Origin of the sequence: Elioraea sp. Yellowstone (assembly GCF_006704265.1) — a bacterium.
In the GTDB taxonomy this organism is placed as follows: Bacteria; Pseudomonadota; Alphaproteobacteria; order Acetobacterales; family Acetobacteraceae; genus Elioraea.
In genome coordinates, this window is the sequence record NZ_VIKA01000003.1 from 1 (window position 1) to 56239 (window position 56239).

Below are 56239 nucleotides of genomic sequence, written 5' to 3' on the forward strand. Positions count from 1 at the left end.
CTGCGGCAACCGGCCATGCCGCGCTCTCCGGGGCGCGCGCCTGGGCGGTGCGGCTCGGCCGCTTCCGCGATCGCGGCGGCGCCCTCGCCGCAGCCCGTATCGCCGCGCACAAGGTCGCCGCCGGCTCGCTGCAGGTCGAGCAGATGCATGTGCGTGGCCGCACCGTCTGGGCCGCCCGACTCGCCCAGCTCACCGAGGCCGAGGCGCGCCGGGTCTGCGCCAGCCGCCCCTACTGTGCACCGATCGCGCCCGGCGGCGGCGCCGTCCGGAGCGCCAAGGCGGCCGCGCGCGACTGGGCCGTGCGGCTCGGCGTCTATCGCGATCGTGCCGGTGCGGTCGCGGCGGTGAAGCGGGCCCATGCGGCGCTCGCCTCGTCGCAGCCGGAGCCGAAGCTGACGCGCGTACGCTTCGCCGGTCGGCCGGCTTGGCGTGCCGAACTCGTCAACCTCACCCGCGGCGAGGCGCACCGGACCTGCGCCCGCTGGCCCAGCCGTGCTCCCGACTGCGTCGCCGTCGCGCCGACCGCTCTCGCCTCGGCAGGGAACGGCCAGGGCTAGCGCGGTTTCCGGTCAGTCCAGGTCATATCCCGCGGCGGTGAAGTGGTGGGCGCATTCCTCCGGCGTGAAGGCGCCGATGATGTGGCGGGTGGCATTCGAAAGGCCATCGACGGTGTGCCGGGCTGCCGCGCGGAGCATGGTCGTGAGCTTTGCGAAGGCGTACTCGATCGGGTTCGTGTCCGGGCACAGGACGGCAGGTAGAACAGGCCCGTACCGGGCGGGGGCCATGGCGGCGCCATCTGCGCAGGATCGGCCGCGAGATGCCGAAGCGCCGGCAAACGACGCCGCCATCGCGGACGTGCTGATGGAGCCGGATCCAGTCGAGCCGCGTTCTTGGGTCCATCGAACCGCCCGCGTGAGGCCCGGAGCCTGGTGGACAACGACGATCTCCGCCGCATCGCCCCGGACCGCCACACCGGCTTGCCGGAGAGCCAGGGCACAGTGAAACGATGCCTACGGCCCCCGCAGGTTAACGACCAGCGCCATCGTTCCGCCCACGTCTTCAGCGCGGCCTGCCCCAGCGTGACACCGGCACCGCCCTGGCGTTGTCCCGCGTCTCCGTCGCGGTGATCAAGCTGCTGCCCAAGAAGGGCGCAGGTGGGATCTGCCGCCGGCTCGCGTGCTTCAGCCCGATCGCCGCGCAGGCGGTGAGGGCCGCCCCGCGCCAAGCGCTGGAAGCACCACTCTCCGCCTGACTCGCCTACGAGAACGAGATGAACGTGCTGCGCCTCGCGACCGGCGACCGCCTGGAGGGCATCGGCGCCTTCGCGGAGAGGTACGCGGCCGATCTCACGCGCTGACCTTGCGGCGGACCATCATGTCGTTCTCGCCCTGCTGGACCACGTCGCCGCGCTGGTTGGTCAGAGTCACCGCGATCGTCACGATGCCGCGATCGGGTTTCTTCGTTTCGCGCTTGGCGATGACACGAATGCGCGCGGCGATGCGGTCGCCGATCAGGATCGGCGCGGTGAATTTCCAGCGCCAGCCGAGCGAGACGATCGCGGCGAGCCGCACGGCGGCGCGGTTCTTCAGCCCATCGGCCAGCGCAAGACCAAGAAGGCCGTGTGCAACCCGCCCGGGATAGCCGATCGCTCGGGCGTAGTCGTCATCGACGTGCAGGTCGTAGAAGTCGCCCGTGAGCCCGGCGAAGCCGAGCACGTGGTGCTCGGAGACCGTGATGCCGGGCGTTTCGTAGTCCAGCCCGACCTCGATGTCCTCGTAGACAAGCGCCTCGCTCATAGCCGGTGCAGGTGCAGTCCGCCGTCGATGTGGAACGCATCGCCGGTGGTGAAGGGAATGTCGCCGGCGGCAAGCGCGGCGATCGCGCGGCCGACCTCCTCGGCCTCGCCCCAGCGGCGGATCGGCGAGAGCCCGGCCTCGATGCGGGCGGTGTAGCGGTCCGCGACCGCGGCGGTCATGTCGGTGCGGATCACGCCCGGCCGGATCTCGTGCACGGCGATTCCGGCATCGGCGAGCCGTATCGCGAACAGCTTGGCGGCCATCGAGGCGGCAGCCTTGGAGACGCAATACTCGCCGCGCTCGACCGCCGGCATGAAGGCGTTGGCCGAGGAGACGAACAGCAGCGACCGCTTCCCGCGCGCGGGCGCATCCGCGCTGAGCATGCGGCGGGCGACCGCCTGGGCCAGGAAGAAGGCCCCGCGCGCGTTGACGCCGAGGCAGCGGTCGAACGAGGCCTCGGAGACGTCGAGCAGGTCGCCGCGCGCGAGCGCGCCGACGCCGGCGTTGTTCACCAGGCATTCCAGCCCGCCGAAGGCGGCCCACGCCGCATCGACGAGCGCGCCATGCGCCGCGGTCGCCGCCACATCGGCAGCGAGGAAGCGGAACGCCCCGCCTGCCGCGGCCACCGCCGCCTCGGTCTCCGCTGCACCTTCCGCCTCGAGATCGGCGCCGACCACGTCGAAGCCGCGTGCGGCGAGGGCGGCGCAGGTGGCGCGGCCGATCCCCCGCCGCGCGCCGGTGACAAGCGCGGCGGGTCTCATGCGAGCAGCTCACGCGCCATGATCATGCGCTGGATCTGGTTCGTCCCCTCGTAGATCTGCGTGATCTTGGCGTCGCGGTAGAGCCGTTCCACCGCGACACCGCGGATGTAGCCCGAGCCGCCGTGGATCTGGACCGCATCCGCCGTGCGCGCCACCGCCGCGTCCGAGGCGAAACACTTGGCGAAGGAGGCCTCCAGGGTCGCGCGACGGCCGGCGTCGAGCAGTCGCGCGGCGTGGCGTACCATCAGCCGCGCGGCATGCGTATCCTTCGCCATGTCGGCGATCATCCACTGTACGGCCTGGAACTCCGCGATCGGCCTGCCGAACTGCACCCGCGCCTTCGCATGGGCGATGCTCTCCTCGAGTGCGCGCTGGAGAATCCCGACCGCGAGCGCGCCGATGCCGACACGGCCCTTGTCCAGTACGCTCATCATCAGGTGGAAGCCGCGCCCGTCCGGGCCGAGCAGCGCATCCGCCGGGAGGCGAACGTCTTCGAATCGAAGACCGCCGACGGGCGAGGCGCGCTGACCCATCTTGTGCTCGGCGCGCAGCCGGGTGACGCCGGGTGCATCGAGATCGACCAGGAACGCCGCCATGCCGCGATGCCCCGCCTCGGGGTTCGTGCGCGCGAGCACCACGGCAAAATCGGCGAGCGGGCCCATGTGGATCCAGAGCTTGGTGCCGTTCAGCACCCAGCCCGCGCCGTCGCGCCGCGCGGTCGTCTTCAGCGCCGCGAGGTCCGAGCCCGCGCCCTCTTCGGTCAGCGCATAGGCGCAGCGCCGTTCGCGCGCGAGCAGCGGTCGGAGGTAGCGTGCCTGCTGTGCCGCCGTGCCGTGCTCGGCGAGCAGGGTCGCGACCAGCTCGACGAGGCCCACCTGGTCAGCCACCGAGGCATAGCCGCGCGCGAGTTCCTCCATCACCACCGCGTAGGCAAGCGCGCCCGCCCCCGTGCCACCCAGCGCCTCCGGCACCGTGATGCCGAACATCCCGAGCTCCGCAAGCGCGCGGTAGAGGTCCTCGGGGTACGCTTCGGTTTCGTCGAGTTCGGCAGCACGCGGGAAGATGCGCTCGTCGGCGAAGCGGCGCACGCTGGCGCGCAGCTGCGCGAGCGAGGCGTCGAGATCGGGATCGTCGGGCGCCCGGCCCGCAGCGTCCGGCATGCCGTTTCCTCCGCGCTGGCCATCGTGGCCGAGGTGAACCGCCCCGTCCAGCTGGGCGTCTGGCGGTGGCACGCGCTGTGGTGCAGGCTTGCCGCACCGGAGGATGAAACGGATGCAGGACAGCGTTGCGCTCGACGGCAAGGTCGCGATCGTCACCGGTGCGGGCTCGCGCGGCGAGGGGGTGGGCAACGGCCGCGCGACCGCGATCGTGCTCGCCCGGCGCGGCGCGCGCGTGCTGCTGGTGGACATCGAGCCCGGCTGGATGGAGGCGACGGCGAGGGCGATCGCAGCCGAGGGCGGCCAGCACGCGGCGATCGTGGCGGATGTCTCGGACGGCGTGCAGTGCCGTACGGTGGTCGGGGCGGCAGTGGCGCGCTGGGGGCGGCTCGACATCCTGGTGAACAATGTCGGCATCTCCGGCCCCCCGGGCAACGCGGTGGAGGTCGATCCCGAGGCGTGGGACCGGGCCATGCGGATCAATGTCGGCTCGGTCATGCTGATGTCGAAATACGCGATCCCGGAGATGCGCAAGACCGGCGGCGGGGCGATCGTCAACCTCTCCTCGGTCGCCGGGCTGCTCGCGGGGCATCCCGGCCTGCTCTACGCCACCACCAAGGGCGCGATCGTGCAGATGACGCGCGCGATGGCCGCACACCACGGGCCGGAGGGAATCCGCGTCAACTGCGTCGCCCCGGGCTATGTCTACACGCCGATGGTGGCGGTGCGCGGGCTCGACGAGGCGGGCCGCGAGGCGCGCCGCCAGGCGACGCTGCTCAAGACCGAGGGCACCGCCTGGGACGTCGCCGAGGCGATCGCCTGGCTGGTCTCGCCGGCGGCACGCTGGGTCACCGGCATCACCCTGCCGGTCGATGCGGGCACGTCGGCAGGCAGCACGACGCTCGCCTCGCCGAAGCCGATCTGAGCCGCCATCGCCGCTCGCGGCGACCGCGCCGGTCTGGCCCTGCCACCTCCTGCCGCTCGGCGCGCCGGCCGAGACTACGCCGCGGCTTCCGCGCCCGCGTACACGCGCGCGAGGATTTCATAGGAGCGCTTGCGCGCCTCGTGGTCGAAGATCTGCGCGGTGACGATCAGCTCGTCCGCCCCCGTGCGGGCGACGAACTCGGCGAGCCCGACGCGCACCGTCTCCGGCCCGCCGACCACGGCGATGCCGAGCGAGGCCTCGATCACCGCACGCGCCTGCGGATCGAGCCGCACGGCGAAGTCCTCCACCGGCGGCGGCAGTCTCCCGGGCCGGCCCAGGCGACGGTTCAGCAGCGCCTGGAGATGCGAGGAGAACAGGTATCGCGCCTCGGCATCGGTCTCGGCCGCGACCACGTGCAGGCCGAGCATGGCGTGGGGCTTCGCGAGGTACTCCGACGGCCGGAACCGCTCGCGGTAGAGTGCCAGCGCCTGCATCATCTGCGCCGGCGCGAAATGCGAGGCGAAGGCGTAGGGCAGCCCCAGCGCGGCGGCGAGTTCGGCGCCGAAGGTGCTCGAGCCGAGGATCCACACCTCGACCTGTTCGCCCGCGCCGGGGGTCGCGACCACCGCCTGGCCGGGCTCGGGCGGCCGGAACCAGCCGAGCAGCTCGACCACGTCCTGCGGGAAGTTGTCGGCGTCGGAGGCGAGCGTGCGGCGCAGCGCCCAGGCCGTGCGCGGATCGGTGCCTGGCGCGCGACCGAGGCCGAGATCGATCCGACCTGGATGCAGCGCGGCGAGCGTGCCGAACTGCTCGGCGATCACCAGCGGCGCATGGTTCGGCAGCATCACCCCGCCGGCGCCGATGCGGATCATGCGCGTTCCAGCCGCGACATGGGCGAGTGCCACGGCGGTGGCGGCGCTCGCGATACCCGGCATGTTGTGGTGCTCGGCCATCCAGAAGCGCCGGTAGCCCAGCGCCTCGACATGGCGGGCGAGGTCGGCGGCATTGCGCAGCGCGTCGCCGGGCGTGCTGCCGTCGGCGACGGGGGCGAGATCGAGCACGGAGAGCGGGACCATGCGACCGATATGGGGCCGCCCCGCCCGCGGCCGCAAGACGCTACAGGATCTGGCTCAGGAAGAGCCGGGTGCGGTCGTAGCGCGGCCGGGCGAAGAACGTTCCGGGCGGCGCCTCCTCGACGATCTCGCCCTGGTCCATGAACACGATCCGGTCGGCGACCTTGCGCGCGAAGCCCATCTCGTGCGTCACCACCACCATGGTCATGCCCGACTCGGCGAGCTCGACCATCACCTCCAGAACCTCGTTGATCATCTCGGGGTCGAGCGCGGAGGTCGGCTCGTCGAACAGCATGATGCGCGGGCGCATGCAGAGCGCGCGCGCGATCGCCACGCGCTGCTGCTGGCCGCCCGAGAGCTGGAGCGGATACTTGCGCGCCTGCTCGGGGATGCGCACGCGCTCCAGATGACTCATCGCGATCGCCTCGGCCTCCGCCTTCGGCAGGTGCTTCACCCAGGTGAGCGCGAAGGTGCAGTTCTCCAAGACCGTCATGTGCGGGAAGAGATTGAACTGCTGGAACACCATGCCGATGTCGCGCCGAATCGCCTCGTCCTGCGCGGCACTCTCGCCGAAGCGGCGGCCGTGGATGACGACCTCGCCCTCCTGATGCCGCTCGAGCTGGTTGACGCAGCGGATCATGGTGGACTTGCCCGAGCCCGAGGGACCGCAGACGACGATCTTCTCGCCTTCGGCGACGCTGAGCTCGATGTCCTTCAGCACGTGGAACGTGCCGAACCACTTGTTGAGCCCGACGAGCCGGATCGCGGGCGGCGCGCTCATCGCCGCTGCCCGGCGCCGAGCCTGCGCTCGAGGTTCAGGCTGTACTGCGACATCAGGAAGCAGAACACGAAGTAGATCAGCGTGATGAAGAAGAACGGCTCTAGGAACAGGCCGAGCCAGGTGGTGTCCTCGCCGACCGCACGCGCCATGCTGAGGAGGTCGAAGAGGCCGATGATCGAGACGAGGGTGGTGTCCTTGAACAGGCCGATGAAGTTGCCGACGATGGTCGGGATCATGATCCTCAAGGCCTGCGGCATGATCACCAGCGCGGTCGATTGCCAGAAGCCCAGGCCTACCGCGGCGGCCGCCTCGTACTGGCCGCGCAGGATCGCCTGCAGCCCGCCGCGCACGATCTCGGCCATGTAGGCGGCGGCGAACAGGCAGACCGCGACGATCGCGCGCACCAGCCGGTTCACCTCCACGCCCACCGGCAGGAAGAGCGGCAGCATCGTGTTGAACATGAACAGGATGGTGATCAGCGGCACCGAGCGGAACAGCTCGATGAAGGCAGTCGAGCAGAGGCTGATGAACGGCATGTGCGACCGCCGGCCGAGTGCCAGCATCACGCCCGCGGGCAGCGAGAAGGTGATGCCGATGCCCGAGATCACCAGCGTCAGGAACAGCCCGCCCCAGTAGCGCGTCGGCACCTCGCTGAGCGACCACTGCGCGGCGAGCGCGAGCGCGGCGAGATAGAGAACGGCGTAGCCGATGCGCGCGCGCAGCCGCGCGCTCTCCTCCGGCTGCTCCGCGTCGCCGGTCACGCGCGCGACGAAGGCGCCGAAGCTCAGGCCGGTGAAGCGCTCGCTGAACGTCGTCAGCCACACCCAGGCGAAGGCGGCGAGGCCGAGCGCGATCAGCGCGGTCCAGAGCAGGTCCTGCTCGCCGCCGTGGAAGAAGTAGGAGGCGGGGAAGGGATAGAGCAGCACCGCCGAGAGCCCGATCGCGAGCTTCGAGCGCACGCCCGGCAGCCAGAGCGGCAGGGCCCAGACCACCAGCATCAGGAAGGCGGCGTTGATGCGCCACACCTGGTCCTTCGGATAGAGGCCGTAGAGCAGGTTCGGGATCCAGGCGATCACGCCCGGCCAGCACGCGCCGGCACGGCCGACCTTGTCGAGGCACTCGCGGCGGTTCGACGCCTCCCACACCGCATCGACCAGCGCCCAGTTGATGATGGCGGCGAAGACGACGATCACGATATAGGCGCCGAGCAGGGTCAGGAGCGCATTCGACACCGAGGAGAACAGGTTCGCGCGCATCCATGCGATCGGCCCGATCGCGGAAGAGGGCGGCGCGCGTGAAGGCTTCGGCGCGAAGACCAGCGGACGGTCTGCGGTCGCGAGGCGGGACTCGTCCGGCATGCCTCAGCGCTCCGTGATCTGGACACGACGGTTGTAGAGGTTCATCAGCAGCGACACGGTGAGGCTGACCGCGCAGTAGAACCCCATGGTCATCGCCACGATCGGGATCGCCCGGCCGGACTGGTTGAGCGAGGTGTTCATCCAGACGCTGACGAGATCGGGGAAGCCGATCGCGATCGCGAGCGAGGAGTTCTTCGTCAGGTTCAGGTACTGGCTGATCAGCGGTGGGACGATCACGCGCAGCGCCTGCGGCAGGATCACGAAGCGCATGATGCGCGCGGGCTTCACGCCGAGCGCGCGCGCCGCCTCGGTCTGGCCGTGACTGACCGACTGGATGCCAGCGCGCACGATCTCGGCGATGAAGCAGGAGGTGTAGATCGAAAGCGCCACGATCAGCGCGCAGAAGGTCGGCGGCACGGAAAGCCCGCCGCGGAAGTTGAAGCCCCTGAGCGCAGGAATGTCCCAGGCGAGCGGCGAGCCGGTGAGCAGGAAGGTCGCGGTCGGCAGCAGCACGACCAGCCCCGTGCCGACCAGCACCGAGGGGAAGGACCGCCCGGTCGCCTCGAGACGCCGGCGCGCCCAGCGATGGATCGCGACCGCGGCGACGATGCCGAGACCCAGCGCCACGCCGGTCCAGCCGAACCCGTCCTGCGGCACCGGCGCTGGGAAGTAGAAGCCGCGATTGTTGAGGAAGAAGGTGCCGCCCCACTCGATGCTCTGGCGCGGCACCGGCAGGAGATTGAAGAAGCCGAAATACCACGCGATGATCTGCAGAAGCAGCGGCGTGTTGCGCAGCACCTCGACGTACCAGCGCGCGAGGTTGCGGATCAGCCAGTTCGTCGAGAGCCGCGCGAGCCCCATCACCAGACCGATCGCGGTCGCGAGCACGATGCCGATCGCCGCGACCAGGAGCGTGTTAGCGATGCCGACCTGGAACACCCGGAGGTAGCTGTCGCCCTCGCGGTAGGGAATCAGCGTGAAGACGATGTTGAACCCGGCGGAGTAGCCGAGGAAGTCGAACCCCGCCGCCATGCCGCGCTGCGAGAGGTTCTCGATCGTGTTGGAGACGAGATACCAGAGTCCGCCCACCAGGATCGCGGCGGTGAGCAGCTGGTAGAACACCCCCCGCACGAAGGCGTCGTTGACGATCGAGGTCGTCCTCGATGCCCCGGCGGCCGACCGTTGCGTCGCGGCCGTCATTGTCGTGGCCTGCCCTGTCCGGCCGATCACGTGGACACGACGCAACGGGGATCCCCGCGCAGCCGCGAAGATCTCCTCGCGTCAGCCGCGCGGCGCGCTCCGCATCACCGGAACGGCATCGCGTACATCAGCCCGCCCTTGGTCCAGAGCGCATTGAGCGACTCCTCCCGCGGGATGCCGACGGGGGTATTGGCGCCGACATGCCGCTCGTAGAGCTCGCCGTAGTTGCCGAGATGCCGGATGACGCGGACCATGAAATCATTGGTCAGCCCCATGCCCTGACCGATATTGCCCTCGACGCCAAGGAGGCGCTTGATGTTCGGGTTGTCGGATTTGAGCATCTCGTCGAGGTTCCTCGAGTTCACACCGAGTTCCTCGGCCTCGATGAGACCCATCAGGACCCAGCGCACGATGTCGCCCCAGTTCTGATCGCCATGCCGCACGACCGGTCCCAGCGGCTCCTTCGAGATCGTCTCCGGAAGGATCACATGATCGTCGGGGGTCGGGAAGGCCGAACGCCGGGCGGCGAGGCCCGACTTGTCGTTGGTGTAGGCGTCGCAGCCGCCGCCGAGATAGGTCTCGACCAGCACGTTGACATTCTCGTTCGTCACCGCCTGGAGGCGCATGTTGTTGGCGCGGAAGTAGTCGGCGAGATTGAGCTCGGTGGTCGTGCCGGTCAGCACGCAGACGGTCGCCCCGTCAAGCTCCCTGGCCGACTTGATCCCCGACGCCTTGGGCACGAGGAATCCCTGGCCGTCATAGAAGTTCACACCAACGAACTCGAGGCCGAGTTGGCTGTCGCGCACGGCGGTCCAGGTCGTGGTGCGCGAGAGCATGTCGGACTCGCCGTTGGCGAGCGAGGTGAAGCGCACCGCCGAGGTGACCGACTGGTAGCGTACCTTGTCCGGATCGTCGAAGATCGCGGCTGCGACGGCCCGACACATGTCGACATCGAGGCCGGACCACTTGCCGTCCGCCGACAGGGCATAGAAGCCTGGTGTCGGCAGCCCGACCTGGCAGTTCAGCGCGCCGCGTTGCTTGACTTGCGCGAGGGTCTGCTGCGCTCCGGCGTCCGCGCCGGTCATGGCGAACAGGACGGACGCTGCGCCGAGCAGCGTGAGGCTCTTCTTCATGCGTGCCACGCTCCCAAGATCGTGAAGCCCTCGGACCCAGCCTGCCGATCCTTGATGCCGTCCGACATGTTCTGGGCCCTGACATGGAAGCCTAGCTATTTCGTCCGCTGATGCAAACCATAAACGCAGTGGACGGAAGGGGCGCGGTTCGCCTCAAGGCTCTTTGGTCGAGCCGGAACGTGAGGGTGGCGGTGACCTGCTGCCCGCGTACTCCCTCGGCAGCGGATGTGGCAGCCCGTCGACAGCAGGCGGACGACGCGGGAGGGCAGTTTGTCGCGGCGCAGATCACGGGCGTGGTGCTGGAGCGGGACCACGAGGCGCCCTGGCTGCCGCAGGCGACGTGACATTTCGCGTCAGCCCGCGCCCTCGGTCTTGCCGATGTGATATCGAAACGTCCATTCCTGCGCGGGCCGACAACAGTGCCGGGCGCTTTGAAGCGGGTGGCATCGATCATCAGCCGTTACGGCCGGCCAGCCAAGGCAGAAAGTGCTGCGGCGCTCCAGCCATCCATGCGCGGAACCCACGCCATGATCGCAGCCACTCCTGCAGATCACGGAGCCAGGGGGGCCATGAGCATCAGGATGGCATCAGGATGCATCCGGCTGGGCCTCCGGCGCCGCGCGCTGCACTGCGGGAAGTGCCAGCATTGCCGCCTCGGCACGCAGCAGCGTCGGGTAGGGTTCCAGATCGAGCGCGAAACGCCGGGCATTGTAAAGCTGCGGCACCAGCGTGCAGTCGGCGATGGTCGGCGCGGCGCCGAAGCAGAACGGGCCCCTGCCGCCGGAGACCATCGCCTCGCAGGCCGCAAGCCCGCGCGACATCCAGTGATGGTGCCAGGCCTGCTGGGCGCCACCCGTCAGTTCCAGCACATCGGCGAGATAGGTGCGCACCATCAGGTTCGAGAACGGCGCGATCTCGCAGGCGATGGCGAGTGCGAAGGCACGCGCCTGGGCGCGCCGGATTGGTTCACGCGGCAGCAGCGGCGGGATCGGGTGTTCCTCCTCCAGCCACTCCATGATCGCAAGCGACTGGGTGAGTGGCACGCCATCCACCTCGAGCGTGGGCACGAGCGCCTGCGGGTTCTTCGCGCGGTATTCCGGCCGGTGCTGCTCGCCGCCCTCGCGCACCAGGTGCACCGGCACCGAGGCATAGGGCAGGCCCTTTAGGTTCAGCGCGATGCGGACGCGGTAGGCGGCGGAGGAACGCCAGTAGGTGGAAAGCACGAGCGTCACGGCACGGTGCCCTGGGGCTCCGCCGCGTCCGTGGGCGCGCGGATCGCCGCGCGCGCCATCGCGATCGCCTCGTGCAGCACCTCCGCATCGCCGATGTGGTTGGCGAGCAGCAGCACCAGCGCGGCGTCGAGCCGGCGGCTCTCGTCGGGCGAAAGGTCGCGATGCGCCGCGACCAGGGCGACGAACGCGGCGTCGGGATCGCCGAGTCGCGGCTTGGTGTCGAGGGCGGGCATCACGCCGCACTCCGCAGCGCGGCGGGGCGCTGTGCCCACATCCGCGCGAGCGCCTCCCCGAGCGCCTCCGGCGCGGGCGCGGCGAAGCGCGCGGCGACGTGCTGGTCGGGCCGGATCAGATAGGCCGCTCCGTCACGCGCGCCATAGCGCTCGGCCGCGACACCCTCGACCGGCAGGCGCAGCGCGGCGAGGCCCGGCAGCGCCGGGTCGGGCGCGGCGCCGAACAGCAGCAGCACCGGCCGCCCGCCCAGACGGTTCAGGAGCCAGCCGTCCGGAATCGGCGCATCGACCGCCGCCGCGCCCGGAGGCGGACCCGCCGTCCAGGCCTCGCGGTCAAGCGTGCTGAGCGGTGTGGCGGCATAGCGGTGCGGCCCCGAGAGCCGGCCCGAGTTCACCATGCGGCGGGCGAAGTCGTGGCCGCGCGCGAGGCACAAGACGGCGTCGCGATAGGCGCGCGCGGCCTCGGTCTTCGGCGTGATGAAGTCGGTCGACCGGGTCGAGTGCAGGATGTTCTCGTCGGCGGCGGGGATGCGCTCGGCGTCATAGGAGTCGATCAGCGCCGCCGGGGCCTCGCCGCGCAGCACGGCGGCAAGCTTCCAGGCGAGATTGTCGGCATCCTGCACGCCGCCATTGCCGCCCCGCGCGCCGAACGGGCTGACCTGGTGCGCGGCATCGCCGAGGAAGACGATGCGGCCGTGGACGAAACGTTCCAGCCGGCGGCAACGGAAGGTGTAGACGCTCACCCATTCCAGGTCGAAATCGATCTCCTCGCCCAGCATCGCGCGGATGCGTGGGATCACCCGCTCGGGGCGCTTCTCCTCCTCCGGGTCGGCCTGCCAACCGAGCTGGAAATCGATGCGCCACATCCGATCCGGCTGCTTGTGCAGCAGCACCGACTGGCCGGGATGGAAGGGCGGATCGAACCAGAACCAGCGCTCGGAGGGGAACGATAACTCGCCCTTGAGCACCACGTCGGCGATCAGGAACCGGTCGCGGAACACCTGGCCGACGAAAGGCAGGCCGAGGGCGGCCCGCACCGTGCTGCGCGCGCCGTCGCAGGCGAGCACCCACTCGGCGGTCAGCGCGTAGGCGCCCTCGGGCGTCTCGACCGTCAGCCGCACGTGATCCTCGCCGCGCTCGAGTGCTGCGACGCGGGACCGCCAGCGCAGATCGACCAGCCCCGTGGCGGCGCATGCCTCCACCAGCCAAGCCTCGAGATAGTACTGCTGAAGATTGATGAAGGCCGGCATGCGGTGCCCGGTTTCGGGCAGCAGATCGAAGGCGTAGGCGAGGCGCGTACCGTGGAACACCTTGCCGACCTGCCAGGTCACCCCCTTGTCGAGCAGGCGCTGGCCGAGCCCCAGCCGATCGTAGATCTCAAGGGTGCGCTTGGCGAGGCAGATCGCGCGGCTGCCGATGCTGACGGTGTCGTCCTCGTCGAGCAGCACCGTGGCGATGCCGTGCCGCGCCAGATCGAGCGCCACGGTGAGCCCGACCATGCCGGCGCCGACGATCGCCACCCGATGATGCGAAAGCCCGCGATCGAGTTCGAGCGGTCGGCGGAACGGGAAGCGCGGGCTGGTCCAGGTCGCGGACATCGGGCTCAGCCTCCGCCCGTCCCGCCGCCCTCGAGCGCGCGCCACATCTCGAGATCGCGTGCCGCTGTCCAGACGCGCGGGCGATCGATGCCGAGGGCCTCGTCATAGGCACGGCTGACATTGAACGGCATGCAGTGCTCGAAGATCACCCAGTGGCCGAAATCCGGCCTGAGCGCGGACATCGCCGCGTCGTAGGTCTCCTTCAGCGGGGCGCCGCGTTGCGCGTAGGCACGCACGAGCGCGTAGAGCCGCGTGGTGAACGCTTCCGTCCCCTCGATCGCGCGCCGGCAGTCCTCGGGCGTGGTCAGCGCCGCGCCGCGCCCCGGCACCATCGCCACCGGATCGAGCGCGCGCAGCCCGGCGAGCGTTGCCGGCCAGTCGGTGAAGTGGGCGTCGCCGCAGTAGGGTGTCGCGCCGAACTCCACCGTGTCGCCCGCGAACAGCACGCGCTCGCGCGGCAACCAGACGACGGTGTCGCCCGCCGTGTGGGCGCGGCCGGCGTGCAGGATGCGCACCTCGCGCTGCCCGAGCCAGAGCGTGATCTCGCGCGCGAAGGTCAGGCTGGGCCAGGTGAGGCCCGGGATCGTGTCGCGGCCGCGGAACAGGCGCGGGAAGCGGCCGATCTCGCTCTCCATGTCGGCCGCACCGCGCTCGACGATCAGTGCCCTCGTGGCCGCCGAGGCGACGATGTGGTCGGCGCGGTAGGCCGCCGCCCCGAGCACGCGCACGGCATGGTAGTGGCTCAGCACCAGCCAGCGGATCGGCTTGTCGGTGACGCGCCGAATGCGAGCGATCACGTCCTCGGCCATCGCCGGGGTCGCCTGGGCATCCACCACCATCACCGCATCGTCGCCGACGATCACGCCCGAATTCGGATCGCCCTCCGCCGTGTAGGCGTAGAGGTCCGGGCCGATCTCGTCGAAGCTGACGCGCTTCTCGGCCAGATCGGCGGTGCTCGCGAAACCCTTGCTCATCACTCCCCCCTCTGGAACGGCACCACGCGCTGGTCGATCGCGCCGAAGATGCTCCGTCCGGCCTCGTCCGGCATCTCGATGCGGATCGTGTCGCCCGTGCGCATGAACGGCGTGCGCGCCGCGCCTGTCTCGATCGTCTCGTACGTCCGCAGCTCCGCGATGCACGCGAAGCCGACGCCGCCGCCGGCGATCGTCGCACCGTGCAGCCCGCCCTGACGGTTCGACACCGTGCCGGCGCCCAGAATAGTGCCGGCGCCGAGGCGCCGCGTGCGCGCGGCATGCGCGATCAGGCGCGGGAAGCCGAAGGCCATGTCCGCGCCGGCGTCCGGCCGGCCGAACAGCGTTCCGTTCAGCATGCAGATCAGCGCGCCGTGCACCCGATCGCCGTCCCAGGCGGCGCCGAGCTCGTCCGGGGTCACTGCGACCGGCGACAGCGCCGAGGCGGGCTTCGACTGGAAGAATCCGAAGCCCTTGGCGAGTTCGCCCGGGATCAGGTTGCGCAGGGAGACGTCGTTCACCAGCACGAACAGGCGGATCGTGGCGCGCGCCTCGTCCTCGGTCGCGCCCATGGGCACGTCGTCGAGGATCGCGGCGATCTCGGCTTCGAAGTCGAGCCCCCAGGCCTCGTCGCCGAGCGGGATGTCGTCGGTAGGGCCGAGGAACCCGTCCGACCCGCCCTGGTAGATCAGGGGATCGTTGCGGAAGGATGGCGGCATCTCGGCGCCGCGGGCGCGGCGGACCAGTTCGACATGGTTCAGGTAGGCCGAGCCGTCGGCCCACTGATAGGCGCGCGGCAGCGGCGCTGCGCAGGCGCGCGGGTCGAAGGCGAAAGCCCCCTCGACCGTGCCTGTCTCCAGCGCCGCCGCCTCCTCGGCGAGCCGCGGCGCGATCTGCGCCCAGTCGTCGAGCGCGGCCTGCAGCGTCGGCGCCGCGCGGGCGGCAGCGGCGCTGCTGAGATCGCGCGTGACCAGGATCAGCCGGCCGTCACGCCCGTCCGCGCGCAGGGTGGCGAGCTTCACCGGCTCACTCCGCGGCGCGCTTGACCTTCCAGCTGTCGGCGTAGTCCGGCCACTCGACCGCCTGGGCGGCCGCGCCGATCTCGAGCGCGTCGCGGGTATCCAGCATCACCGCGTACTCGTCGGTCGCGGGCTTGGGCTGAACGAAGGCGCGCTCGAGCGCCTTCGGATGCGGCCCGTGCGTGAAGCCGCAGGGATGCAGCGTCATCATCCCGGCATGGATGTTGTCGCGCGAGAAGAAATCGCCCGCATGATAGAACAGCACCTCGTCGTAGTCATCGTTGTTGTGAAAGAACGGAACCTTCAGGGCGCCCGGATCAGTCTCGAAGGGGCGCGGCGTGAAGGTGCAGACGACGAAACGGTTGGCGACGAAGGTGGTGTGTGCCGAGGGCGGCAGGTGGTAGCGGTGCGAGGCGAGCGGACGGATCTGCTCGACGTTGAGCTTCACCGGAGCGAGATCGCCGTGCCACCCGACCGCGTCCAGCGGGTTGAAGGGATAGGTGCAGACCGAGAGCGCATTGCCCCGCTTGATCACGACGCGCGTCGGCGTCTCGCCCTGCTGGGCACGGAACGCCTCGTCGATCGAAGGCGTCTCCAGCACCGCCGGATCGAAGATCGCGTGGTGCCCGAGCATGCCCTTCTCGGGCAGCATGTAGGTGGAGCCGGTCGCCTCGATCAGCAGGCAGACGGTCGGCTCGCGGCTTTCGATTCGCCACATGGTGGAACGCGGCAGCACGATGTAGTCGCCGGCGCGGTAGCTCATGTGGCCGTAGTCGCAGAAGAGATCGCCCGCGCCTCGATGCACGAAGATCAGCTCGTCCCCGTCGCCGTTGCGCGCGAGATGGTCCATCGCCGCGGGGGCGCGCCAGAAGCGCAATCGCACATGCGCGTTGAACAGGATCTCGGCCGCATCGAAGGGCGACGGGTGCTGCGCGTTGATGCGCGCGAGGTCGAAGGCGCGCGGGCGCAGTGGCCCCTCCCAGGACGACCAGCCGGTCGGCGGATGGCGGTGATACATGTGCGTCGCCGGGCCGAAGAACCCCTCCTTGCCGAGCTCGCGCTCATAGGTGCCCTGCGGCAGATCGGCGTGCGCCTGGCGGCTCGTCTGCCCTTCCAGGCGCGGGAAACGGATGTAGTGCTTCATCGCAACCCTCCCTGCGGCCGCGCCCTTGCGCCCGTCCGCGCTCACGGCAATACTGTTTCAGATGAAACGGATGTCAAGCGCTGCGCTCGCCGAGGCCGAGCCGTTCCTGCTCGAGCGCTTCCTGCCCTACGAGCTGTCGGTGACGGCGAACCGGGTAAGCCGGCTGTTCGCGCGTCGCTATGCCCGCACCTTCGGGCTGTCGATCCCTGAGTGGCGCTGCATGGCGGTGATCGGGCGTTATGCGCTGGTTTCCGCCACCGCGATCGTCGAACGGACCGCGATGGACAAGGTGAAGGTCAGCCGGGCGGTCGCGACGCTCCTTGCCAAGGGGCTGGTCCGCCGCAGTCCGCATCCGGCCGACCGCCGGCTGTCGCTGCTCGCCTTCACCGCGAAGGGGCGACGCATCTACGAGCAGATCGTGCCGCTCGCCCGCCGCATCGAGGCCGAGCTGATGGAGGTGCTGGGTCCGGCCGAGCGGACCGCGCTCAGCGCGATGCTCAGCCGGATCGCCGAGCGCGCGCGCGCGCTCGATGAACAAGCCCTTGACCAGGGCCTACCGGACTGACACTTTCATCCGAAACCAAATCTCGGATCCCTGGGAGGCATCCATGCCCAGCCGTGTTCGCCGTCGCGCGCTGCTCGGCACCGTCGCCGCCATGCCGCTGTTCGCGATCGTCCGTCCGGCCGCGGCGCAAGCGGTCACGCTCTCCTTCTCCTCCTGGCTGCCGCCGCGCCATCCGATCGTCGAGAACGCCTACCGTCCGTGGATGGAGCAGGTACGCCAGGCCACCGAGGGACGCGTCACGGTACGCCTGCTGGCGCAGCCGCTCGGCGGGCCGCCGGCGCATTTCGACCTGGTGCGCGACGGCGTGGCCGATCTCGGCTACAGCCTGCACAGTTTCGTGCCGGGCGACCGCTTCCTGGTGCAGCGCGCGGCCGAGTTCAGCTTCCTCGGCGACGATGCCGAGGCGCTCTCGGTCGCCTACTGGCGCGCCTTCGAGAAGACGCTGCGCAAGGCCGACGAGCATCGCGGGGCGCACGTGCTCGGCGTCTATAATCACGGTCCCGGCAACATCCACACGAGGCCGCGCCAGGTGATGCAGCCGGGCGATCTCGCGGGGCTGCGATTCCGCGTGCCGGGCGGACACGCCTCCGACCTGATCCAGGCGCTGGGCGGGGTGCCGGTGCAGGCGCCGGCCGGCCAGATCTTCGAGATGCTGAGCCGCGGCGTGGTGGACGGCGTGACCATCACCTACGAGGCGATCACCTCGTTCCGGCTCACCGAGCATGTGCGCTTCACCACCACCATGCCGGGCGGGATCTACAACACCTCATGGTTCTTCGTGATGAACCAGGCGAAGTGGGACGCGCTCGCGCCGAGGGACAGGGAGGCGATCAGCGCCGTCTCCGGCGAGGCCTTCGCGCGGCTGGTCGGCAAGGCGTGGAACGCGGCGGACCGGGTGGCGATCGAGCAGATGCGCGCGGCCGGCATCACCATCGCCCAGGGCGGCGAGGCGCTGGTGCGCGCGGTCAAGCAGGCCTCCGAGGCACTCGAGGCACGCTGGATCGAGGCGGCGCGCGGGCGCGGCGTGGATGGTGCTCGGGTGCTCGCCGAGATCCGCGCCGCGACGGGGGTGCGGCTGCCGGCGTGACGGCGCATTGCGCCATGGCCCGGGTGCTCCGCTTCGCATCCCTCGCTCTCGGACTGACCGTCGCGCTCGCGCTCTCGGCCATGGCCGTGGTGACGGTGGTGGACGTCACCGGGCGCTACCTGCTGAACGCCCCGCTGCCGGGCTCCTACGAGCTCGTCGGGCTGCTGCTCGCCGTGACCGTGTTCGCCGCGCTGCCGCTGGCGACACTGCGGCGCGAGCACGTGGTGGTGGATGTGCTGGACCATGTGCTGCCGCGCCGATTCGTCGCGTTCCAGGCGGGCTCGACCGCGCTCCTCGCAGCGGCAGCACTCGGCGCGCTCGCCTGGCAGCTCTGGGGACGCGGCGAACGGCTCGTGCTCGACAACGCGGCGACCAACCTCCTCGGGATCCCGCTCGCGCCCCTCGCCTTCTTCATGGCGATCTGCACCGCACTCGCCGTGCCGGCGGTGCTGGCCATGGCGGCCGCCTCGTTCCGCGGCCGGCTCGCTGCCGGCACGCACTGAGACCTTCGCATCATGGGCGACATGTGGATCGCCTTCGGGGTGCTGTTCGCCCTGATCTTCCTGCGCATGCCGATCGGCCCTGCGATGCTTGTGGTCGGGCTGGTCGGCTTCGCCGACCTCGTGAGCTGGCGCGCTGCCCTGGCGATGCTGGGCACGACCGTGTTCGATGCCGCGCGGTCCTACACCCTGTCGGTGCTGCCGCTGTTCATCGTCATGGGGAACCTGCTCACGCGCGCGGGCGTCTCCCGCGAGCTGTTCGGTGCGGCCTACGCCGTGCTCGGGCATCGGCGCGGCGGGCTGGCGATGGCGACCATCCTGGCCGCCGGCGGGTTCTCTGCCGTCTCCGGCTCCTCGCTCGCCACCGCCGCGACCATGGCCCGGGTGGCGATGCCGGAGATGCGCCGCTACGGCTACGCGCCGGGCTTCGCTGCCGGCGCGGTGGCGGCGGGCGGCACGCTCGGCATCCTGATCCCGCCGAGCGTGATCCTCGTCATCTACGGCCTGCTCACCCAGTCCGACATCGGCAAGCTGTTCATCGCCGGCATCCTGCCGGGGCTGCTGGGGGTGGCGATGTATGTGGGCGCCGCAGCGGCGGTCGCCGCCCTGCGTCCCGCGCTCGGGCCACCCGGCGAGCGGCACGGCTTGCGCCATCGGCTGCGCGCGTTGCGTGGGGTCGCGCCCACGCTCGGGCTGTTCGTGGTGATCCTCGGCGGCATCTATGTCGGCGTGTTCACGCCCACCGAGGCGGCCGGTATCGGCGCGGCGGTCGCGCTGGCGATCGCGCTCGCCCGCCGGGCGATCGGCCCGCGCGACCTGCTCGACGCGCTGGTCGAGAGCGGACGCACCACCGCGATGCTGTTCACCGTGATCATGGGCGCGCTGGTGTTCGGCAACCTGGTCAACGTCGCCGGCTTCCCGGATCTGCTGCGCGCGCTTCTGGAACGGTCCGCGCTCGGCCCCTGGGCCGTCGTGACGCTGATCGCCGTGATCTATCTGGTGCTCGGCTGCGCGCTCGAGAGCCTGAGCATGATCCTGCTCACCGTGCCGGTGTTCTATCCGGTGGTGCAGACGCTCGAACTCGGCCTCGACCCGGAGGCGGTGCTGATCTGGTTCGGCATCGTCGTGGTGGTGGCGACCGAGATCAGCCTGCTGACCCCGCCGATCGGCATGAACGTCTTCGTGCTGCGCGGCCTGCTACCCGACGTGTCGCTCGGCACGCTCTATCGCGGCGTGACGCCGTTCTGGCTCGTCGACATCCTGCGGCTGGGCCTGATCGTGCACGTGCCGGCGCTGAGTCTCGTCCTGCCCCGGCTGATGTAGCGGCCGGCGGCCGGGGGCGCCGCACCCGGCCACACCTTCTCGCATAGCCTAGCGCGCCAGTGCGCTGCGCCGGCACACGATACGGACATTTCCGTCGCCGAAGCCCTCATCGCCACGGCGCCCGATGAGCTCGAAGAGCGTTGGCACAATCACGATGACGCAGAAGGCGGAACGGCCGAACATCGCCGGCACGGTCGGCCCCGACCGAGGGGCATCCGGTGCCGAACGACACTTCTCCCTCGCCGGACACGATCGGGTCCGGCGAGAAGTCGTCGCTCTGGCTGCGCTTCTCGCTACACGGGTCAAGCGCTCACGGCGCCTGCCTGCATCTCTCGGAGCGTGCGGCAGGCTGGCCGGGCGGCCGATCACAGCCGCGGGGCGGTGACCTCGGCGGAGGACAACGGCAGGGATCAAAAGCAGCCGCCGTGATTCGGCCAGCAAGTTGCCAGTGGATGCCGCTGCTGGTTTCCTCTCCTGGCGTCACCCCTGCCATCGCTGGAGCTGTCGTGACCTCCCATCGTACCGACCATGCCGCGCTCGTCGCCCGTCTGCTCGCCGCTCCGGCTGCGACCATGCCGCGCTTCACCGGCAACGGCACGCTCCTGTTCCTCTGCGACGCGCCGGGCTCGGCGCAGGTCTTCGCGCGCGCGCCCAACGGTACGGTGACGCAGCGCACGGCGCATCGCGATGCCGTGACGAACCTCGCCGGCGCGCGCCAGGGCGGCTGGGCGATCTTCGCGCGCGATCAGGGCGGCGACGAGCGGCACCAGCTCCATCTGCTGCCCGCCGACGGCCCGCCGCGCGCGCTGACCGACGACCCGCGCACCATCCATGGCTGGGGCGCCATCAGCCCTGACGGCAGCCGCATCGCCTACACGGCGAATAGCCGTGACCCAGCGCATACCGATGCCTGGGTGATGGATCTCGCGACCGGTGCGGCGCGCTGCGTACTGGAGGTGGAAGGTCCGCACGAGCTGCCCTGCTGGCACCCGGACGGCCGTGCGATCGTGGTGATGACGGCGCCGCGCAGCTACGAGAGCACGCTCTACCTGGTCGAGATCGACACCGGCGACATCACGGCGCTGACACCGCACGAAGGGGACTGGCGGCACCTCTCGCCCCACTGGCGCCGCGACGGCGGCTCGTTCTGGCTGCTGACCGACCGCGAGCGCGAGTTCCTCGGCGTGGCGACGATGGAGCCGGGAGGTGCACCGCGCTTCCTCCACGCCCCCGAATGGGATGTCGAGAAGCTCGAGGTTTCGCCGGACCAGCGCCGGCTGGCGGTGGTGGTGAACGAGGGCGGCTTCTGCCGCCTGCGCGTGCTCGATGCGGAGACCGGCGAGATCGTTGTGTCACCCGATCATCCTGACGGTGCGATCACGGCGCTCTCCTGGTCGCCCGACGGCGCCTCCGTGGCCTTCGATCTCACAACCCCGACCACACCGCCCGCGATCTGGCTCGCGCGCGTCGCAGACGGCACGGCACGCTGCCTCTATCGCGCCGCCGAGCCGCCGGCGGCGCGGCCCTATGAGCTGCGCGAAGCGCCGAGCTTCGACGGCCGCCGCGTGCCGTTCTTCCTCGCCCTGCCCGCGGGCAAGGCGCCCCCCTCCGGCTGGCCCGTGCTCGTCTGGGTGCATGGCGGCCCGGCGAACCAGGCGCTGCCGAACTGGCGGCCGGATCTGCAGGCGGTGCTTGCCACGGGCATTGCGGTGGCGATCCCGAACGTCCGCGGCTCTTCGGGCTATGGCCGGACCTACGCCGCCCTCGACGATCGCGAGAAGCGGCTCGACAGCGTGGCCGACCTCGCGGCCGTGCGGCAGCATCTCGCCACGCTGTCAGGGCTCGATCCCGATCGCGTCGCGGTGATGGGCCAGAGCTACGGCGGCTGGATGGTGCTCGCGGCGATGACGGAGTATCCCCATCTCTGGGCCGCCGGGGTCGAGTTCTACGGCATCGCGCGCTGGAAGACGTTCTTCGAGCGCACCGGTCCGTGGCGCGTGGGCCATCGCGCCGCCGAGTACGGCGATCCGGTCGCGGACGCCGATCTGCTCGAGCGGCTCTCGCCGATCCACAAGGTCGACCGGATCGCCGCCCCGCTTCTGGTCGCGCAGGGCATGACCGATCCGCGCGTGCCGCCCTTCGAGAGCGAGCAGATCGTCGCCGCGCTGAAGGCGCGCGGCGTGCCGGTGCGCTACGTCACCTTCCCCGACGAGGGCCACGGCTTCACCAAGCGCGACAACCGCCAGCGCGTCTATACGGAGGTGGTGGAGTTCCTCGCCGCCCATCTGCTCGGGCGGAGCGGTCCGAGCGGGCTCAGGCCGCGCCCATGAAGCCGATGGGCGTCAGCGGAGACTGCCGATCCGTGAGCCGACCACGCCGCCGTCGGCGCGCCTGAAGCGCGGCGCAAGCTCGTCACCCATCGCGGGCGGCCGGTCTGGCCGAAGAGGATGTCGGGCGGCAGGGCCTCGAGCGGCAGTTCGGCCCTCGGCGCGCAAGGCCGGGTCGGAGCGCGGGACCGGCGCGGGCAAGATCGCTGACGCGACCTCGAGTGCCTGACGGTCGGGCCGGCTTGCCTGGTAGCCTCCCGGTCGCGTGGGGACGGCACGAGACCGAGACGCGACCGGGTCGCGTGGCACAGCCGAGCCCGACGGCTGGGTCCGTCGTTCCTTGCGATCGCGCGGCGCCAGGAGGGCTAGCCCTTCACCGCCCCTGCGGTGAGCCCGGCGACGATCCGCCGCTGGAAGACGAGGACCAGCGCAATCAGCGGCACCGTCACGGTGACGGAGGCCGCCATGATCCGGCCCCAGGGCATCTCGAAGGCGCTCGCCCCGCTGATCAGGGCGATCGCCACCGGCACGGTGCGCCGGTCGTCGGTGAGCGTGAAGGTCAGCGCGAACAGGAACTCGTTCCAGGCCGCGATGAAGGCGAGCAGGCCGGTGGTGACCATCGCCGGCGCGAGCAGCGGCAGGAACACGCGCGTCAGCACGGTCCAGGACGAAGCGCCGTCGATCATCGCCGCCTCCTCGATCTGCACCGGCAGCGCGCGCACGAAGGTCGTCAGCACCCAGACCGTGAAGGGCAGGGTGAAGATCAGGTAGCTGAGGATCAGCGCCGGCAGCGTGTTGTAGAGCCCGAGCCAGCGGATCAGCTCGAACAGGCCCGAGAGCACCGCCACTTGCGGGAACATCGACACGCCGAGCACGGTGACGAGCAGGAGCGATCGGCCGCGGAACGCCACGCGCCCCAGCGCATGCGCGGCCGTCAGCCCGAGTGCGAGCGAGATCGCGACCGTGCCGGCCGCGACCAGCACGGAGTTGACGATGTTGAGCCCGAAGGGCTGTTCGCGGAACACCTCGAGGTAGTTGTCCCAGCGCGGCGCGGCCGGGATCAGGGCGGTGTCGAACAGCGCGCTGCCCGCCTTGAACGAGGTCGCGACGGCCCAGACGAACGGCAAGAGGGTGTAGGCGAGGATCAGCGCGGCGGCGAGATGGAGCCCGATCCGCCCGAGCCGTCGGCGCAGCCGCCTCATCGTGCTGCCGGCGGCGCGGTGATGCGGCCGAGCCGGATGAACAGGGCAGCCGCGAGTGCGATCACCGCGAAGAGCACGGTCGAGGCGGCCGAGCCGTAGCCGGTATCCTGGAAGTCCACCATGTGCTGGCGGGCGTACACGGCCATGGTGGCGGTCGCGCTCGCGTTGCCGACCATCACGTAGATCAGGTCGAAGATGCGCAGCGCATCGAGGGTGCGGAAGATCACCGCCACCAGCAGGGCCGGGCGGATCGCCGGCAGCGTGACGACGAGGAACCGGCGGATCGCGCCGGCGCCGTCCACCATCGCCGCCTCGTGCAGCTCTCGCGGCACGGTCTGCAGCGCCGCCAGCAGCAGGAGGACCATGAACGGCGTCGTCTTCCAGACATCGACCGCGATCACCGACGCCATCGCCAGCGTGCGGTCCGCGAGCCAGGCCCGCGGAGCGTCCATCAGGCCGAAGGCCAGCAGCACCTCGTTGATCACGCCGTACTGGTCGTGCAGCATCCAGGCCCAGAGCTGCGCCGAGACCACTGTCGGGATTGCCCAGGGCACCAGGACCGCCGCGCGCAGCACGCCGCGCAAGCGGATCTGCGCGTCGAGCACCAGCGCGATCGCAAGCCCGAGCGCCGTCTCGAGCGCGACCGAGATGGCCGCGAAGACCAGCGTGTTCCGCACCGCGCGCCACCAGTCGGGATCCTCGAGCAGGAAGGCATAGTTGGCGAGCCCGATGAAGTCGTGATCGCCGCCCGTCAGCGTGGCATCGGTGAAGGAGAGCCAGATCGTGCGCGCAAGCGGCCAGCCCGCGACCGCGGCGAGCGCGGCGAGCAGCGGCACGACGAAGAGCGCGGCCTCGCGCCGTCGTGCCGCGGCAGCCGAGGCGCGCCTCACCACCGTTCGCCGCGGCGGATCCGGACCAGGCGGCGCTCGAGCCCGGCGAGCGCGGCGCGCGCCTCGGCCTCGCCGGACAGGACCGAGTGCACGGCATTCCAGAACGCGGCGGACACCTGGTTGTAGCGCGCGCCGGTCACGTCCGAGGGTCGCGCGACGGCGGCGAGGAACACCTCGCGCAGCGCGCCGAAGAAGGGATTCGCGGCGAGCACCTCGGCGTCCTCGTAGAGCGGGGCGAGGGTCGGATTGAAGCCGCCCTTGATCGCGCGGCGCTTCTGCTCGGCGGCGGAGGTGAGGTACCGCACGAGCTCGACGGCCGCATCGGCATGCGTCGAGTAGCGCGACACCGCGAGCATCTCCCCGCCCAGGCCCGCGGCATGACGCCCGCCTTCGGCCTTCGGCAGCACCGCGACACCCACCCTGCCGCGCACGGGGCTGTCCGCGGCATTGGCGAGCGGCCAAGCATAGGGCCAATTGCGCATGAATACCGCATCACCGGTCTGGAACACGCCGCGCGCCTCCTCCTCGGCATAGGTGAGCACGCCGCGCGGGGCGATCGTGCCGATCCAGCCGGCAGCGCGTGCGAGTGCCGCGGCTGCGCGCGGGTTGGCGACCGTGATGCGTCCGTCCGGCTCGACGATGCGACCGCCGCCGTGGCTTGCGAGCCATTCCAGCGCGTTCACCGTCAGCCCCTCGTAGGCGCGCGCCTGGAACACGAACCCCCAGAGCCGCTCATGCCCTGCTGCACGTTCCGCGTTCATGATGACGCGCGCGGTCTCCTCCAGCTCGTCCCAGCTGGCCGGCACCGCGCGGCCGTGCTTCTCGAGCAGGTCGCGGCGGTAGTAGAGCAGGCCTGCGTTGGCGAACCACGGGATCGCCACCAGCCGGCCGTCCACCGTGTTGCCGGCGACGAGGGTGGGGAAATGCGCCGCGATCTCTGCGCGGTCGAGGTGGCGGTGCAGATCGACCAGGTGCTCGGCCAGCATGCCGGGCCAGACGATGTCGACCTGGAAGACGTCGATGTCGCTCGACCGGGCCGCCAGGAGCTGCTGGAACAGCGCGAGCCGGTCGGTCGCACTCGGCGGCGTCGAGACCAGCGAGACGGCATGGCCGGTCCGCCGGGCCCAGGCTTCCGCGCCCTCGCGGCAGAGCTCCGCCTCGATCCCGACCGAGCCGCAGGCGATCGTCACGGTGGTGCGCGCCTCGGCGGCACAGGCGAGGGCGGCCATCGCCGCCGCGATCACGGACATCCTCATCGGCGTTCCTCCCGTGCCGTGATCATAGCCGTCGAGGTCGCGATCGGAACCCCGCAGGGTTCACGCGCGCGTGCGCAAGATCGTTCCATGGCCGGGACGAGCCGGTGCAGGATGGCGTCCGGCGTGAAGGTGTCGATCTCGCGGGCGTCGTACGCCGTCACCGCGCCTGCGACGGCGGAGAGGATCGGATGATCCTCGATATCAAGATGCTTGGGCCGCGCCGCGATGCGCCAGCGGCACACCACCATCCGCCGCATGCCACCAGGAGTGCGGCGCCGCCCGCAGGGCAGGCGCGGTTCGGTGCCCCCAAGAGCGCGCTGTCATCGAGGCCCGCATCCTCGGAGAGGGGCCAGGACTGCCAGGCGAGGCCTGAGCCATCCGCGCCGTTGATCGCGTCCATTCCCGCTCCTCATGGCCGTCGGCATCGGTGCCGGCGCGACTCCCGGCACGGATACGCCCGGCGCCGCCGGTGCTGCGCAAGGTGCGCAGTGGCGGCATCACGCGAGGCTTGCAGCCGTCGCCAAGCTGTGACGCAATCCCGTTGACGGTGCCGCGCGACGGCGCCTGGGAAGCGACACGGGAGACGGAGACCGATCATGCGAGCCGGCAGGACTGGCCTTGTCGCCGCCGCAGCGGCGATGGCGCTTGCGTGGGGGGGCGCTGAGAGCGAGGCGCGCACCCCGCGCGATGCGCTCGTGATGGCCTGGAACATCGACGCGATCCTGACGATGGATCCGGCACAGATCGGTGAGGTCGTCACGGACGAGATCGTCAACAATGTCTGCGATCCGCTGATCTTTCTCGACCATGACGATCCCGCGAAGATGGTGCCTGGGCTTGCCGAGCGCTGGGAGGTGAGCGATGACGGCCTCACCTATACATTCCACCTGCGGCGTGGTCTGAAGCATCCATCCGGCAATCCGGTGACGGCGCAGGATGCCGAATGGAGCATCCGCCGCGTGCTCCATCTCGGCTTCGGCAACGCCGCGCAGTACACGCAGTGGGGGCTGTCCAAGGAGAAGGCGGAGGAGCAGATCCGGGCGATCGACGATCACACCTTGCAGATCACGGTGCCGCAGCCCTGGCCGCCGAGTCTGTTCCTCTACGTGCTGACCGGTCGCCAGGGCTTCGTGCTGGACCGCAAGGCGATCGAGCCGCATGTCGCCACGCGGACCGACGGCAGCCCGGATTACGGCAATGCCTGGCTGAAGACCAACCTCGCCTGCGTCGGGCCGTACCGGCTCACGCGCTGGACCGCGTCCGACACCGTGATCCTGGAGCGCAATCCGAACTACTGGGGCGGCGATGTACCGATGCGCCGCGTCATCATCCGCCATGTCGTCGAGAGCGCGGCGCAGCGGCTGCAGCTCGAGCGCGGCGACATCGACGTCGCGCGCGACCTGAATGCCGAGGACCTCGCCGCCGTCGACGCCAGCCCGACCCTGAGGCTGAACGGTGCGCTGCGCCATCAGCTCTACTACATCGGCGCCAACATGGACCATCCGATCCTGGGCAAGGATGATGTGCGCATGGCGATGCGCTACCTTGTCGACTACCAGGGGCTGGAGCGCACGGTGATGCGCTATTCCGGCAAGGCCTGGAACAGCTTCGCCCCGCAGGGCGCGTTCGGCGCGCTTCCTCCGGAGCGCGGCCTGGCCTTCCGGCTCGACATCGAGAAGGCCCGCGAGCATCTCGCCCGCGCCGGCCATGCCGAGGGCTTCACGGTGAAGCTGATGCACGGCACGGCCTTCCCGTCCCCCGACATCGCGCAGCACTTCCAGGCGAATGCCGCAAAGGTGGGGATCAAGGTCGAGATCGAGCAGATGGCCTCGGGCCAGCTGTTCTCGCGCATGCGCGACCGCAACTTCGAGCTCGCCTTCCTCGCCTGGTCGCCCGGCTATCCGGACGCGGATGCGAACGCGATGCGGCACGTCTTCAACCCGGACAACCGGCCGGAGGCGAAGCAGACGATGTTCCTCTCCTGGCGCGCCTCCTTCGACCGTCCGTGGTTCAACGAGGCGGTGCAGCGCGCCCGGCTGATCCGGGACGAGGAGGAGCGGCGGCAGCTCTACTACGAGATCCAGGAGCGCTTCATGCGCGAAGGGCCGTTCATGTACAACTTCCAGCAGATCCGCCAGCTTGCGATGCGCAACGAGGTGCGGGAGCTGAAGCACCACGCCTTCAAGGTGTTCTACACCACCGCGCGCAAGTAGCACGGCGGGCGGCACGTCGTGGCAGTGGACGGGACTGCCGTTGCGGCGGGCGCGGAGGCCGCCGGCCGGGAGCGCGCCGATCGGCTGCGTCGCCTCGGCCGCGAGGTCTTCCGGCAGGCGAGCGCGGTCGCCATCTCGCTGTTCGGACTGCTCGCCATCACCTTCTTCATCGGTCGGCTGCTGCCGCTCGACCCGGTGGTGGCGGTGATCGGCGACGATGCGCCGCAATCGACCTACGACATGGTGTATCGCGAGCTGGGCCTGGACCGCCCGCTCTGGGAACAGTTCGCGATCTATGTCGGCAAGGTCCTGCAGGGCGATTTCGGTGCCGCGATCAACACCTCCAACCGGGTGGCCGACGACCTGCTGCGCGTCTTCCCGGCGACCGTCGAGCTCGCCACCGTCTCGATCGTGATCGGCGTGGGCCTGGGCATCCCCTTCGGCGTGATCGCCGCGGTGCACCGCGGCACGCTGATCGACCATGTCGTGCGCGTGGTCGGGCTGATCGGCTACTCGGCGCCGAACTTCTGGCTCGGGCTGATGGGGCTCGTGGTCTTCTACGCCATGCTCGGCTGGGTCGGCGGGCCGGGTCGCGTCAGCGTCTTCTACATCGACATGATCGAGCCGCGCACGGGGTTCCTGCTGATCGACTCGCTGCTCGCGAACGAGCCCGAGGTGTTCTGGAGCGCGGTCGAGCACATCGTCCTGCCGGCCTCGATCCTCGGCTACTCCTCGACCGCCTACATCGCGCGCATGACGCGCAGCTTCATGCTCGAGCAGCTCAGCCAGGAATACGTGATCACCGCGCGCGTGAAGGGGCTCTCGCGCGCGCGCGTGGTCTGGCGCCATGCCTTTCCCAACATCATGGTGCAGCTCGTCACCGTGATCGCGCTCGCCTACGCCTTCCTGCTCGAGGGCGCGGTGCTGACCGAGACCGTGTTCGCCTGGCCCGGCTTCGGCCGCTACCTGACGCTCGGCCTGCTCGCCGGCGACATGAACGTGGTGCTCGCCTGCACGCTGATCGTCGGGCTGACTTTCATCGTGCTGAACCTGATCTCCGACATCCTCTACCGCCTGCTCGACCCGAGGACGCGATGACGGCCGAGGTCCGCACCGAGGCTTCCGCGCAGGGCGGGCTGCGCGCCTGGCTGCTGGCCGAGACGGTCACGGGCCCCGGCCAGGCGCGCGCGCAGAAGCTCTATCTCGGCTGGCGCCGCTTCGCCGCGAATCCGCTCGCCCTGCTGGGCCTCGGCATCGTCCTCGCGCTCGTCCTGCTCGCGGTCCTCGCGCCGCTGGTCGCGACGCACGACCCGTTCGCGCAGAGCCTCGACCGGCGGCTGCTGCCGCCCTCTTCGTCGCATCTTCTCGGCACCGACGAGCTCGGCCGCGACATCTGGAGCCGCATCGCCTACGGGGCGCGCATCACGCTGATGATCGTGCTGCTGGTGGCGCTGATCGCGGGGCCGCTCGGCCTGCTGATCGGCACCGTGGCCGGCTATCTCGGCGGCTGGGTCGATGTCGCGCTGATGCGGCTCACCGACGTGTTCCTCTCCTTCCCGGGCCTGATCCTGGCGCTCGCCTTCGTGGCCGCACTCGGCTCGGGGCTCGAGAACGCGATCCTCGCGATCGCGCTCACCGCGTGGCCGCCGATCGCGCGGCTCGCGCGCGCCGAGACGCTGACCGTGCGGCGCGCCGACTACATCGCCGCGGTGCGGCTCGCCGGCGCCTCCGATCTGCGCATCATCGTCCGCCACGTGATGCCGATCTGCATCCCCTCGGTGATCATCCGCATCACGCTGAACATGGCCGGCATCATCCTCACCGCCGCCGGTCTCGGCTTCCTGGGCCTGGGCGCGCAGCCGCCCTCGCCCGAGTGGGGGGCGATGCTCTCCACGGGCCGGGCCTACATGCTCGGCAGCTGGTGGCTCGCGGCCATGCCCGGGATCGCCATCCTGGTGGTCTCGCTCGGCTTCAACCTGCTGGGCGACGCGCTGCGCGACGTGCTTGATCCGAGATCGTCATGAACGGGCCGATCCTCACGGTCGAAGGGCTCTCCGTCACCTTCCCCTCGCTGCAAGGGAAGGTGCCGGCGGTGCGCGGCGTCAGCTTCACGGTCGGGCGCGAGAAGGTCGGCATCGTCGGCGAGTCCGGCTCGGGCAAGAGCATGACCGGGCGCGCGATCCTGAAGCTCACGCCACCGCGAGCGCAGGTCGAGGCCCGGCACCTGCGCTTCCGCGGCATCGATCTCGTCGCGGCGAGCGAGCGCGAGATGCGCGGCATCCGCGGCCGCCGCATCGGCATGATCCTTCAGGACCCGAAGTTCGCGCTCAATCCGGTGCAGACGGTCGGGCGCCAGATCGCCGAGGCGTTCCGCATCCACCGCCGCGCGAGCGGGACGGAGGCGAAGCAGCGCACGCTCGCCATGCTGGAGGCGGTGAGGATCCGCAACCCGCACCGCGTCTACGACCTCTATCCGCACGAGGTCTCGGGCGGCATGGGCCAGCGCATCATGATCGCGATGATGCTGATCCCCGAGCCCGACCTGCTGATCGCGGACGAGCCGACCAGCGCGCTCGACGTTACGGTTCGGATCTCGGTGCTGCGCATCCTCGACGAGCTGGTGAGCGAGCGCGGCCTCGGCCTGATCTTCATCAGCCACGACCTCAACCTGGTCGCGACCTTCTGCGACCGGGTGCTGATCATGTATGCCGGCCGCATCGTCGAGAGCCTGCCGGCGGCGGAGCTGCACGCGGCACGCCACCCCTACACGCGCGGCCTGCTCGAGAGCCTGCCGCGCATCGACGAACGGCGTGCGCGGCTGCCCGTGCTGGCGCGCGATCCCGCTTGGCTCATCGCATGAGCCGCGCCTTCGTCTCGGTGCGCGACCTGCGCGTCAGCTTCGGCCGCGGCGCGAGACTGATCCATGCCGTGGACGGCGTCTCGTTCGATGTCGCCGAGGGCGAGGTGTTCGGCCTGGTCGGCGAGTCCGGCTGTGGCAAGTCCACGATCCTGCGTGCGCTCTCCGGGCTCAACCCGGACTGGAGCGGCGAGGCGACGATCGCCGGCCGGCCGGTCGCGCGCACGCGCGATCCGGCGATGGCGCGCACGGTGCAGATGGTGTTCCAGGATCCCTACGGCTCGCTGCACCCCAAGCACACGGTCGAGACCGCGCTGATGGAGCCGGTGCGGATCCACGGGCTTGGCGACGGGCCGCGGCGCATCGAGCGCGTGCTGACCGAGGTCGGGCTCTCGCCCGCGTTCCGCTACCGCTATCCGCACCAGCTCTCGGGCGGGCAGCGCCAGCGCGTGGCGATCGCACGCGCGCTGATCCTCGAGCCGCGCGTGCTCCTGCTCGACGAGCCCACCAGCGCGCTCGACGTCTCGGTGCAGGCGGAGATCCTGAACCTGCTCTCCGACATCCGGCGCACGGAGAACCTGACCTACATCCTGGTCAGCCACGATTTCGGCGTGATCGCCCATATGTGCGACCGGGTGGCGGTGATGAACCACGGCGTGATCCTCGAGGAGCTGACCGTCGAGGCGCTCATGCAGGGGCGCATGCGCCACGCCTACACGCGTGAACTCTACGAGGCCTCCGCCGGCTACACGCGCCGGCTGGAGCGGAGCGGCGAGGAGGCCGACGTCGCAGCGTGAGCGGCCTGCCGCGTCCCGTCTCACGCGGGATTGCAGGGTGCGGCCGTTGCGGCGCCGGCCGGGTCTGTCGAACATCCGGCCGCGCCGAGATCGGCCCGCCCGGCCGATGAGTCGAAAGGGGTCACGGGGGGCCTGCCGCCGCTGGCATGCGACAGCCGGCACCTCCCCGGCCCTTGCCCCCCCGGCGTGCGCTTTCTATAGCAGCCTCCGCCCTTCCCCCGTGACCCGGAGTGCGAGGTGTCCCTCACCGAAGCGCCTGCCGCCTATCCCGCTCTGGACGCCATGGCCGAGCGGCTGGCCGAGACCGCCGGCCCCGAGCGCGCCCTGGCGGACGCCATCCGCGCGCTCGCGATCGACGCGGTCGAGGCCGCCAAGTCCGGGCATCCCGGCATGCCGATGGGCATGGCCGATGTCGCCACCGTGCTCTGGACCCGCTTCCTCAAGTTCGACGCCGCCGATCCGCGCTGGCCGGACCGCGACCGCTTCGTGCTCTCGGCCGGACACGGCTCGATGCTGCTCTATGCGCTGCTGCACCTGACCGGCCATGATGGCATGGACATGGAGGAGCTGCGCGCCTTCCGCCAGCTCGGCAGCCGCACCGCCGGCCATCCGGAACACGGCGAGCACCCGGCGATCGAGACCACCACCGGCCCGCTCGGCCAGGGGCTCGCCACCGCCGTCGGCATGGCCATGGCAGAACGCATGCTCGCCGCCCGGTTCGGGCGCAGCCTGGTCGACCACCGCACCTGGGTGATCGCCTCGGACGGCGACCTGATGGAAGGGGTGAGCCACGAGGCCGCCTCGCTCGCCGGGCACCTCAGACTCTCGAAGCTGACCGTGCTCTACGACGACAACGCGATCTCGATCGACGGGCCGACCAGCCTCGCCTGCTCGGACGACACGCTGAAGCGCTTCGCCGCCTATGGCTGGGCCACCAAGCGGATCGACGGGCACGACCATGCCGAGATCGCCGCCGCCCTTGCCTATGCCCAGCGCTCGAACCGGCCGACCCTGATCGCCTGCCGCACCATCATCGGCTTCGGTGCCCCGACCAAGGCCGGCACCGCCGCCACCCACGGCGCTCCGCTGGGCCCGGAGGAGGCGGCGGCCGCCAAGCGCGCGCTCGGCTGGGACGCGCCGCCCTTCACGGTGCCGGCCGAGATCGCACGCGCCTGGGCCGAGGCCGGCCGGCGCGGCGCCAAGGAGCGCATGGCGTGGCTGCGCCGCTACCAGCGCTCGCCCCAGCGCGCCGAGTTCGAGCGCGTGACCGCCGGCCGCCTGCCGGAGGGCTGGCGCGCCGCCCTCGATGCGTGGAAGGAGAAGGCGGCCGCCGAGCGGCCGAAGCTCGCCACCCGCCAGGCGAGCCAGAAGGCGCTCGAGGCGCTTGCCCCGGCGATCCCGGAGCTGGTCGGCGGCTCGGCGGATCTCACCGGGTCCAACCTCACGTACGTGAAGGCGATGGGCACGCTCTCGGCCCAGAACTGGGGCGGGCGGCACATCCATTTCGGCGTGCGCGAGCACGGCATGGGCGCGGCCCTGAACGGCATGGCGCTGCACGGCGGGCTGGTCCCCTATGGCGGCACCTTCCTGGTGTTCAGCGACTACATGCGCCCGGCGATCCGTCTCGCGGCGCTGATGAAGCAGCGTGTGGTCTACGTCTTCACTCATGACAGCATCGGGCTCGGCGAGGACGGGCCGACCCACCAGCCGATCGAGCATCTCGCCGCGCTGCGGGCGATCCCGAACCTCCACGTGTTCCGCCCTGCCGATGCGGTGGAGACGGCCGAGGCCTGGGCGCTGGCGCTCGCGCGCACCGAAGGCCCTTCGGTGCTCGCGCTGACGCGCCAGGCGCTGCCGGCGGTGCGCACGGCGCACACGCCGGAGAACATGGTGGCGCGCGGCGGCTACGTGCTCGCCGAGGCCGACGGCCAGCGCAAGGCGACGCTGATCGCCTCCGGCAGCGAGGTGGCGATCGCGCTCGGGGCGCGCGATCTGTTGCAGGCCCAAGGCGTGCCGACCGCCGTGGTCTCGATGCCCTGTTTCGAGCTGTTCGCGCAGCAGGAGGAGGCCTGGCAGGCGGTCGTCCTCGGCGGCGCGCTGCGCGTCGGCATCGAGGCTGCCTGCGGCTTCGGCTGGGAGCGCTGGCTCGGCCTGTCCGGCATCTTCGTCGGCATGAGCGGGTTCGGCGCCTCCGGTCCCTACGAGAAGCTCTACCGGCATTTCGGCATCACGCCGGAGGCCGTGGCGGCGGCGGTCACGCGCCGCCTGTCGTGAAAGGATCGGGAAGGAGACACAGATGGCGGTGAAGGTTGCGATCAACGGCTTCGGCCGGATCGGACGGCTCGTGCTGCGGGCCATGGTCGAGTCGGGGCGGACGGATCTCGAGCCGGTGCTGATCAACGATCTCGGCAGCGTCGAGGCGAACGCGCACCTCTTCCGCTACGACTCCGTGCACGGCCGTTTCCCCGGTACGGTCGAGACGGCGGACGGCACGATGACGATCCGCCTCGGCAACCGGAGCTGGGGGCCGATCCGGGTCACGGCCGAGCGCGACCCCGGCAAGCTGCCCCTTGCGGGCGTGGACGTGGCCATGGAGTGCACGGGGATCTTCACCTCGAAGGAGAAGGTCCAGCCCCTGCTCGGCGCCGGGGCGCGCAAGGTCCTGATCTCGGCGCCGGGCGAGGGCGCGGATGCCACGGTGGTCTATGGCGTGAACCACGGCGTGCTCACCAGGGACATGACCGTCGTCTCGAACGCCTCCTGCACGACCAACTGCCTCGCGCCGATGGTGAAGGTGCTGCACGACGCGTTCGGGGTCGAGCGCGGCTACATGGTGACCATCCACGCCTATACGGGCGACCAGGGCACGGTGGATACCCTGCACAAGGATCTGCACCGCGCGCGGGCGGCGGCCGTGAACATCATCCCCACCACCACGGGGGCCGCGCGCGCGGTCGGGCTCGTGCTGCCAGACCTCAAGGGCAAGCTCGACGGCACGGCCGTGCGTGTGCCGGTGCCGAACGTCTCGCTCGTCTCGCTCGATGCGAACCTGAAGCGCGCCGTCACCAGGGACGAGGTGAACGCGGCCATGAAGGCCGCCGCCGAGGGACCCATGAAGGGCATCCTCGACTACTCGGACGAGAAGCTCGTGAGCTCGGACTTCAACCACGTGGCCGCCTCGTGCAGCTTCGACGCGACCCAGACCGCGGTGATCGAGGGCACGCTCGTGCGCGTGATGGGCTGGTACGACAACGAGTGGGGCTTCTCGAACCGCATGAGCGACACGGCGGCGCTCATGGGTTCGCTCTGATGGCGTTCCGCACGCTCGACGGGCTCGCCGTGCGCGGCAGGCGCGTGCTGCTGCGCGCCGACCTGAACGTACCGATGCAGGACGGGAAGGTGAGCGACCCCACGCGGCTGGAGCGGCTTTCGCCGACGATCCGCGAGCTCGCGGAGAAGGGCGCGAAGGTGATCGTGCTGAGCCACTTCGACCGGCCGAAAGGCAGGCGCGTTCCTTCCATGTCGCTCAGGCCGGTGGCCGAGGCGCTCTCCGGCGTGCTCGGCCGCCCCGTCGCCTTCGCCGAGGACTGCATCGGCGCGCCGGCCGAGACGGCGGTCGCCGCGATGCGGGAGGGCGATGTGCTGGTGCTCGAGAACACCCGCTTCCACCCGGGCGAGGAGCAGAACGACGCCGCCTTCGCCGATGCGCTGGCGCGGCTCGGAGAGCTCTATGTCAACGACGCGTTCTCGGCCGCGCACCGGGCGCATGCCTCCACCGAGGCGCTTGCGCGGCGCCTGCCTGCCTATGCCGGGCGGCTGATGCAGGCCGAGCTCGAGGCGCTCGAGCGCGCGCTCGGCGCGCCGGCGCGGCCGCTGGCGGCGATCGTCGGCGGCGCCAAGGTCAGCACCAAGCTCGACCTGCTCGGCAACCTGGTCGAGCGGGTGAACCTGCTGGTGATCGGCGGGGCGATGGCGAACACCTTGCTCGCCGCGCGCGGGATCGCCGTCGGTCGGAGCCTGCAGGAGCCGGACCTGCACGCGACCGCGCGCGGGATCGAGGCCAAGGCGAAGGCCGCCGGATGCGACATCCTGCTGCCGGTCGACGCCGTGGTCGCGCGCGAGTTCCGGGCGCATGCGCCGACCGAGACGGTGCCGGTCGGCGCGGTGCCGGCGGAGGCGATGATCCTTGATCTCGGGCCGCTCACCTGTGCCGCGATCCTGGACCGGCTCGCCGAGTGCCGCACGCTGGTCTGGAACGGGCCGCTCGGCGCCTTCGAGACCCCGCCCTTCGACGCCGCGACAGTGCGCGTCGCCAGGGGGGTGGCGGGGCTCACCCGGGCAGGCCGGCTGCTCTCGGTCGCCGGCGGCGGCGACACCGTGGCCGCGCTGCGCCAGGCGGGGGTGGCCGAGGATCTGAGCTATGTCTCCGCCGCGGGCGGAGCCTTCCTCGAATGGCTGGAAGGCAAGACGCTGCCGGGGGTGGCGGCCCTCGCCGCCTGACTCGGCGTCTGCTGGCGGTGCTGCTCGCCGCCGCCGCGCTGCCGACGCGCGCCCGCGAGACCTGTCTGCCGGCACAGAGCGCGGCCGGCGCGACCGACCGGTGCGTGCGTTATCCCGGCTTCACCCCGCCCGGCAGCGGGGCGCGCTGCAGCGGCTGCGGGTGCCGCGGCGGACCCGGCTGTCGCAAGGCCGACGGGTCGTGTGCCTCCTGGCGTGATCGGGTGGTGCCGGACTGCCGCGCCCGTCGGTAGGCACAAACCCAACATACGCACGCATGGGTTGCGGGACGTCTCGCATTAACTCATTCTTAACCACATGCGTGCCAGAACCCTGCGCATGGTTCCGCTCTCTTCCCTTGCCGCGTTCTCGCAGTCGGCCTCGGCCGCGCTGCAGGTGCGCGACAGCCGGCCGGTGGGCGGCACGCAGGGGATCGGCGGCGTTGAGCGCCAGCTGATAGCCACTCCCCCCAAGCCTGCGCATCCGGTTCTGCCAGCGCAGCCGCCGTCCGGCCCGCTGCCGCGGGGCTCCCTGCTCAACCTGACCATCTGACGCCCGCTCTGGCGGTCGGATCGCGTCCGCTCGCGCGGGTCTGATCCGTTCGCGTGCGCCCGCCGCTGGCGCGCCACAGTCTTGCGCGAGATGCTGACGTGCATGGCCGATGCGAGCGTCAGCGGACCCCGCGTCCGGACGGCACCGGCGGGCGACACCCGCGCGCGCCAGATCTGTCCTGAATGCGGCTTCGTCGCCTGCGAGACCCCCGAAGTGGCGGTCGGTTCGGTTGCCGTGCATGACAGCCGCGTGCTGCTCTGTCGGCGCGCGATCATGCCCCGCAGGGGGGGCTGGACGCTGCCCGCCGGCCTCCTCGAACTCGGCGAGGCCGCCGGGGAGTCTCTGTCTATCGGCCCGACCGAGGAGTCGGGCGAGGTGGGCCTGTTCGGCCGGGAGGAGATCCCGTGGGACGACATCGCCTTTCCCCCCGTGCGCCGGGCGTGCAGCCACTGGCAGGAGAGCGCAGGTGCGGCGTCCTGGCCGGCGCGCGGCAATCCGGTGCCGGCATGAGGGCGTTCCTGCTGCTGGCGCTGGCTGCCTTCGGCGCTGTGGGCGCCCAGGCGAATCCCTTCCTCAGGCAGGGCATCATGCTCGAGGAGGTGCCCTTCGCACCCTCCCGGCCGGACGAGGCGCCGGGCCTCGCGCCGGCACCGCCGCCCGCGGCTGCGGAGCCGGAGGCGGCGGTCGACGGCGTTCGGCTCTCGCCGGGCGCCACCCTCGCGCCGAGCCTTCTCGATCCCGGCCGGATCGATCGCGGGCTGGACGGACCGACGGGCGGGGCGGACGGCCCGATCGGCCGGCGCCTGCTCGATGCCGGGCCGGGCATCATGCTCCAGCAGCGGTTCTGAATCGCCTCGGAGCCTTCGTCGCAACGACGGCAGTCCATGGCCCGGCGGGCGCGTCCGCCGGGTGATGGCCCCCGCTCGACCTTCGGTTCCGGCGCCGGACGGGCCCCGAGCGCAGTGGACCGGGACCACGCGGCGACGGCATCGCCGCACGGGACGATGCCGCGCGGACGGCATGACCGGCGCCGAGGCGTGCATCCCGGATGCCCCCATGCTGTTCCGCAGGGGCCGGCACGACCGCCATCCTCTTGGCATCCGGCGATACGTCCTGGATGCGCCGCTAGGGATCACCGAACCGAGGCGATGATCACCTCCGGGTTGCGCCTCGCCCCGGGATCCGCGCCGCTCACCCCGGCGTCAGCCGGAACTCCGGGTTGCCGTAGAGCACGTAGTTCGCCCAGTCGCCGAGGTTGCGTTCGCGCACCTTCGCCCGCCCGTCGATCAGCGCGCGGCCGAGCGGATCGCCGCGCAGCAGGCCACTGTAGAACGCGTCGGCGAAGGCGGCGGCGCCGGCATCGCCCACCGGCCAGTAGGTGCCGAGATAGTTCGCCACGCCCCCGGCGAGGAAGGACTCGGCGAAGCTGACCGTCGAGCGGATCGGCTGATCCGTAGCCTCCTGCTGCTGCCCCGGCCTGCGCACGCGCGCCGCCTCGCAGGCGTTGAAGAACACGAGCGAGGGAAGCTGGCGCAGCGCGGCGAGGTCTGCCCCCGCCAGCACCTCCTCGCCGGCGCAGATGATGCCGCTGCGGCCGCGGTTGTCGGGGTCGAAGAACGCATGGCCCGCATAGTGCACCACGTCGTACTCGCCGGACTGGAAGCGCTCGATGAGCGTGTTGCGGCGCGCCTCCTTCCGGTGCAGCACGGTCAGGCGGATCTCCGGCCGCCGACTGAGCATGACCTGGATGCGCTCCCCCTCGGCCTCGGCCCCCTCGAGATCCTCGGTCGGGTTGACCACCAGCAGCATGGAGAGGCCGGGTGTGCGCGCACGCTCCTCGTTCCACTTCGCCACCGACAGCACCCCGCCGTCGTAGCGGTGCGTGAGCCCGCCCGCGAGCGCCGGCGAGATCTCGCCGAGGCGCAGCGTCTCCCACGGGATCCGCGAGGTCGGCGCGTCGTGCACCACGACCAGGGGCGGCTGCGAAGGACCGGCAAGCTCACGCGCCAGCACCTCGCGGATCTCGGGCGCGAGCACGCTCTTGGCCAGCGTGGCGCCGAAACGGTCGGCGTCGCGCGCGAGCGGCAGGCCGCGGCGGGCGAGGGCGCGTGCCTGCTGGTCGAGCGCCGTGTCGTCCACCGGCATCCGCCCCTGGACGATCGCGGCCTTCCCGCCCGCGGTCAGCACCGAGGCGACCACGCTCGCCCGCCCGTCCGCCGCCACCTCCTGGCGCGTCAGCAGGTAGACGGCCTGGCGCAGCGGCGCCGGCCCGGTCGCGCGGGTCACCGCCGGAGCCGGCAGTTCGCGTTCGTTCAGCGTCACCTCCACCTCGCCGAACAGGTCGGAGCGCAGCAGGCGGTGGAAGGTCTCGCGCAGTTCGGCAAAGCGGTCGGCGTCGAGCTCGCAGATGGTGAGGCCGCGCAACCGCCCGCCCGGCACGGTGGCGAGCGCGCGCACGAAGCCGCGCAGCAGGTGCTCGAGCGCGCCGGCGGCGGTGCCGCCCGTCGCCGCGCCAATCGGAACGATCGCAAAATCGTCGAGCCGGGTGAGCAGGGCCGTGCGCATGATGTTCTCGCCGACCAGCTCGAGCACGTCGTCGACGTATTCGGTGACGCTGCCGAGGCCGGCGAGGATCACCGACTGCGCGCCGAAGCGGTGCCGCCCGGTCGGGAAGCAGGTCACCTCGCCCGCCTCGCCCGACACCATGCGCCGCTCGATCAGCTGGCTGAGCGCGCCGCCGAGTTCCTGGTCGACCGCCGCCGCCGCGCCGCCCGGCGCGACGTTGCGGAACGCGCCGATCACGTAGGCATCCGCGCGCACATCCGTGATGCTGCCGCAGACGAGGTCGATGTCGAGGCGCTGGCGCTGCCGGCGCAGCACGACGAAATTGCTGAGCAGCCCGCCGGTTCCGTCGCCCGTGTCGCGGCGCGCTCCCGCCGTGCTTTCGGCGGTCGGCTCGGGCGGGGCGGCGAACTCCGCGAGCAGGCTGCGCTGCTCGCGCGCCGCGAGTGCCCGGCCGCGCTGCGCCGGCGGCGGGATGCGCGCGGCGAGCGCCGAGTCGCTGACCGAACGTGCCGCCACCGCGCGCCGCACGCCCCGCGCCGCGTCGAAGACGGGAAGCTCGTCGGTCCTGCCGGTGGCGAGCAGCGTATCGACGGCGCGCGCCACGCTCGCGCTGTTCGGCATCCCGCCATGCCCGGCGGCGGTCACCCAGGTCGGGCGGCCGGGCACGACCGCGAGGTCGAGCGGCACGGTGCCGTCACCCTCCGGCGCGAGGTCGTAGACGAACTCGTCCTTCTCCGCGTCCAGCCGCGCATCGACCACGGTCTCGTGGCCGTTGCCGACGATCAGCAGGAAGCGGTCGTCGGGTTCGGGTAGGTCCGTCTGGGCCTTTCGCGCTGCGGCAAGCATGGCGGCGTCGGGCCGGGTCCCCCTGGCGGGCCAGGAGGCCGGGTCGAACAGATCGAGCCGGCGCAGCCGGGGCGAGGGCATCATCTCCAGGAGGCCCGGGAAGGTGCCGAAGATCCCGGCGAGCTCGGCCGGATCGTGCCGGGTGTCGATCAGCGCGACCTTGTTGACGACGGAATGCACGCCCCGGAACGCCTGCACGGGCGAGTAGGAGCCGAAATGCGGCGTGCCGAGCGTGACGATCCGCCCCTCTTGCAGGTTCCTCGGCCGGTGCCTGAGCGCTGCGCGCGCCACCAGACCGCCCATGCTGTGGGCGACCAGGTGGGTGGTCCGGCCGGGCACGGCGTCGATCGCGCGCGCGAGTTCGGCGCCGAGCCGGTCGAGGCCGAGGCGCCAGTCGTAGTGCCAGAACTCGGCGTCGTGGCCGGCGATGCGCAGCCTGAGCTTGAGCGCCAGATAGGCCGCGAGCAGCACGCCGAGCGAGCGCACCCGGCCCGGGTCACCCGCGGGGCCGAGCCGGAGCAGCGCGAGCCTGCCGCCGAAGATGTCGGCCGGATCGATCCAGACCACGTCCTGGAACGGCCAGGTTCCGGGGAAGCCAAGCTTCGAGCCCATGATGCCGTGCAGGATCAGCACCCGCTCGCCGCCCCGCACCGAGCGCGTGGACGCCTGGCGGGCGAGCTGGCTGAGCTCGGCATAGCCGGCCGGGCCGAACAGATCCTCGAGCAGTCCGGGCTGGGCGCCGGTGCGCAGCGCCTCCTCGACCGCGTCGTCGGCCATGTCGATCGGCGAGGGGGGCAGGGGAACGGGCCGCTCCGCCGGCGGCGGGGCGGCGCGGCCGGCGCCGGACCTGGCGTTCTTGCCGCGGCGGCGGGCAGGAGCCTTGCGCGGGGGGCGAGCCATGGCGTCTCCTCTCCATGCCGGATCGTCGGCGCAACAAGCTTGCAGCTTCGACCGGGCCGCGCAAGCCGAGCCTGCGGATGTCCGCGATCCCCCGGCGGCCGGCCGGCCGCGGCTCAAGCCGCCGTGAGCGGCGTCGAGGACCGGCCTGCGTGCGACGCAGTCCCGGGCCGGGCGCTTGCGGCTTGCTTTTTTTCGTCCCCAGCGTCAGAAAGCCGCCGATCCGGAAGCGTGGCGCGGTCGTGGCGGTGGCGAGCACCCCCGCCCGCCGCGCCCGCAGCTTTTGACGAGACCCCGGCAGGGCCGGGGCGACGACCCAGGAGGCCGCCGTGCCGCGCAACGTACCGCTGTCGCGTATCCGTAACATCGGCATCACCGCGCATATCGACGCGGGGAAGACGACGACGACGGAGCGCATCCTCTACTACACCGGTCGCAGCCACAAGGTGGGCGAGGTGCACGAGGGCTCCACCACCACCGACTACATGGAGCAGGAGCGCGAGCGCGGCATCACCATCACCTCCGCCGCGGTGACGGCCGAGTGGAAGGACCACCGGATCAACATCATCGACACCCCCGGCCACATCGACTTCAACATCGAGGTGAACCGCTCCTTGCGGGTGCTGGACGGCGCGATCTTCATCATCGAGGGTGTGGCCGGCGTGCAGCCGCAGAGCGAGACCAACTGGCGTCTGGCCGACCGCTACAACGTCCCGCGCATCATCTTCATCAACAAGATGGACCGCACGGGGGCCGACTTCTACAAGGCCGTGCAGTCGCTGATCGACAAGCTCGGCATCGTGCCGCTCGAGATCCAGCTTCCGATCGGCGCCGAGGACAAGTTCGTCGGCGTGGTCGATCTCGTCGAGATGAAGGCGGTCGTCTGGGACGGCTCGGAGCTCGGCGCCGCGTTCAAGGACGCCCCGATCCCGGCCGACATGCTGGAGAAGGCGAAGGAGTACCGCCAGAAGCTGCTCGACACCGCGCTGTCCGTCGACGACGCGGCGATGGAGGAGTATTTCGACAAGGGCGACGTCGCGGTCGAGACGCTCAAGCGCTGCATCAAGAAGGGCACGATCGCCGGCACGTTCCGCCCGGTGCTCTGCGGCACCGCGTTCAAGAACAAGGGCGTGCAGCCCCTGCTCGACGCGGTGATCGACTATTTGCCCGCGCCGAACGAGGTGCCGGGCATCCGTACCGTGCCGCCCGAGGGCTCCGAGGACGAGGGGCGCGAGATCCTCATCAGCGAGGATGCGCCCTTCACTGGCCTCGCCTTCAAGATCATCAACGACAAGTACGGCACGCTCACCTTCGTGCGCGTCTATTCGGGCGTGTTGCGCTCGGGCGACCAGGTGCTGAACAGCACCAAGGGCCACAAGGAGCGCATCGGCCGGATGTTCCAGATGCACGCCGACAAGCGCGACGAGATCAAGGAGGTCTACGCCGGCGACATCGCCGCCTTCATCGGCCTCAAGGATACCCAGACCGGCGACACGCTCTGCGATCCGCAGCACCCGGTGGTCCTCGAGCGGATGGCCTTCCCGGTGCCGGTGATCGACATCTCGGTCGAGCCCAAGACGAAGGACTCGATCGAGAAGATGACGCTCGGGCTGCAGAAGCTCGCGGCCGAGGACCCCTCCCTCCGTCTCCGCACCGACCAGGAGACGGGCCAGACCATCCTCTCCGGCATGGGCGAGCTCCACCTCGAGATCATCATTGACCGGCTGAAGCGCGAGTACGGCGTCGAGGCGAATATCGGCGCGCCGCAGGTGGCCTATCGCGAGACGATCACGCGCAGCCACACCGAGACCTACACCCACAAGAAGCAGACCGGCGGGTCGGGCCAGTTCGCCGAGGTGAAGATCGCCTTCGAGCCGCTCGACCGCAACGGCGGCATCGTGTTCGAGAATGCGGTGGTCGGAGGCGCGGTGCCGAAGGAGTACATCCCGGCGGTCGAGAAGGGCATCCGCGTGCAGGCGGACACCGGCGTGCTGGCCGGCTTCCCGACGGTGGACTTCAAGTTCACGTTGCTCGACGGCAAGTACCACGACGTGGACTCCTCGGCGATGGCGTTCGAGATCGCCGCCAAGGCCTGCTTCCGCGAAGGCATGAAGAAGGCGGGACCGATCATCCTCGAGCCGATCATGGACGTGGAGGTGACCACGCCTCCGGATCACGTCGGCGACGTGGTGGGCGACCTGAACCGCCGCCGCGGCATGATCCAGAGCCAGGACATCCTGGGCACCTCGGTGATCGTCCGCGCGCACGTGCCGCTCTCGGAGATGTTCGGCTACATCTCGGATCTGCGGTCGATGTCGAAGGGGCGGGCGTCGTTCACGATGCAGTTCCACCATTACGATCCGGTACCGCGGAACATCGCCGACCAGATCATGGCGAAGTCGGCCTGACCGGCACCTGACACGCTCCCGCCGGCGGTGGCGGGAGCGGGGTGGGCGGCCGGGCCGGAGACGCGCTCACACCGCCGTGCGGCCGCTGGCGCGCGGCCGTACGGCACGCTACCCAGTGCCCATGCTGAGCGCCGCCGAACGCTTGATTCCGCCCACCGAGGCGGCGCCCGAGACCGCGCCGCCGTCCGGACTTGCGGCCTTCTACTGGCACTTCATCCGCCAGGCCAAGGGCCCGTTCGCGGCGATGTTCGCCGCGGTCGGCGTCGTCGCCGTGCTCGACACGCTGGTGCCCTTCTTCATGGGGCGCCTCGTGACGCTGCTGGGGACCCACCCGGGCGAGTCGCTGTGGGCCAATGCCTGGCCCGAACTCCTCGCCATGGCGGCGGTCATGCTGATCGGACGGCCGTTCGCGCTGCTGACCCAGTCGGTGCTGACCAACCAGGTGATCGCCGCCAACGTCACGAACCGCATCCGCTGGCAGAGCCACTGGCACGTCTCGCGCCAGGGCTGGAGCTTCTTCCAGAACGACTTCGCCGGGCGGATCGCGACGCGCGTGATGCAGACCGGGCCCGCCCTGCGCGAGTCCGTCGTCGCCTCGGCCCAGGCGGTCTGGTACCTCGTCGTCTACGGCATCGGCTCGGTCGCGATGATGGCCTCGTTCGAGCCGGTGCTGACCGTGCCGATGCTGGTCTGGCTGGTGTTCTATGTCGCCCTGCTCCGCTGGTTCGTGCCCCGGCTGCGCGACCGCTCCAAGGCGACCAGCGAGGCGCGCTCGATGGTCACGGGCCGGATCGTCGACACCTACACGAACATCCTCACCGTGAAGCTGTTCGCGCGCGCCGCCGACCAGGACGCGTTCGTGCGCTCCGGCATCGATGCGCACACCGCGACCTTCCACCGCCAGCTCCGGATGATCACGGTGTTCGGCCTCAGCCTGTGGTCCGCCTCGGCGCTGATGGTGACCTCCACCGGCGCGCTCGCGGTGGTGCTGGCGGCGCGCGGGGAGATCGAGGTCGGCATGGTCGCCGCCGTACTGCCGCTCGCGTGGCAGATGCTGCGCAACGCCGGCTGGGTGGCCGAGAGCGTCACCGCGATCTTCGAGAACGTGGGCATCGTCCAGGAGGGGATGGAGACGATCGCCAGGCCCCTGCGCAATCCCGACCGGGCTGACGCGGTGCCGCTGCATGTGACGGCGGGGCGGATCGCGTTCGAGCGCGTCACCTTCGGCTACGGCACGATCCGCGGCGTGATCCGCGACCTCGATCTGGCGATCGCCCCGGGCGAGCGGGTCGGGCTGGTCGGCCATTCAGGAGCCGGCAAGTCGACGCTGATCAACCTGCTGCTCCGCTTCTTCGCGCCCGAGCAGGGCCGCATCCTGATCGACGGCCAGGACATCGCGGCGGTGACCCAGGAGAGCCTGCGCCAGCAGATCGCCGTGGTGACGCAGGACACCTCGCTCCTGCACCGCTCGATCCGAGACAACATCCGCTACGGCCGTCCGGAGGCGTCCGAGGCCGAGGTGATCGACGCGGCGAAGCGCGCCGAGGCGCACGATTTCATCCTCGGGCTCGAGGATTGGGACGGGCGGCGCGGCTATGACAGCGAGGTCGGCGAGCGTGGCGTGAAGCTCTCCGGCGGGCAGCGCCAGCGCATCGCGATCGCGCGCGTGATCCTGAAGGACGCGCCGATCCTCATCCTCGACGAGGCGACCAGCGCGCTCGACAGCGAGGCCGAGGCGGCGATCCAGGCGAGCCTCGACCGGCTGATGGCGGGGCGCACGGTGATCGCGATCGCGCACCGGCTCTCGACCATCGCCAAGATGGACCGGCTGGTGGTGATGGAGGCGGGACGGATCGTCGAACAGGGCAGCCACGCGGAGCTGCTCGCGCGGGGCGGCGTTTATGCGCGGATGTGGGCGCGCCAGTCGGGCGGCTTCATCGACGAGCCGGAAGGGGCGGGGCGCGTGGGGTATCCGGCGACGTAGCCTTGCCAGGCCGGAGACGGTGGCGCCCGGCCTTGCCGCGCGTCGCCGGGGTTGCCGGTTCGCGCCCGCCGCGCTAGGTCGCAGCGTCCCTTTCTTCGGAGACTCCCCGATGACCGAGACCGCCATCGCCGACATCGTCGCGCGCGAGATCCTCGACTCGCGCGGCAACCCGACCGTCGAGGTGGACGTGGTGCTCGACGGCGGCGCGATGGGGCGGGCGGCCGTGCCCTCGGGCGCCTCGACCGGCGCGCATGAGGCGATCGAGCTGCGCGACGGGGACGCGTCGCGCTACGGCGGCAAGGGGGTGAAGCGCGCGATCGACGCGGTCGAGGGCGAGATCTTCGACGCGCTCTCGGGCCTCGACGCCACCGAACAGGTGAAGATCGACGAACTGATGATCGATCTCGACGGCACGCCGAACAAGTCGCGCCTGGGCGCGAATGCGATCCTCGGCGTCAGCCTCGCGGTCGCCAAGGCCGCCGCCGCCGCGCTGGGCATGCCGCTCTACCGCTACGTGGGCGGCACCATGGCGCGCACCCTGCCGGTGCCGATGATGAACGTGATCAATGGCGGCGCGCATGCCGACAACCCGATCGACATCCAGGAGTTCATGATCCTGCCGGTGGGGGTCGGCACGATCGCGGATGCGGTGCGGATCGGCGCGGAGGTGTTCGCCACCCTGAAGAGGGAGCTTTCGGCCGCCGGCCATGGCACCAATGTCGGCGACGAGGGCGGCTTCGCGCCGAAACTGAGATCGGCCGACGAGGCGCTGGGATTCCTCTCGAGGGCGATCGAGAAGGCCGGCTACCGCGCAGGCGAGGACGTCGTGTTCGCGCTCGACTGCGCCGCGACCGAATTCTTCAGGGACGGCAGATACGTCCTGGAGGGCGAGGGCAGGACGCTCGACGCCGCCGGCATGGTGGACTACCTGGCCGCGCTTTGCGCGAAGTATCCCATCGTCTCGATCGAGGACGGCTGCGCCGAGGACGACTGGGCAGGCTGGGCGCATCTGACCAAAACGCTGGGCGCCAAGGTGCAGCTCGTGGGCGATGACCTGTTCGTCACCAACACCGACCGGCTCGCGCAGGGGATCGAGAAGGGCTGCGGCAACGCCATCCTGATCAAGGTCAACCAGATCGGCACGCTGACCGAGACGCTGGCGGCAGTGGAGATGGCGCACCGCGCGGGCTGGCGCGCGGTGATGAGCCACCGGTCGGGCGAGACCGAGGACGCGACCATCGCCGACCTCGCGGTCGCGACGAATTGCGGGCAGATCAAGACCGGCTCGCTGGCGCGCTCGGACCGCACGGCGAAGTACAACCAGCTCATCCGCATCGAGGCGATGCTCGGCGAGGCGGGGCGCTACGGCGGCCGGCGCGCGGTGATGCGGGGCTGAAGGCGACGCCCCCCTTGCGCCGGCGCGGTGCGGGATGATTCCCTGCGGGCCATGTCGCTTGCCTCGGAACTGAAGCGCCGCGTGCTCGCCGCCGTGCCGCCCGTGCTCGGGCTGGCGCTGGTCGGGTTCTTCGCCTGGCATACGCTGCACGGCAGCCGCGGCCTGATCGCGCTCGGCGCGATCCAGGAGCAGATCGCGCTGGCCGAGAGCGAACTCGCGCGGCTCGAGGCCGAACGGATCCGGCTCGAGCGGCGGGTGGGCGCGCTGCGTGCCGAGCACCTGGACGGCGACGCGCTCGATGAGCGGGCGCGGCTGATGCTGAACATGGTCCGGCCCGACGACATCGTGCTGCCCTACGGGCCGAACGAGCGGCTCTACTGAGCCGAAGCCGGGCGGCGCGCGCGGAGGACCGCGCCGATTGCCGCCGGCGCCAGCCAGCCGGTTGCGCCGAGGCGGGCCGCCTGCCTGAGCAGCGCTTCGCCCTCGGGGGAGACCCCGCGTCGCAGACCGGCCCCCGTGCGCCATGGCCGGCCCAGCCTGCGGCGGGACCGCGGGCCCGCGAGCCGGGCAGGCGCCCAGAATCGCGCCGCCGGGCGCGCAGCGCGTTCCGGGCCGTACGCTCGAACCGCCGGTCTGCCGAGGCACCGGCCGCGCGCACGTTTCGCAGCATCGCCTCCGCCGTGCCGGACGCTCTGTTGCGTCCGGCGGGCTTGGTGGGCAACAGTTTCCCCTGTCTTGCCAGTCTCATGCACCGCCTTTAGGTGCAGGGACGCACGACCGGACCGATCCGACGGGGGGAACGAGGATGGCAACCGCCGACACCGCCGCTCAGGGCAAGAAGGGCAAGGCAGCCAAGCCCCTCGCCATGACGCGCGAGGAACTGCTCAAGGCGTTCCGCGAGATGCTGCTGATCCGGCGCTTCGAGGAGAAGGCCGGCCAGCTCTACGGCATGGGGCTGATCGGCGGGTTCTGCCACCTCTACATCGGCCAGGAGGCGGTGGTGGTCGGCATGCAGTCCGTGCTGAAGCCCGGCGACCAGGTGATCACCTCGTACCGCGACCACGGCCACATGCTGGCCTGCGGCATGGACCCGCGGGGAGTGATGGCGGAGCTGACCGGGCGCATCGGCGGCTACTCGAAGGGCAAGGGCGGCTCGATGCACATGTTCTCGCTCGAGAAGGGGTTCTACGGCGGCCACGGCATCGTCGGCGCGCAGGTCAGCCTCGGCGCCGGGCTCGCCTTCGCCAACTGGTATCGCGGCAACGACCATGTCTGCCTGACCTATTTCGGCGAGGGCGCGGCCAACCAGGGGCAGGTCTACGAGAGCTTCAACATGGCGGCCCTCTGGAAACTGCCCTGCGTCTTCATCATCGAGAACAACCGCTACTCCATGGGCACCGCGCAGGCGCGCGCCACCACCTCGACCGATCTCTCGCAGAAGGGAGCACCCTGGGGCATCCCGGGCATGCAGGTCGATGGCATGGACGTGCTGAAGGTGCGCGAGGCGGCGGAGGTGGCGGTGCAGCACTGCCGCGCCGGCAAGGGGCCCTATCTGTTGGAGGTCCTGACCTACCGCTACCGCGGCCACTCGATGTCGGATCCGGCGAAGTACCGCACCCGCGAGGAGGTGCAGAAGATGCGCGAGACGCGCGATCCGATCGAGACCGCGCGCAAGGTGCTGGTCGAGACGCTGGGGGTGGCCGAGAACGAGTTGAAGGCGATCGAGGAGGAGGTGCGCGCGATCGTGCAGGAGGCGGCGGACTTCGCGCAGCAGAGCCCCGAACCGCCGGAGAGCGAACTCTGGACCGACGTGCTGACCGAGGCGGCCTGAGGGCAGGGGACGCGATCATGGCGACGAACATCCTGATGCCCGCGCTGAGCCCGACCATGACCGAGGGCAAGCTCGCCCGCTGGCTGAAGAAGGAGGGCGACGCGATCAAGGCAGGCGAGGTGATCGCCGAGATCGAGACCGACAAGGCGACCATGGAGGTCGAGGCGGTCGACGAGGGGGTGCTGACGAAGATCGTCGTGCCCGAGGGCACGGAAGGCGTGCAGGTGAATTCGGTGATTGCGGTGCTGAACGGCGAGCACGCCGGTAAGGCCGCGCCCGTGCCGGCGGCGAAGCCCGCCGAGGCGAAGCCGGCCGCACCACCCAAGCCGGCGGAGGCGGCGAAGCCGGCCCCGAAGGCCGCAGCCGTCCCCGCCCCCGAGAAGGACTGGGGCGAGACGAAGCCGATCACCGTGCGCGAGGCGCTGCGCGAGGCGATGGCACTCGAGATGCGGCGCGATCCGGACGTGTTCCTGATGGGCGAGGAGGTGGGCCAGTACCAGGGCGCCTACAAGGTCAGCCAGGGCCTGCTGGACGAATTCGGGCCGAAGCGCGTGATCGACACGCCGATCACCGAACACGGCTTCACCGGGCTCGCGGTCGGCGCGGCCTTCGCCGGGCTGAAGCCGATCGTCGAGTTCATGACCTTCAACTTCTCGATGCAGGCGATCGACCAGATCATCAACTCGGCCGCCAAGACGCTCTACATGTCGGGCGGCCAGGTGAAGAGCTCGATCGTGTTCCGCGGTCCCAACGGGGCGGCGGCGCGCGTCGCCGCCCAGCACAGCCAGTGCTACGCCTCGTGGTACGCGCACTGCCCGGGGCTGAAGGTGGTGGCACCCTGGTCGAGCGAGGACGCCAAGGGCCTCCTGCGCGCCGCGATCCGCGATCCGAACCCGGTGATCTTCCTCGAGAACGAGGTGGTGTACGGCCAGACCTTCCCGTGCCCCGTGTCGGATGAATTCATCCTGCCGATCGGCAAGGCGAAGATCGAGCGCGCGGGGACCGACGTCACGATCGTCGCGTTCTCGATCTGTGTCGGCTATGCAATGCAGGCGGCCGAGGAACTGGCGAAGGAGGGGATCAGCGCCGAGGTGATCAACCTGCGCACGCTGCGTCCGCTCGACATCGACACGATCGTCGCCTCGGTCAAGAAGACCAACCGCTTGGTCAGTGTCGAGGAGGGCTGGCCCTATGCGGGCATCGGCTCCGAGATCGCGGCGGTGGCGATGGAGCACTGCTTCGACTGGCTCGATGCGCCGGTGCTGCGCGTGCACGGCGCGGACGTGCCGATGCCCTATGCCGCCAATCTCGAGAAGCTCGCCCTGCCCTCCGTGGCGCAGGTGGTCGCGGCGGCCAAGCGCGTGACGTATCGCTGAGGTCGGGGAGAGGGACGGACGATGGGCACGCAGATCCTGATGCCGGCGCTGAGCCCGACCATGACCGAGGGCACGCTCGCGCGCTGGCTGAAGAAGGAGGGCGACACGATCAAGGCGGGCGACGTGATCGCCGAGATCGAGACCGACAAGGCGACCATGGAGGTCGAGGCGGTCGACGAGGGGGTGCTGGCGAAGATCCTGGTGCCGGAGGGCACTGCCGGCGTGGCGGTGAACGCGCCGATCGCCGAGCTTGCCGGCGAGGGGGGCGCCAAGCCCGCGCCGGCGCCGAAGCCTGAGGCGAAGGCCGAGGCGCAGAAGGCGGCGCCGGCGCCCGCGGCAAAGGCTGCGTTCGATCCGCAGCCCGATCCGCCCAAGGCGGGCAACGGCCACGACAGGGGCGAGCGCGTCTTCGCCTCCCCGCTCGCGCGGCGCATGGCCGCGCAGGCCGGCATCGATCTCGCCACGCTGAAGGGCAGCGGGCCGAACGGGCGCATCGTGAAGGCGGATGTGGAGGCGGCGATGGCGGTGGCGGCGCCGAGGGGCGAGGCTGCGCCGGCAGCCGCCGCGCCCGCACCGGCACCGGCCCTCGCGCCGAAGGCCCCGGCCCCGTCGATCGCCGTGCCGCACACCCTCGTGCCGCACTCGACGATGCGCAAGGTGATCGCGCGTCGCCTCTCCGAGAGCAAGGCGACGATCCCGCACTTCTACGCCACGGTGGACGTGGAGCTCGACGCGCTCCTGAAGCTGCGCGCGGAGCTCAACGCGAAGTCGCCGAAGGACGGGCCGGGGGCTTGGAAGGTCTCGGTCAACGACATGATCATCAAGGCCTCGGCGATCGCGCTGCGCCGGCTGCCGAAGGTGAACGCGTCCTGGCAGGACGACGGGATGGTGATGTACCAGGACGTGGACATCTCCGTCGCGGTCGCGATCCCGGACGGGCTGATCACGCCGATCATCCGCAAGGCGGACCTCAAGGGCCTCGCGACGATCTCGAACGAGATGAAGGACCTCGCCGCGCGGGCCAGGGCCGGCAAGCTCAAGCCCGAGGAGTTCCAGGGCGGTTCGTTCTCGATCAGCAACATGGGCATGATGGGGGTGAAGGACTTCGCCGCCATCATCAACCCGCCCCAGGCCGCGATCCTGGCGGTGAGCGCGGGCGAGCAGCGTCCGGTGGTGAAGGACGGGGCGCTCGCGATCGCGACCGTGATGACGGTGACGCTCAGCGTCGATCATCGGGTGATCGACGGCGCCTTGGCGGCGGAGTGGCTCGGCGTGTTCAAGGGGATCGTCGAGGACCCGCTGCAGATGATGCTTTGAAGTGAAGCCGGGGGAGAGCGTCCTCTCCCCCGGCCCCCCTGATGAGGGTGCCCCTCCCGTTGGTCGGGGCACGCGTCGCGACCAGCGGGAGCGACGCTCTCCCTAGGGGTGCGCGAGGGGAGAGGACGCTCTCCCCTCGCTGTTCTTGGAGGTGTGGATGGCAGACCAGTACGACCTGATCGTGATCGGCGGCGGCCCGGGCGGCTATGTCGCGGCGATTCGTGCCAACCAGCTCGGCCTGAAGACCGCACTGGTCGAACGCGAGCATCTCGGCGGCATCTGCCTGAACTGGGGCTGCATCCCGACCAAGGCGCTCTTGCGCTCCTCCGAGATCAACCACCTGCTGCACACGCTCGACGCCTACGGCTTCGCGGCCGACAACCCGCGCTACGATTTCGCGAAGGTGGTCAAGCGCTCGCGCCAGGTCGCGGGCCAGCTCTCGGCCGGCGTGAAGCACCTCCTGAAGAAGAACAAGGTCACGGTGATCGACGGCCACGGCAGGCTCGCCGGCCCGCAGACCGTCGTGGTGGAGAGGGACGGCAAGAAGGTCGCGGATCTCAAGGGGCCGCACATCCTGCTCGCCACCGGCGCGCGCGCGCGCGTGCTGCCGGGCATCGAGCCGGATGGCGAAACGATCTGGACCTACAAGGAAGCAATGGTGCCCAAGGCGATGCCGAAATCGCTGCTGGTGATCGGCTCGGGCGCGATCGGCATCGAGTTCGCCTCCTTCTACGCCAACATGGGCGCCAAGGTGACGGTGGTCGAGGTGCTCGACCGCGTGCTGCCGGTGGAGGACGAGGAGATCTCCGCCTTCGCGCACAAGGCTTTCACCAGGCAGGGCATGACGATCATGACCGGCGCCAAGGTGCAGGGCGTGAGGAAGAATGGCGGCGGCGCGAACGTCATCGTCGAGGATGCCAAGGGCAAGGTGCACGAGATCGCCGTCGAGAAGGTGATCAGCGCGGTCGGCATCGTCGGCAATGTCGAAGGCATAGGCCTGGAAGGCACCAAGGTGAAGGTCGAGAAGACCCACGTCGTCACCGACGGCTACGGCCGAACGGACGAGAAGGGGGTCTACGCGATCGGCGACCTGACCGGCCCGCCCTGGCTCGCGCACAAGGCCAGCCACGAGGGGGTGGTCTGTGTCGAGGCGATCGCGGGCAGGAACGACGTCCACCCGATCGACCCGACGACCATCCCCGGCTGCACCTATTGCCGGCCGCAGGTGGCCTCGGTGGGGCTGACCGAGGCGGCGGCGAAGGCCAAGGGGTATCAGGTGCGGGTGGGTCGCTTCCCCTTCATCGGCAACGGCAAGGCGATCGCGCTCGGCGAGCCCGAGGGGCTGGTCAAGACGGTGTTCGACGCCAAGACAGGGGAACTGCTCGGCGCGCACATGGTGGGCGCCGAGGTGACGGAGATGATCCAGGGCTACGCGATCGCGCGCACGGCGGAGCTCACCGAGGCGGAGCTGATGCACACCGTGTTCCCGCATCCGACGCTCTCGGAGATGATGCACGAGAGCGTGCTCGACGCGTATGGCAGGGTGATCCACATCTGAGAGCTGCCGCACCGGTATCCGCGATCGTCGCGGGTGACGGTTCCGGTGCCGGACGGGGGCGGCTGGCCCGGACCCGCACCCGCACCTGACGCGGGTGGCGACTGCGCGAGGGGGCGCGCCGTTACGCCAGCGTCCACTCCAGCGTCACCTTGGCATTCAGCACCTTCGACACCGGGCAGCCCGACTTCGCGGCCTCGACGATGGTGGCGAACTTCTCCCGATCGATCCCCGGCACCTCGGCATGCAGCGTCAGCGCCGAGCTCGTGATCGCGAAGCCGCCGTCCTTCGGCTCGACCGTCACCGCCGCCTTGGCGGCGAGCTGCTTCGGCTTGAACCCCTCCTTCGACAGCCCGAAGGACAGCGCCATCGCGAAGCATCCCGCATGCGCCGCGGCGATCAGCTCCTCGGGATTCGTGCCCGGCGCGTTCTCGAAGCGCTGCGCGAACGAGTAGCGCGTGCCGGACAGGATCGCCGAAGGCGTCGTCAGCGTGCCCGATCCCTCCTTGCCCGTGCCTTCCCACACCGCCTCGGCCGTGCGCGTGATGCCTGCCATGGCTTCCTCCTTCCGGTAGTCGCTGGAGCCCCAGCCTGCCACGTCGGCGGCAGGCTTGTCAGCCCGGGCGGGTTTTGCCGGATCCGGAACGGATATCTCGTTCTCCGGGGAGTGGTGTTCGGTTCTGCCGTCCAGCGGCAGCGCGCGGGAAGCGCGCAGCAAGGGAGAGACTGCGATGACCTTGCAGATCAACGACACCGCCCCGGACTTCGAGGCCGACACCACCGAGGGCCGGATCCGCTTCCACGAGTGGCTCGGCTCGTCCTGGGGCGTGCTCTTCTCGCACCCGAAGGACTTCACGCCCGTCTGCACCACCGAACTCGGCGTGGTCGCGAAGCTGAAGGGCGAGTTCGACAAGCGCGATGTCAAGATCGCCGGCCTGAGCGTCGATCCGGTGGACGACCACAAGCGCTGGGCCGAGGATATCCGCGAGGTGATGGGGGCGGCGCCGAACTACCCAATGATCGGCGATCCCGAACTCAAGATCGCCAAGCTCTATGGCATGCTGCCAGCCACCGCCGGCGACACCGCCCAGGGCCGCACCCCGGCCGACAACCAGACCGTGCGCAACGTCTTCGTCATCGGCCCCGACAAGAGGATCAAGGCGATCATCGCCTATCCAATGACCACGGGCCGCAACTTCGACGAGGTGCTGCGGCTGATCGACTCGCTGCAGCTCACCGCCAGGCACAAGGTCGCGACGCCGGGCAACTGGAAGCAGGGCGAGGACGTGATCATCGCCGGTTCGGTGAGCGACGAGGAGGCCAGGAAGACCTATCCGCAGGGCTGGAAGTCGCCGAAGCCCTATATCCGCATCGTGCCGCAGCCGACCGGCTGAGCCGGCTCAGCGCCGGGCGGCGCGTCCCGCGCTTGTCTCCGCCCCTGCGCCGAGCGCCGCGGCAAGCCGCGCCTCGAGCCGTTCACGGAGTGCCGCATGGGCGGGGCTCGCGCCGAGATCGGCACGCTCATCCGGATCGGCATCGAGATCGAAGAGCTGCGGCGGCTGCCCGGGGCGGCAGATCAGTTTCCAGCGCTCGTCGCGCAGCATCACCGTGGGCTCACGCCCGCCGGCCGGCCGGTGCTCGGCGACCACCGCGCGCGCCGGCCGCGCGCCGCGGGCGAGGGCCACGAGCGAGCAGGTCCCCTCGGGGGCCTCGGCCGCCAGACCGAGCGTGTCGAGCACGGTCGGGAACAGGTCGCGCAGGCTGACCGGGGTGGCCACCACCGTGCGCTGCGGCACGCCGTGCCCGGCGAGGATCATCGGCACGCCGACACTCTCCTCGTGCAGGCTCGGCGTGCCCCAGAGCCCCCGCAGCCCCGCGCTCTCGCCGCGCGTCGCGGCATAGAGGACGCGCGTGGAGAGGACGAGCCCGGTCTGCTCCAGGCAGTCGAGGATGCGGCCGACCTGCTCGTCGGCGAAGGCGACCAGCCCGTAATAGGCCGCAAGCCTGCGCCGCAGCGCTGCCTCGTCCTCGGCGGGGGGCGGCCCAAGCAGGGGAAGCCGCTCGGGATCGGCGGCGTAGTAGTGCTCGGGCGGCGCGATCAGCGGATATCCCGGGGTGGCGAGGCTGACCAGCAGGCACCAGGGGGCGCCCTGGCGCGGCGCCTCCTCGCGCAGCCAGATCTGCGCCTCCGAGGCGATGTCGCGGTCGGCCCGCGTCTGGTCGCTCTCGCCCGGCCCGGCCGATGGTCCGGCCGCCGGCAGCGCCGCCGCGGCGCCGGCGAGACGGCGATGGGAGAAGCCGTGATCGCCGCCGGCAGGGGCGCGGCAGGCGAGCGCGCCGATCGCGACCACGGTGCGGCCTGCGTCGCGCACGGCATGCTGCCAGGCGGGGATGGCGCCGTCGTAGGGATCGTCGTCGCCGAGATGGCGCCCGATCGCCGTCGGCATCCGCCCGGTCGCGAGCGCGGCGAAGGACGGGGCGCGCGCGGTCGCCGGCGCATAGGCGGCGACGAAGCGCGTGCCGCGACGGGCGAGCGCGTCGAGATGGGGCGTGCGCACGACAGGGTGGCCGGCGCAGGAGAGCGCCCGCGCCTGGTGGGCGTTCGACAGGATCACGAGCATGTTTTTCGCTGCCATCTCCGCTCCCTTCCCTGGTTCCGGCCAGAAACATGAGGCCTTCGCCTCTGCCGTGAACGCTTCCGCTTGAAGCCGACGCTCCGAGGGGCGATCTCTTGACCATGGAGCGGGAGCGCGAGACCGTCGAGACCTGGGAGGTGGAGGTGCTGCCGGCCGATCGGGCCGGCAGGCGCGAGGCGCCGCCGCCGGGCTCGCGCGTGCTGCGCACGGCCGTGCTGGTGGCCGCGATCGCCGCGGGGCTCGGCATCCTGGCGCTTCTGGTCGCGTTCGCCGCCACCGTCGCCCTGGTTGCCGTGCCGGTGGCGCTCGGTGCCATGCTGGTCGCCTGGGCCGGGGTGAAGTGGCGCAGCTTCCAGGCGCGGCGCGGCCGCTGATCCCGCACGTCGCCATCACCGAGGAGAGGGAGCCCATGCCGAACCGTACCACCTGGTTCGTGATCGCCGATGCCGCGCGCGCCGAGGCGCTGGTGAAGCGCAAGGGCGTGTCGGGCTACGAGACGGTGCGCACCTGGGAGAACCCGGACGTGCACGCCAAGGCGCACGAGCTGGGCGAGGACAAGCCGGGGCGCGCCTTCGACAGCCTGGGTCCGCACCGCAGCGCGATGGAGCCGCGCGAGACGCCGAAGGAGGCGGCGAAGAAGGACTTCGCACGCGAGCTCGTCGCGGCACTCGAGGCCGCGGTCACCGCCGGCGAGACCCAGGCGATCGTTCTGGTGGCGCCGCCGAAGCTGCTCGGCGAGATGCGTGCGCTGATGCCGGCGGGACTCGCTGCCGCCGTGCGCGAGGACCACGCCAAGGACTATACCCAGTTGCCGCGCGCTGAACTGTTCGCGCGGCTCGACGAGATGCGCCCGGTCGGCGCCGGCTGACCGACCGTTCCGGCCGATCGCCGCCATCGTACCGGCGCCTCGGCGCGGCCCTGACGGCCCTGGCGCCGACCTCTTGCCGGGCCGCGCGCCGCCTCCTAAGTCGCTGCCGCGGC

General features: G+C 70.8%; 51 protein-coding genes. 29 read left to right on the forward strand and 22 right to left on the reverse strand.

Features of this window, described 5'->3' with window-relative positions; genetic code table 11:
• The coding region (locus tag FK498_RS19130; protein ID WP_370510862.1) for a hypothetical protein at window positions 1–557 on the forward strand (557 nt) is incomplete at its 5' end.
• A 12-nt stretch (window positions 558–569) separates the two neighbouring features.
• Here the strand turns inward: FK498_RS19130 and FK498_RS01010 are convergent.
• The 4 genes from FK498_RS01010 to FK498_RS01025 form a co-directional block, all read right to left on the reverse strand.
• On the reverse strand, window positions 570–785 hold the full coding sequence (locus FK498_RS01010; protein ID WP_141850947.1) for a hypothetical protein: 216 nt from the start codon (window positions 783–785) through the stop codon (window positions 570–572).
• A 561-nt stretch (window positions 786–1346) separates the two neighbouring features.
• Window positions 1347–1796 carry a MaoC/PaaZ C-terminal domain-containing protein gene (locus tag FK498_RS01015; RefSeq protein WP_141850948.1) on the reverse strand — a complete coding sequence of 150 codons (450 nt, stop codon included), beginning with the start codon at window positions 1794–1796 and terminating at the stop codon, window positions 1347–1349.
• A complete protein-coding gene (locus FK498_RS01020) occupies window positions 1793–2557 on the reverse strand; it encodes a 3-ketoacyl-ACP reductase (protein WP_141850949.1) in 765 nt (254 codons plus the stop codon). Before FK498_RS01020 ends, FK498_RS01015 begins: the two co-directional genes overlap by 4 nt.
• Window positions 2554–3717, reverse strand: a complete 1164-nt coding sequence (locus FK498_RS01025) for an acyl-CoA dehydrogenase family protein (protein WP_141850950.1) — start codon at window positions 3715–3717, stop codon at window positions 2554–2556. Before FK498_RS01025 ends, FK498_RS01020 begins: the two co-directional genes overlap by 4 nt.
• A gap of 112 nt (window positions 3718–3829) precedes the next feature.
• On the opposite strand from FK498_RS01025, the gene FK498_RS01030 reads away from it, so the two are divergent.
• Window positions 3830–4639, forward strand: coding sequence for an SDR family NAD(P)-dependent oxidoreductase (locus FK498_RS01030; RefSeq protein ID WP_202614695.1), 810 nt, complete (start codon window positions 3830–3832; stop codon window positions 4637–4639).
• A 74-nt stretch (window positions 4640–4713) separates the two neighbouring features.
• Here FK498_RS01030 and FK498_RS01035 read toward each other — a convergent pair whose 3' ends face one another.
• From FK498_RS01035 to FK498_RS01085, 11 genes are all read right to left on the reverse strand, one after another.
• Window positions 4714–5715, reverse strand: coding sequence for an LLM class flavin-dependent oxidoreductase (locus FK498_RS01035; RefSeq protein WP_141850952.1), 1002 nt, complete (start codon window positions 5713–5715; stop codon window positions 4714–4716).
• 40 nt (window positions 5716–5755) lie between these two features.
• Entirely contained in the window at window positions 5756–6493 is a 738-nt protein-coding gene (locus FK498_RS01040; RefSeq protein ID WP_141850953.1) for an amino acid ABC transporter ATP-binding protein, read from the reverse strand.
• Window positions 6490–7749, reverse strand: coding sequence for an amino acid ABC transporter permease (locus FK498_RS01045; RefSeq protein WP_237560793.1), 1260 nt, complete (start codon window positions 7747–7749; stop codon window positions 6490–6492). The genes FK498_RS01040 and FK498_RS01045 overlap by 4 nt, the downstream gene beginning before the upstream one ends.
• A 105-nt stretch (window positions 7750–7854) precedes the next feature.
• Complete coding sequence (locus FK498_RS01050) at window positions 7855–9051, reverse strand: amino acid ABC transporter permease (protein WP_202614696.1); 1197 nt, start codon at window positions 9049–9051, stop codon at window positions 7855–7857.
• 104 nt (window positions 9052–9155) lie between these two features.
• A complete protein-coding gene (locus FK498_RS01055) occupies window positions 9156–10184 on the reverse strand; it encodes an amino acid ABC transporter substrate-binding protein (RefSeq protein WP_141850955.1) in 1029 nt (342 codons plus the stop codon).
• Between the two features lie 587 nt (window positions 10185–10771).
• Window positions 10772–11416 carry a maleylacetoacetate isomerase gene (maiA, locus tag FK498_RS01060; RefSeq protein WP_141850956.1) on the reverse strand — a complete coding sequence of 215 codons (645 nt, stop codon included), beginning with the start codon at window positions 11414–11416 and terminating at the stop codon, window positions 10772–10774.
• On the reverse strand, window positions 11413–11649 hold the full coding sequence (locus FK498_RS01065) for a DUF2783 domain-containing protein (RefSeq protein ID WP_141850957.1): 237 nt from the start codon (window positions 11647–11649) through the stop codon (window positions 11413–11415). Before FK498_RS01065 ends, maiA begins: the two co-directional genes overlap by 4 nt.
• Window positions 11649–13247, reverse strand: coding sequence for an FAD-dependent oxidoreductase (locus FK498_RS01070; protein ID WP_141850958.1), 1599 nt, complete (start codon window positions 13245–13247; stop codon window positions 11649–11651). Before FK498_RS01070 ends, FK498_RS01065 begins: the two co-directional genes overlap by 1 nt.
• 5 nt (window positions 13248–13252) lie before the next feature.
• Complete coding sequence (locus tag FK498_RS01075) at window positions 13253–14221, reverse strand: MBL fold metallo-hydrolase (RefSeq protein ID WP_141850959.1); 969 nt, start codon at window positions 14219–14221, stop codon at window positions 13253–13255.
• The gene (locus FK498_RS01080; protein WP_141850960.1) at window positions 14221–15240 is read right to left on the reverse strand and encodes a fumarylacetoacetate hydrolase family protein; all 1020 of its coding nucleotides are present in this window, start codon (window positions 15238–15240) and stop codon (window positions 14221–14223) included. The genes FK498_RS01075 and FK498_RS01080 overlap by 1 nt, the downstream gene beginning before the upstream one ends.
• A gap of 4 nt (window positions 15241–15244) precedes the next feature.
• The gene (locus FK498_RS01085; protein WP_141850961.1) at window positions 15245–16381 is read right to left on the reverse strand and encodes a homogentisate 1,2-dioxygenase; all 1137 of its coding nucleotides are present in this window, start codon (window positions 16379–16381) and stop codon (window positions 15245–15247) included.
• 70 nt (window positions 16382–16451) lie between these two features.
• Here FK498_RS01085 and FK498_RS01090 point away from each other — a divergent pair, with 70 nt between their 5' ends.
• The 5 genes from FK498_RS01090 (at window position 16452) to FK498_RS01110 (ending at window position 22186) form a co-directional block, all read left to right on the forward strand.
• Window positions 16452–16946 (forward strand): MarR family winged helix-turn-helix transcriptional regulator, encoded by a 495-nt coding sequence (locus FK498_RS01090; RefSeq protein WP_141850962.1) that lies wholly within the window; start codon window positions 16452–16454, stop codon window positions 16944–16946.
• 43 nt (window positions 16947–16989) lie between these two features.
• Complete coding sequence (locus FK498_RS01095) at window positions 16990–18033, forward strand: TRAP transporter substrate-binding protein (RefSeq protein WP_141850963.1); 1044 nt, start codon at window positions 16990–16992, stop codon at window positions 18031–18033.
• Window positions 18034–18047: 14 nt separating this feature from the next.
• Window positions 18048–18536 carry a TRAP transporter small permease gene (locus FK498_RS01100; RefSeq protein ID WP_141850964.1) on the forward strand — a complete coding sequence of 163 codons (489 nt, stop codon included), beginning with the start codon at window positions 18048–18050 and terminating at the stop codon, window positions 18534–18536.
• 12 nt (window positions 18537–18548) lie between these two features.
• The gene (locus FK498_RS01105; RefSeq protein ID WP_141850965.1) at window positions 18549–19856 is read left to right on the forward strand and encodes a TRAP transporter large permease; all 1308 of its coding nucleotides are present in this window, start codon (window positions 18549–18551) and stop codon (window positions 19854–19856) included.
• Window positions 19857–20362: 506 nt separating this feature from the next.
• Window positions 20363–22186: a S9 family peptidase gene (locus FK498_RS01110; protein WP_237560794.1), complete on the forward strand. Its 1824-nt coding sequence runs from the start codon at window positions 20363–20365 to the stop codon at window positions 22184–22186.
• A gap of 362 nt (window positions 22187–22548) precedes the next feature.
• Here FK498_RS01110 and FK498_RS01115 read toward each other — a convergent pair whose 3' ends face one another.
• Genes FK498_RS01115 through FK498_RS01130 form a run of 4 tightly spaced genes read right to left on the reverse strand, consistent with a single transcriptional unit; the run spans window position 22549 to window position 25788 of the window.
• Window positions 22549–23385, reverse strand: coding sequence for a carbohydrate ABC transporter permease (locus tag FK498_RS01115; RefSeq protein WP_141850967.1), 837 nt, complete (start codon window positions 23383–23385; stop codon window positions 22549–22551).
• Window positions 23382–24275: a carbohydrate ABC transporter permease gene (locus tag FK498_RS01120; RefSeq protein ID WP_202614697.1), complete on the reverse strand. Its 894-nt coding sequence runs from the start codon at window positions 24273–24275 to the stop codon at window positions 23382–23384. The genes FK498_RS01115 and FK498_RS01120 overlap by 4 nt, the downstream gene beginning before the upstream one ends.
• Window positions 24272–25531, reverse strand: coding sequence for an ABC transporter substrate-binding protein (locus FK498_RS01125; RefSeq protein ID WP_141850969.1), 1260 nt, complete (start codon window positions 25529–25531; stop codon window positions 24272–24274). The genes FK498_RS01120 and FK498_RS01125 overlap by 4 nt, the downstream gene beginning before the upstream one ends.
• On the reverse strand, window positions 25528–25788 hold the full coding sequence (locus tag FK498_RS01130) for a hypothetical protein (RefSeq protein ID WP_141850970.1): 261 nt from the start codon (window positions 25786–25788) through the stop codon (window positions 25528–25530). The genes FK498_RS01125 and FK498_RS01130 overlap by 4 nt, the downstream gene beginning before the upstream one ends.
• Window positions 25789–26127: 339 nt before the next feature.
• Between FK498_RS01130 and FK498_RS01135 the strand changes: the two genes are divergently transcribed.
• The 11 genes from FK498_RS01135 to FK498_RS01185 all read left to right on the forward strand — a co-directional run bounded on the left by FK498_RS01135 (window position 26128) and on the right by FK498_RS01185 (window position 37295).
• Window positions 26128–27744, forward strand: a complete 1617-nt coding sequence (locus FK498_RS01135; RefSeq protein WP_141850971.1) for an ABC transporter substrate-binding protein — start codon at window positions 26128–26130, stop codon at window positions 27742–27744.
• Window positions 27745–27828: 84 nt separating this feature from the next.
• On the forward strand, window positions 27829–28842 hold the full coding sequence (locus FK498_RS01140) for an ABC transporter permease (RefSeq protein ID WP_141851030.1): 1014 nt from the start codon (window positions 27829–27831) through the stop codon (window positions 28840–28842).
• On the forward strand, window positions 28839–29768 hold the full coding sequence (locus tag FK498_RS01145) for an ABC transporter permease (protein ID WP_141850972.1): 930 nt from the start codon (window positions 28839–28841) through the stop codon (window positions 29766–29768). Before FK498_RS01140 ends, FK498_RS01145 begins: the two co-directional genes overlap by 4 nt.
• A complete protein-coding gene (locus FK498_RS01150) occupies window positions 29765–30604 on the forward strand; it encodes an ABC transporter ATP-binding protein (protein ID WP_141850973.1) in 840 nt (279 codons plus the stop codon). The genes FK498_RS01145 and FK498_RS01150 overlap by 4 nt, the downstream gene beginning before the upstream one ends.
• Window positions 30601–31398: an ABC transporter ATP-binding protein gene (locus FK498_RS01155; RefSeq protein WP_141850974.1), complete on the forward strand. Its 798-nt coding sequence runs from the start codon at window positions 30601–30603 to the stop codon at window positions 31396–31398. Before FK498_RS01150 ends, FK498_RS01155 begins: the two co-directional genes overlap by 4 nt.
• A 282-nt stretch (window positions 31399–31680) precedes the next feature.
• Window positions 31681–33672 carry a transketolase gene (tkt, locus tag FK498_RS01160; RefSeq protein WP_202614700.1) on the forward strand — a complete coding sequence of 664 codons (1992 nt, stop codon included), beginning with the start codon at window positions 31681–31683 and terminating at the stop codon, window positions 33670–33672.
• Window positions 33673–33694: 22 nt separating this feature from the next.
• Window positions 33695–34708: a type I glyceraldehyde-3-phosphate dehydrogenase gene (gene gap / locus FK498_RS01165; RefSeq protein WP_141850976.1), complete on the forward strand. Its 1014-nt coding sequence runs from the start codon at window positions 33695–33697 to the stop codon at window positions 34706–34708.
• Complete coding sequence (locus FK498_RS01170; RefSeq protein WP_370510863.1) at window positions 34708–35898, forward strand: phosphoglycerate kinase; 1191 nt, start codon at window positions 34708–34710, stop codon at window positions 35896–35898. The genes gap and FK498_RS01170 overlap by 1 nt, the downstream gene beginning before the upstream one ends.
• 336 nt (window positions 35899–36234) lie before the next feature.
• Complete coding sequence (locus FK498_RS01175; protein ID WP_141850977.1) at window positions 36235–36447, forward strand: hypothetical protein; 213 nt, start codon at window positions 36235–36237, stop codon at window positions 36445–36447.
• A 102-nt stretch (window positions 36448–36549) separates the two neighbouring features.
• Entirely contained in the window at window positions 36550–36957 is a 408-nt protein-coding gene (locus FK498_RS01180) for an NUDIX domain-containing protein (protein WP_141850978.1), read from the forward strand.
• Window positions 36954–37295: a hypothetical protein gene (locus FK498_RS01185; protein ID WP_141850979.1), complete on the forward strand. Its 342-nt coding sequence runs from the start codon at window positions 36954–36956 to the stop codon at window positions 37293–37295. The genes FK498_RS01180 and FK498_RS01185 overlap by 4 nt, the downstream gene beginning before the upstream one ends.
• 343 nt (window positions 37296–37638) lie before the next feature.
• On the opposite strand, the gene FK498_RS01190 is transcribed toward FK498_RS01185, so the two are convergent.
• Window positions 37639–40758 (reverse strand): CHAT domain-containing protein, encoded by a 3120-nt coding sequence (locus FK498_RS01190; RefSeq protein ID WP_141850980.1) that lies wholly within the window; start codon window positions 40756–40758, stop codon window positions 37639–37641.
• Between the two features lie 326 nt (window positions 40759–41084).
• On the opposite strand from FK498_RS01190, the gene fusA reads away from it, so the two are divergent.
• From fusA to lpdA, 8 genes are all read left to right on the forward strand, one after another.
• The gene (gene fusA, locus FK498_RS01195; protein ID WP_141850981.1) at window positions 41085–43163 is read left to right on the forward strand and encodes an elongation factor G; all 2079 of its coding nucleotides are present in this window, start codon (window positions 41085–41087) and stop codon (window positions 43161–43163) included.
• Between the two features lie 121 nt (window positions 43164–43284).
• Entirely contained in the window at window positions 43285–45147 is a 1863-nt protein-coding gene (locus FK498_RS01200; RefSeq protein ID WP_141850982.1) for an ABC transporter ATP-binding protein, read from the forward strand.
• A 109-nt stretch (window positions 45148–45256) separates the two neighbouring features.
• Window positions 45257–46543 (forward strand): phosphopyruvate hydratase, encoded by a 1287-nt coding sequence (eno, locus tag FK498_RS01205; protein ID WP_141850983.1) that lies wholly within the window; start codon window positions 45257–45259, stop codon window positions 46541–46543.
• 51 nt (window positions 46544–46594) lie between these two features.
• A complete protein-coding gene (locus tag FK498_RS01210; protein ID WP_141850984.1) occupies window positions 46595–46924 on the forward strand; it encodes a septum formation initiator family protein in 330 nt (109 codons plus the stop codon).
• 484 nt (window positions 46925–47408) lie between these two features.
• Complete coding sequence (gene pdhA, locus FK498_RS01215) at window positions 47409–48374, forward strand: pyruvate dehydrogenase (acetyl-transferring) E1 component subunit alpha (protein ID WP_141851032.1); 966 nt, start codon at window positions 47409–47411, stop codon at window positions 48372–48374.
• Between the two features lie 17 nt (window positions 48375–48391).
• Window positions 48392–49750 (forward strand): pyruvate dehydrogenase complex E1 component subunit beta, encoded by a 1359-nt coding sequence (locus FK498_RS01220; RefSeq protein ID WP_141850985.1) that lies wholly within the window; start codon window positions 48392–48394, stop codon window positions 49748–49750.
• A gap of 21 nt (window positions 49751–49771) precedes the next feature.
• Window positions 49772–51067, forward strand: coding sequence for a pyruvate dehydrogenase complex dihydrolipoamide acetyltransferase (locus tag FK498_RS01225; RefSeq protein WP_141850986.1), 1296 nt, complete (start codon window positions 49772–49774; stop codon window positions 51065–51067).
• Window positions 51068–51224: 157 nt separating this feature from the next.
• Entirely contained in the window at window positions 51225–52625 is a 1401-nt protein-coding gene (lpdA, locus tag FK498_RS01230; RefSeq protein WP_141850987.1) for a dihydrolipoyl dehydrogenase, read from the forward strand.
• A gap of 121 nt (window positions 52626–52746) precedes the next feature.
• On the opposite strand, the gene FK498_RS01235 is transcribed toward lpdA, so the two are convergent.
• Window positions 52747–53178 carry an OsmC family protein gene (locus FK498_RS01235; RefSeq protein ID WP_141850988.1) on the reverse strand — a complete coding sequence of 144 codons (432 nt, stop codon included), beginning with the start codon at window positions 53176–53178 and terminating at the stop codon, window positions 52747–52749.
• Between the two features lie 175 nt (window positions 53179–53353).
• On the opposite strand from FK498_RS01235, the gene FK498_RS01240 reads away from it, so the two are divergent.
• A complete protein-coding gene (locus FK498_RS01240; RefSeq protein WP_141850989.1) occupies window positions 53354–54016 on the forward strand; it encodes a peroxiredoxin in 663 nt (220 codons plus the stop codon).
• Between the two features lie 6 nt (window positions 54017–54022).
• Here the strand turns inward: FK498_RS01240 and FK498_RS01245 are convergent, their stop codons facing one another.
• Window positions 54023–55258 carry a sulfatase-like hydrolase/transferase gene (locus tag FK498_RS01245; protein ID WP_141850990.1) on the reverse strand — a complete coding sequence of 412 codons (1236 nt, stop codon included), beginning with the start codon at window positions 55256–55258 and terminating at the stop codon, window positions 54023–54025.
• A gap of 101 nt (window positions 55259–55359) precedes the next feature.
• Between FK498_RS01245 and FK498_RS01250 the strand changes: the two genes are divergently transcribed.
• Window positions 55360–55632, forward strand: coding sequence for a hypothetical protein (locus FK498_RS01250; protein ID WP_141850991.1), 273 nt, complete (start codon window positions 55360–55362; stop codon window positions 55630–55632).
• A 35-nt stretch (window positions 55633–55667) separates the two neighbouring features.
• Entirely contained in the window at window positions 55668–56126 is a 459-nt protein-coding gene (locus FK498_RS01255; protein ID WP_141850992.1) for a host attachment protein, read from the forward strand.
• Window positions 56127–56239: the final 113 nt, after the last annotated feature.

Excerpts from the sequence above, each read along its gene's own strand:
- FK498_RS01010 (WP_141850947.1), bottom strand. The coding sequence starts at position 785 with ATGGCCCCCGCCCGGTACGGGCCTGTTCTACCTGCCGTCCTGTGCCCG.
- FK498_RS01015 (WP_141850948.1), bottom strand. The coding sequence starts at position 1,796 with ATGAGCGAGGCGCTTGTCTACGAGGACATCGAGGTCGGGCTGGACTAC.
- FK498_RS01020 (WP_141850949.1), bottom strand. The coding sequence starts at position 2,557 with ATGAGACCCGCCGCGCTTGTCACCGGCGCGCGGCGGGGGATCGGCCGC.
- FK498_RS01025 (WP_141850950.1), bottom strand. The coding sequence starts at position 3,717 with ATGCCGGACGCTGCGGGCCGGGCGCCCGACGATCCCGATCTCGACGCC.
- FK498_RS01030 (WP_202614695.1), top strand. The coding sequence starts at position 3,830 with ATGCAGGACAGCGTTGCGCTCGACGGCAAGGTCGCGATCGTCACCGGT.
- FK498_RS01035 (WP_141850952.1), bottom strand. The coding sequence starts at position 5,715 with ATGGTCCCGCTCTCCGTGCTCGATCTCGCCCCCGTCGCCGACGGCAGC.
- FK498_RS01040 (WP_141850953.1), bottom strand. The coding sequence starts at position 6,493 with ATGAGCGCGCCGCCCGCGATCCGGCTCGTCGGGCTCAACAAGTGGTTC.
- FK498_RS01045 (WP_237560793.1), bottom strand. The coding sequence starts at position 7,749 with ATGCGCGCGAACCTGTTCTCCTCGGTGTCGAATGCGCTCCTGACCCTG.
- FK498_RS01050 (WP_202614696.1), bottom strand. The coding sequence starts at position 9,051 with ATGACGGCCGCGACGCAACGGTCGGCCGCCGGGGCATCGAGGACGACC.
- FK498_RS01055 (WP_141850955.1), bottom strand. The coding sequence starts at position 10,184 with ATGAAGAAGAGCCTCACGCTGCTCGGCGCAGCGTCCGTCCTGTTCGCC.
- FK498_RS01065 (WP_141850957.1), bottom strand. The coding sequence starts at position 11,649 with ATGCCCGCCCTCGACACCAAGCCGCGACTCGGCGATCCCGACGCCGCG.
- FK498_RS01070 (WP_141850958.1), bottom strand. The coding sequence starts at position 13,247 with ATGTCCGCGACCTGGACCAGCCCGCGCTTCCCGTTCCGCCGACCGCTC.
- FK498_RS01075 (WP_141850959.1), bottom strand. The coding sequence starts at position 14,221 with ATGAGCAAGGGTTTCGCGAGCACCGCCGATCTGGCCGAGAAGCGCGTC.
- FK498_RS01085 (WP_141850961.1), bottom strand. The coding sequence starts at position 16,381 with ATGAAGCACTACATCCGTTTCCCGCGCCTGGAAGGGCAGACGAGCCGC.
- FK498_RS01090 (WP_141850962.1), top strand. The coding sequence starts at position 16,452 with ATGTCAAGCGCTGCGCTCGCCGAGGCCGAGCCGTTCCTGCTCGAGCGC.
- FK498_RS01095 (WP_141850963.1), top strand. The coding sequence starts at position 16,990 with ATGCCCAGCCGTGTTCGCCGTCGCGCGCTGCTCGGCACCGTCGCCGCC.
- FK498_RS01100 (WP_141850964.1), top strand. The coding sequence starts at position 18,048 with ATGGCCCGGGTGCTCCGCTTCGCATCCCTCGCTCTCGGACTGACCGTC.
- FK498_RS01105 (WP_141850965.1), top strand. The coding sequence starts at position 18,549 with ATGGGCGACATGTGGATCGCCTTCGGGGTGCTGTTCGCCCTGATCTTC.
- FK498_RS01115 (WP_141850967.1), bottom strand. The coding sequence starts at position 23,385 with ATGAGGCGGCTGCGCCGACGGCTCGGGCGGATCGGGCTCCATCTCGCC.
- FK498_RS01125 (WP_141850969.1), bottom strand. The coding sequence starts at position 25,531 with ATGAGGATGTCCGTGATCGCGGCGGCGATGGCCGCCCTCGCCTGTGCC.
- FK498_RS01130 (WP_141850970.1), bottom strand. The coding sequence starts at position 25,788 with ATGCGGCGGATGGTGGTGTGCCGCTGGCGCATCGCGGCGCGGCCCAAG.
- FK498_RS01135 (WP_141850971.1), top strand. The coding sequence starts at position 26,128 with ATGCGAGCCGGCAGGACTGGCCTTGTCGCCGCCGCAGCGGCGATGGCG.
- FK498_RS01145 (WP_141850972.1), top strand. The coding sequence starts at position 28,839 with ATGACGGCCGAGGTCCGCACCGAGGCTTCCGCGCAGGGCGGGCTGCGC.
- FK498_RS01150 (WP_141850973.1), top strand. The coding sequence starts at position 29,765 with ATGAACGGGCCGATCCTCACGGTCGAAGGGCTCTCCGTCACCTTCCCC.
- FK498_RS01155 (WP_141850974.1), top strand. The coding sequence starts at position 30,601 with ATGAGCCGCGCCTTCGTCTCGGTGCGCGACCTGCGCGTCAGCTTCGGC.
- tkt (WP_202614700.1), top strand. The coding sequence starts at position 31,681 with ATGGCCGAGCGGCTGGCCGAGACCGCCGGCCCCGAGCGCGCCCTGGCG.
- gap (WP_141850976.1), top strand. The coding sequence starts at position 33,695 with ATGGCGGTGAAGGTTGCGATCAACGGCTTCGGCCGGATCGGACGGCTC.
- FK498_RS01170 (WP_370510863.1), top strand. The coding sequence starts at position 34,708 with ATGGCGTTCCGCACGCTCGACGGGCTCGCCGTGCGCGGCAGGCGCGTG.
- FK498_RS01175 (WP_141850977.1), top strand. The coding sequence starts at position 36,235 with ATGGTTCCGCTCTCTTCCCTTGCCGCGTTCTCGCAGTCGGCCTCGGCC.
- FK498_RS01180 (WP_141850978.1), top strand. The coding sequence starts at position 36,550 with ATGGCCGATGCGAGCGTCAGCGGACCCCGCGTCCGGACGGCACCGGCG.
- FK498_RS01185 (WP_141850979.1), top strand. The coding sequence starts at position 36,954 with ATGAGGGCGTTCCTGCTGCTGGCGCTGGCTGCCTTCGGCGCTGTGGGC.
- FK498_RS01190 (WP_141850980.1), bottom strand. The coding sequence starts at position 40,758 with ATGGCTCGCCCCCCGCGCAAGGCTCCTGCCCGCCGCCGCGGCAAGAAC.
- FK498_RS01200 (WP_141850982.1), top strand. The coding sequence starts at position 43,285 with ATGCTGAGCGCCGCCGAACGCTTGATTCCGCCCACCGAGGCGGCGCCC.
- eno (WP_141850983.1), top strand. The coding sequence starts at position 45,257 with ATGACCGAGACCGCCATCGCCGACATCGTCGCGCGCGAGATCCTCGAC.
- FK498_RS01210 (WP_141850984.1), top strand. The coding sequence starts at position 46,595 with ATGTCGCTTGCCTCGGAACTGAAGCGCCGCGTGCTCGCCGCCGTGCCG.
- pdhA (WP_141851032.1), top strand. The coding sequence starts at position 47,409 with ATGACGCGCGAGGAACTGCTCAAGGCGTTCCGCGAGATGCTGCTGATC.
- FK498_RS01220 (WP_141850985.1), top strand. The coding sequence starts at position 48,392 with ATGGCGACGAACATCCTGATGCCCGCGCTGAGCCCGACCATGACCGAG.
- FK498_RS01225 (WP_141850986.1), top strand. The coding sequence starts at position 49,772 with ATGGGCACGCAGATCCTGATGCCGGCGCTGAGCCCGACCATGACCGAG.
- lpdA (WP_141850987.1), top strand. The coding sequence starts at position 51,225 with ATGGCAGACCAGTACGACCTGATCGTGATCGGCGGCGGCCCGGGCGGC.
- FK498_RS01235 (WP_141850988.1), bottom strand. The coding sequence starts at position 53,178 with ATGGCAGGCATCACGCGCACGGCCGAGGCGGTGTGGGAAGGCACGGGC.
- FK498_RS01240 (WP_141850989.1), top strand. The coding sequence starts at position 53,354 with ATGACCTTGCAGATCAACGACACCGCCCCGGACTTCGAGGCCGACACC.
- FK498_RS01245 (WP_141850990.1), bottom strand. The coding sequence starts at position 55,258 with ATGGCAGCGAAAAACATGCTCGTGATCCTGTCGAACGCCCACCAGGCG.
- FK498_RS01250 (WP_141850991.1), top strand. The coding sequence starts at position 55,360 with ATGGAGCGGGAGCGCGAGACCGTCGAGACCTGGGAGGTGGAGGTGCTG.
- FK498_RS01255 (WP_141850992.1), top strand. The coding sequence starts at position 55,668 with ATGCCGAACCGTACCACCTGGTTCGTGATCGCCGATGCCGCGCGCGCC.